Genomic DNA, 55,232 nt, shown 5'->3' with positions numbered 1-55,232 from the left:
CGCCGGGGCCTCAGGGCCGGGAGCGCAGCGGATGGTCCGCCGGGATCTCCACGAGGGCGATCTCGGTGCCGTCCGGATCCGCGACCCACATCTCGATCAGCCCCCAGGGCTCCTTCACCGGCGGCCGCAGGACCTCGACACCGGCGGCCGCCAGTTCCTCGTGCGCCGCCTTCGCGTCCGCGACCTGGAGCCACAGCTTGACCGCGGGGGACGGCGGGGTCTCGGAGCGCCCCGCGACCTCAAGGAAGCCGCCGCCGAGGAAGTAGACGGTGCCGCGTTCGGGGCCCGTACCGAACTCGCGGTAGACGGCGAGGCCCAGTTTCTCGCCGTAGAACGCTCGGGAGCGCTCCGGGTCGGTGGGCCGCAGGAGGGTTCGGCTGCTCAGTACATGCACCATGCAGCCGAACCCTAAAGGAGGGTTACGCTCGTCGATGCCCGAGCCGCGCCACCGAACGGAGAACCGCTCCATGGACACCACCGCCTCCACCGGACTGACCTTCCGCGATGCCACCGACAGCGATGTGGACGCGCTGGTCGCGCTGATCGAGTCGGCGTACCGCGGGGACTCCAGCCGGGCCGGCTGGACCACGGAGGCGGACATCCTCGAAGGGCAGCGGACCGACTCCGAGGGCGTACTCGCGGTCATCAAGTCTCCCGACAGCCGGTTGCTGACCGTCGAGCGGGACGGCGCGGTCGTGGCCTGCTGCCAGCTCGAACACCGCGGCGACCACGCCTACTTCGGCATGTTCTCGGTCAGTCCCGCACTTCAGGGCGCGGGCCTCGGCAAGGTGATCATCGCCGAGGCGGAGCGCCACGCGCGCGAGGTCTGGGGCGCCGAGGAGATGCACATGACGGTGATCTCCGTACGCGAGGACCTCATCGCCTGGTACGAGCGGCGCGGCTACCGCCGTACGGGAAAGATGACGCCCTTCCCGTACGGCGACGAGCAATTCGGCATTCCGCAGCGCGACGACCTGCAGTTCGAGCTGCTGGTCAAGCCGCTGGTGTGACGTTCATGCGGTGAAGCGGCCGGTGCGTTTGATCTCGGGATAGTCGGTGGTCGCGCCGTCCAGTCCCAGGGCGCGCACCAGCCGCAGCTGGTCCTGGGTGTTCACCACCCAGCCGATGATCCGCAGGTCGGCCTTGCGGGCGCGCTCGACGACCTCCAGGGACAGCCGGCGGATGTTGAGGCAGACGGTCGCGGCGCCGATGTCGACGGCGCGGTCCACGACGTCGGTGCCGTACCGGCTGGCGATCAGCGCGGTGCGGGCGCCCGGCACGAGCCGGGCGATCTCGTCGATCGCCTCGTCGTGGAAGGACGACACCTCGACCCGTCCGACCAGGTCCCGCCGGTGCATGACCTCGGCCAGCGCCCGCGCCGCCGCCACGTCCTTGATCTCGGCCTGGAGGGGCGTCGTGAGGGCGTCAAGGACCTCCTCGAAGACCGGAACGCGCTCACCGCGGCCCGCGTCCAGCGCGCGCAGCTCGGCGAGTGTCTTCTCGGTGATCGGCCCCGACCCGTCGGTCGTACGGTCCACTTCGGCGTCGTGCATGACGACGAGGGCGCCGTCCTTGCTCAGATGCAGATCGAGTTCGATCAGGTCGAGGCCCGCGTGCTGGGCGGCGATGAAGGAACGGAGGGTGTTCTCGGGTTCGACACCCATCACTCCGCGGTGACCGATGGTGAGGAAGTTCAAGATGCGACTCGCTTCCGTCGACGGCGGCTCGGCTCGCGCGTGGTTCCGACGGCGGCGCCCACGCGGCAAGGCCGCAGCCTAATGGCCCTGCTGTGCGTTGTACCCGCTCGTACGCGGGCCAATGGTGCTGCCCGTCAGGGAAGACCCGCCTGGCGCCGTCGCGCCGGGTCACTCCGCGGTGGGCGAGTCCCGGCAAGGGTTGACCCCGGCGCCGCCCGCGCCACATCCGGCGGTAGTAACCGCCTGAACGGTTTCCGGCAGGAAAATTAGCGGTGAAGATGCTGGTGCGCAGGATAATGCTCCGAGTTCCTGCTTGTGGGAAGGAAGTACGTTCGCATACGGTGTTCTTACGCGAGGTTCTCCTGTGGAGGGTGGGACATGACGGAAATTCTTGTGCGGGTAGGTACGGAGGAGCAGGTTGCCTCCGTGGCCAGCGTGGTGGAGCACCCGGCATGGCCCGTGCTCAAGGATGCCGTGGAGAAGATCCGGCCGTGGCAGGCCAAGGACGGCTCGATCGACTTCGACGCGGAGGGTGCGCCGGACGCGTCCGACGCCGAGCTGGCGGTACGCCGTGCCATCGACGCGATCGAGCGGCTCGCCCCGCTGCTGCCGCACGACGCCGCCTACCACGAGGCACTTGTGCGGGATCTGCGCCGCTGGGTCGATGGGGGCTTCCAGGTGCCCGACTTCCTCGACTCGCTGCTGGCCTTCCGGCCCGCCGCGCACCGCGAGGACGGCCTCCAGCACCTGGTCGTGTTTCCGATGTACACGCAGAACGGCAACCCGGACCGCAACTTCGAAGCGGTAGTGCTCCGCATGGTGTGGCCGGACTGGCTGGCCGAGCTGGAGCGCACCCGCTACGACAACCCGCTGTTCTGCGGCATCACCTTCGAGGACTTCACCGCCGGATACGACACCAACTCGGCCGTCCTCTTCCCGGAGACCATCGCCGTGCGCGAGGCACCCGAGCGCTTCACCTGGGGCGGCATCTTCTGCGACCGCGAGGCCGCCCGCTTCCGCGCCGTCACCGATGCCGCCGTGGGCATCCTCGGCCTGGAGCTGCCCGCGGACATCGCCGCGATGGTCGACGACCAGGAGCGCTGCGAGCAGGCCTTCGTGCTCTGGGACATGGTCCACGACCGCACCCACAGCCATGGCGACCTGCCCTTCGACCCGTTCATGATCAAGCAGCGCCAGCCGTTCTGGATGTACGGCTTGGAGGAGCTGCGCTGCGACCTCACCGCCTTCAAGGAGGCCGTGAAGCTGGAGGCCGACGGTTTCCCGCAGGGCCGTGACGTGCAGTACGCGGTGCTCTTCGACCGGATGTTCCGCTTCCCCGTCACCGGTGAGCGCGTCCGCAACTACGACGGCCTCGGCGGCCAGCTGCTCTTCGCCTACCTCCACAAGCACGACGTCGTCCGCTGGACCGACAACAAGCTGCACATCGACTGGCAGCGCGCCCCGCAGGTCACCAACCAGCTGTGCGCGGAGATCGAGGACCTCTACCGAGCCGGCATCGACCGCCCCAAGCTCGTCCACTGGTTCAAGGCGTACGAGCTGGTCGCCACCTACCTCGCCCCGCACCCGGGCTCCCGCTGGGCCAAGGGCCCGGACGCCCTGGATGTGACCCAGCCGCCGCGCAAGCTCGTGGACGACGTGCTTCCTGACGAGTTTCCCCTGAGCATGTTCTATGAGGCGCTCGCCAAGAAGCTGAAGCATGTGATCGCCTCCACCAAGGGCATCACCGCGGCGAAGGCCGAGAAGGTCGCCGCGTGAGTGCCCGTGCCGAGGACGTATCGGAGGCGAAGGCGATGTCCAACGGAAACGGCAACGGAGCACTCGGCGGAGCGGTGATCGCGGTGGCGGGCGCCGGCGGCCCCGCGGGCCGCGCGACGCTGCTGCGGCTCGCCGAGGCGGGCGCCACCGTCGTCGGCTCGGACAATGACCCCGAGCGTCTCGCGGAGGCCGTGGACGCCGCCCGCTACGCGTACGGCGGCGCCACCGTCGTCGGTGACACGGTCGACCTGCTCGACCTCCAGTCGACGCGCGACTGGGCCACCCGCATCGAGAAGGACTTCGGCCATGTCGACGGCCTGGTCCATCTCGTCGGCGGCTGGCGGGGCAGCGAGACCTTCACCAAGACGGTCCTCGACGACTGGGACCTGCTCGAACTGCTACTCATCCGCACCGTGCAGCACACCTCCCTGGCCTTCCACGAGGCGCTGCAACGCAGCGAGCGCGGCCGGTACGTCCTGACCAGCGCCGCGGGCGCGAGCAAGCCCACCGCGGGCAACGCGGCCTATGCCGCCGCCAAAGCCGCGGCCGAGGCATGGACGCTGGCCATGGGCGACTACTTCCGCAAGGCCGGGGGCGAGCAGGGGCCGACATCCGCGGCTGCCATCCTGGTCGTCAAGGCACTGGTGCACGACGCGATGCGCGCCGAGCGCCCGAACGCGAAGTTCGCGGGCTTCACGGACGTCAAGGAGCTGGCCGATGCCATCGCCGGCGTCTGGGACAAGCCCGCCGGTGAAGTGAACGGAAAACGTCTGTGGCTGACCGAGAAGCCGTGAACCCTCCCAAGGCCCCATATACAGCGGCCCGGCGTCACCACGACCCGGCCGTCCGGGGCTTCGCCAGCGACAACTACGCGGGGGCCCACCCCGAGGTGCTCGCCGCCCTGGCCCTGGCCAACGGCGGGCACCAGGTCGCATACGGCGAGGACGACTACACCGCCAACCTCCAGCGCATCGTCCGCAGCCACTTCGGAGCCACGGCCGAGGCCTTCCCGGTCTTCAACGGCACGGGCGCGAACGTGGTCGCGCTGCAGGCCGTCACCGACCGCTGGGGTGCGGTGATCTGCGCCGAGAGCGCGCACATCAACGTCGACGAGGGCGGCGCCCCCGAGCGCATGGGCGGCCTCAAGCTGCTCACCGTGCCCACGCCCGACGGCAAGCTCACACCCGAGCTGATCGACCGGCAGGCGTACGGCTGGGACGACGAGCACCGTGCGATGCCGCAGGTCGTCTCGATCACCCAGAGCACCGAACTGGGCACCCTGTACACGCCCGAGGAGATCCGCGCGATCTGCGACCACGCCCACGCGCACGGCATGAAGGTGCACCTGGACGGGTCCCGGATATCGAACGCGGCCGCCTCGCTGGACGTCCCCATGCGGACGTTCACCAACGCCGTCGGCGTCGACATCCTCTCCCTGGGCGGGACGAAGAACGGCGCGCTGTTCGGCGAGGCCGTCGTCGTCCTCACCCCTGACGCCGTCAGCCACATGAAGCACCTGCGCAAGCTGTCGATGCAGCTCGCCTCCAAGATGCGCTTCGTCTCCGTGCAGTTGGAGGCGCTGCTCGCCAAGGACCTCTGGCTGCGCAACGCCCGCCACGCCAACGAGATGGCCCAGCGGCTCGCCGAGGGCGTGCGTGCGGTGCACGGCGTGGAGATCCTCCACCCGGTGCAGGCCAACGCGGTCTTCGCGCGCCTTCCGCACGACGTGAGCGAGCGCCTGCAGAAGCGCTACCGCTTCTACTTCTGGGACGAGACCGCGGGCGACGTCCGCTGGATGTGCGCCTTCGACACCACCGAGGACGACGTGGACGGTTTCGTCGCGGCGCTCAAGGAGGAGATGGCGCACGGGTAGCCTGGGCGGATCGAATGCATAGGTATGCGTTCACCTGAAAATTAATTGACTCCCAGGTGATCGCGTTCCTATGCTCTGTGGGCATGCAGCTGATCCAGAACACCACGGACCTGTCCGCGTATTTGGCCGCCGACGAGGTCATCGACCATCACCATCCGCTGGTACGCGAAACGGCCGCGCGGCTCGCAAAAGGGTCCGCCGACTCGTATGCCTATGCGCGGTCCGGGTTCGAATTCGTGCGCGATGCGATCCCGCACTCGCAGGACTCCGGCGATCCGCGCGTCACCTGGCGAGCGTCCGACGTACTGGAGCAGCGCACCGGCATCTGCTACGCCAAGGCCCACGCCCTGGCCGCGCTGCTGCGGGCCGAAGACATCCCGACGGCGCTGTGCTACCAGAAGTTCGACATGGTGCACGGGCTCGTCGCCGTGCGGTTCAACGGTGCCTGGCATCGGCAGGACCCTCGCGGCAACAAACCGGGCGTGGATGCCCAGTTCTCCCTGGACGGTGAACGGCTGGCCTTCACCCCCGACCCGGAGTCCAATGAGATGGACTATCCAGTACTGTACGCTGAACCTCACCCGGTTGTGCTGAGCGCCCTCAAGGCCGCCCCCGACCGGCCGTACCTCTGGCAGACGCTCCCCACCGCACTCTGAGGCAGTCCATGACTCTCACGCTCACCGTGGCCGACGAGGTGCGCGCCCTCGCGCCCGGCTTCACGCACATCGCCATCGAGGCGTACGGACTCGTCAACGGGCCCAGTACCGAAGGGACTTCGGCGCTGCTCGACGACGCGGCCCGCCGGCTGGCCGTACGACTGGACGGTCGCGCTCCGCACGAGGACCCGCACATGGCGGCCTGGCGGGAGACCTACACGGCGTTCGGTTCCAAGCCCTCGCGGACCCGCAACTCGGCGGAGGCACTCGCCAAACGGGCGCTCTTGGACGCCGGACTGCCCCGGATCAACGTGCTCGTCGACGTCTACAACGCCATCAGCGTCGCTCACTTGATCCCCGTCGGCGGCGAGGACATCGACCGCATCCAGGGTGGGATGCGCCTCGTGCGTGCCACGGGCGACGAGGACTTCGTGACCGTCGCGTGCGGCGAGGAGGTCGTCGAACGCCCCGACGCGGGTGAGGTGGTGTGGCGCGACGACGCGGGGGTGACCTGTCGCCGCTGGAACTGGCGCCAAGGTCCGCGCACCCGGCTCACGGAGGAGTCGGTCGCCGCTGTCTTCCTGCTGGAGAGTCTGGCGCCGATGCCGGAGGCCGACGTCGCGCGGGCCGGAGCCGAACTCGCCGAACTCCTGGAGAAGTTCAGCCCCGGGGCGCGGATCACCGTCCACGCCCCGGAGTGACGATTCAGCGTGCCTCGGCCGCCTTCACCTCTTCGGGGGTCGGCGCGGTGCCGCCGAGGTGCGCGGGCATCCACCAGGTGTCGTCCGGCCCCTTGGGCCGCACCGGGTAGGCGCGCTGCGCGGCTTCGAGGAGCTCCTGTACGCGGTCACGCACCCGCCGGGTGATCGCCCCCGCGTACTGGTCCTTCGGGGCCTCGACCGGCTCGCCGACCCGGATGGTGATCGGCGTGTGGCTGCGCTTGAAGTTGCGCGGGTGGCCCTTGGTCCACAGACGCTGGGTGCCCCACACGGCCATCGGGATCAGCGGGACGCCGGCCTCCTGGGCCATACGTGCGGCACCCGACTTGAAGCTCTTCAGGGTGAACGACGGCGAGATGGTGGCCTCGGGGAAGACGCCGATGATCTCGCCGGAGCGCAGCGACTCCAGCGCGTGCTGGTACGCCTTCTCACCCTGCTTGCGGTCCACAGGGATGTGCTTCATGCCCCGCATCAGCGGCCCGGAGATCTTGTGCCGGAACACCGACTCCTTCGCCATGAAGCGCACGAGACGCTTCTGCGGCAGGGCGGCCATGCCGTCGAAGATGAAGTCCAGATAGCTGATGTGGTTGCTGACCAGCACGGCGCCGCCCGAGCGCGGAATGTTCTCCGATCCCTTGCAGTCGATCTTGAGGTCCCAGGCCTTGAACAACACTTGGGCGAGACCGACGACGGGACGGTAGACAAGCTCTGCCATGGACGGGGTGGGCCCTTCTCTCTGCCGGGGAAGGGGCTTCCCGGCGAAAGTTACGCAGCCGTAGGTTTACGGCATTGCGCAGATCGTGCCCGAAGAACGAACGACTGGCCAGTCCTAGTGCCCGTGCCGGGCGAGATCCTCGTCACGTCACCCCTTGATCCACCTCGGAGTTTTAACCCCCCTTTACTCCGTGCGTACTGTGACTCGGCGCACGAGCAGGTACATCTCGCACCCGAGGCAGTAGCCGAACGCGGCGTTGAGGAACGCGGCCGCGAGCGCGCACGCGGTGGCCGCCAGACCCAGCCACTCCGGCCCCACCACGTAGCCGACGAGCCCCACGACCGCGAACGCGAGCCCGACCGTCTGCGCGAATCGCGGCGGCTCCGGCGCCTCGAACTCCGTAGGCGGCCCGATCCGCGGGCGTACCGCCTTGCGGAACAGCCAGCCGTACGGGGAGCGCCCCACGCCGCCCGCCGCGCCCAGCGCGAACGCCAGCGTCTGCCAGGCAAGCAGCCAGGGGCTGCCCGTGATCAGCACGACCGCCAGCACGAAGGTCGTCACGGCCGCACCGAACCGCGGCCCTCTTACATCAATTTCCATGAACCAAGCATTCCGCACCGAGCGCGATTCCCGTAGCCGGGAATCTTTGCGGTCTCGTAAATGCTTGTGGATGTGATGACCGGACTCGTGGTGTGCGTGGTGGTGCTCGCGGTGGCGAGCGCCTACGGAGTGCTGCACCGGCAGCGGAGCGGGAGGGTGAGGGTGCGCGGGCGTGACGGCGGAAAGCTGCTCGGCGCGGCGGAGTTGGGGGAGGGGCTCGGTGAGCGGGCCACGCTCGTCCAGTTCTCCAGCGCCTTCTGTGCCCCCTGTCGGGCCACCCGGCGGGTACTCACCGAGGTGGCGGAGATGGTCCCCGGGGTGTCCCACGTGGAGATCGACGCGGAGGATCACCTGGACCTCGTACGCGAACTCGACATTCTCAAGACCCCGACCGTGCTCGTGCTCGACGCCGACGGGCGGATCGTACGACGGGCAACGGGGCAGCCGCGCAAGGCCGATGTGATCGCCGCACTGGGGGAGGCCGTCTGACCGTGGTGACCAAGGTGAGGCGCCTCCCAGATACCGGAACGCACTTGACTGCACGCACCATCTATCGTCAGCCTGACCGTATGCCCCCGGAACTCCTTCTCTTCGAGCGCGTCCACGTGGACCTGGCCCGAACCGCGAGTGCGCGCTGTCCGGGCTGTTGAGCAGCCACGGATCAGCCCGTCACCTCTCGCAGAAGGAACAAGTCCATGACGGCCACGCCCGACCTCGGCACCCCCCAGCTCGCCTCCCCCGACCTGCTGCGCTCCGTCTTCAGGCGGCATGCGGCCGGTGTCGCCGTGATCACGGCTCCCGGCGGCGACGGCCCCGTCGGCTTCACCGCCACCTCGCTCACCTCGGTCTCCGCCGAGCCCCCGATCGTCTCCTTCGGGATCGGTGTCGGCGCCTCCAGCTGGCCCGCGGTCTCCGAGTCCGACCACATCGGCGTGCACATACTCGGAGAACACCAACAGGAACTCGCCGGCACCTTCGCCAGGAGCGGCGCCGACCGCTTCGGCGCGCCCACCCGTTGGCGTAACGGCCCCGAAGGTGTTCCGGTGCTCGACGACGTCCTCGCGTGGCTCGTCTGCCGTGTTGTCGCGCGCGTGCCCGCGGGGGACCACCGCATCGTTCTGGCCGAGGTCGTCCTCGGCGACCCGTCGGGCGCCGGCCGCCCGCTGCTCTACCACCAGGGGCGCTTCCACGGCCTGCGCGACTGAAGCGAGTCCGAACCTACTCACCTGTCCCTCGCGCCGCTCCTACTTGTCGGTTACGCAGCGTTGCGAACGTCACAGTTCAAAGCGCTTGCTTAGTGGGCACCCACTGGGTGTACTGGTGAGTAATATTTCGGTCGGAGCGCGGGCCGCCCCGACCGGGATCGGCCGCTTCAGGCGCCTATGCTGCCGATAAGAAGGCAGCCAAAAATGACGATGCAGTAGGAGAGCCGGCGTGAGCTTGAGGATCGTTGTCACTGTTAAGTACGTGCCCGACGCCACCGGCGACCGGCACTTCGCCGATGACCTGACCGTCGACCGTGACGACGTGGACGGTCTGCTCTCGGAACTCGACGAATACGCCGTGGAGCAGGCGCTGCAGATCGCCGGCGAAGCCGATGACGCCGAGATCACCGTGCTGACCGTCGGCCCCGAGGACGCCAAGGACGCGCTGCGCAAGGCGCTGTCGATGGGTGCGGACAAGGCCATCCACGTCGAGGACGACGACCTGCACGGAACCGACGTGATCGGTACGTCGCTGGTGCTGGCGAAGGCCATCGAGAAGGCCGGCTTCGACCTGGTCATCTCCGGAATGGCGTCCACCGACGGCACCGCCGGTGTCATCCCGGCCCTGCTGGCCGAGCGTCTTGGCGTTCCGCAGCTCACCCTGCTCTCCGAGGTCTCCGTCGAGGACGGTGTGGTCAAGGGCCGCCGCGACGGCGACTCCGCCTCCGAGCAGCTCGAGGCCTCCCTCCCGGCGGTCGTGTCGGTCACCGACCAGTCGGGCGAGGCGCGTTACCCGTCCTTCAAGGGCATCATGGCCGCCAAGAAGAAGCCGGTGGAGGCCTGGGACCTGGAGGACCTGGAGATCGAGGCGGGCGAGGTCGGCCTCGAAGGCGCCTGGACCAAGGTCGACTCCGCGACCGAGCGTCCCGCGCGCACCGCCGGCACGATCGTCAAGGACGAGGGCGAGGGCGGCAAGCAGCTCGCCGAGTTCCTCGCGGGCCAGAAGTTCATCTAGGAACACCGGCCCGCCGCAGGCTCCCTGACCGCCCCTCATCTTTCGCAAGCAGGAGAGAAGAAGTCCCATGGCTGAAGTTCTCGTCTACGTCGACCACGTGGACGGCGCCGTCCGCAAGCCCACCCTTGAGCTGCTGACCCTGGCCCGCCGTATCGGCGAGCCCGTCGCCGTCGCCCTCGGTGCCGGCGCCGAGGCCACCGCCCCCGTGCTCGCCGAGCACGGCGCGGTCAAGGTCCTCACCGCCGACGCCCCCGAGTTCACCGACTACCTGGTCGTACCGAAGGTGGACGCGCTCCAGGCCGCGTACGACGCCGTTTCCCCGGCCGCCGTGCTCGTGCCGTCCTCCGCCGAGGGCAAGGAGATCGCGGCCCGCCTCGCGCTCCGTATCGGCGGTGGCATCATCACCGACGCCGTCGACCTGGAGGCCGGCGAAGAGGGCCCGGTGGCCACGCAGTCCGCGTTCGCCGCCTCCTTCTCCACCAAGTCCCGGGTGTCCAAGGGCACTCCGGTCATCACGGTCAAGCCGAACTCGGCCGCCGTGGAGGCCGCCCCGGCCGCGGGCGCCGTCGAGGCCCTCGCCGTGACCTTCTCCGAGAAGGCCACCGGTACGAAGGTCACCGCGCGCACCCCGCGCGAGGCCAGCGGCCGCCCGGAGCTGACGGAGGCCGCGATCGTGGTCTCCGGCGGCCGTGGCGTCAACGGCGCCGAGAACTTCGCGATCATCGAGGGGCTCGCCGACTCCCTCGGTGCGGCCGTGGGTGCCTCGCGCGCCGCGGTCGACGCCGGCTGGTACCCGCACTCCAACCAGGTCGGCCAGACGGGCAAGTCCGTCTCACCGCAGCTGTACATCGCCTCGGGAATCTCCGGCGCGATCCAGCACCGCGCCGGCATGCAGACCTCGAAGACCATCGTCGCCATCAACAAGGACGCCGAGGCCCCGATCTTCGACCTCGTCGACTACGGCGTGGTCGGCGACCTCTTCGAGGTAGTCCCGCAGCTCACCGAGGAGATCAAGTCCCGCAAGGGCTGAGTTTCCGACGTATGAGGCGTACGAGGCCCCTGTGACCGTCTTTTGACACGGTCGCAGGGGCCTCTGCTCATGTCAGGGTCAGTGTTGTCTGTAGGAACCATGTGGGACTCAAGAGGGTGTTGACCGGCGGGAAGGTCCCCGGATAACTTCGTTCTACGGATTGTTGATTCCGCACTGCGGAAAACAGGAGGGTGTGGAATGGGTCAGGGTCAGCAGGAGAAGGTGGCGACCAGCCTCGCGGGCGCAGTCAGTGAGGAGATCAGCGCCTCCCTCGCCCCGGTCGACGCCGAGCTGGAGCGCCACTACCCCGGCGACCCGGGCACCCGGCAGCCCGTCCACACCGTGTACGTACCCGGTGACGCGTTCGCCGCCGACACCATCCGCAGCTGGGGCGACCGGGCCCTCACGGCCCTCGATGAGCACGCCCCGGACGCCGCCTCCTTCGCAGCCGTCCTCGGCCTCACCGATGACCTCGCGAAGCCCGTGTACGACCGCGTACGGGCCAAACTGGAGCGCGAACCGATCGAGGACCTGCGCGTCGACTTCGAGGACGGCTACGGCCCGCGTCCGGACGCCGAGGAGGACGAGACGGCGGCGCGCGCGGCCCGGCTGATCGCGGAGGCCTACGAGAACGGCACGGCGGCCCCGTGCATGGGCATCCGTATGAAGTGCCTGGAAGCCCCGGTCCGCGCCCGCGGCATCCGCACCCTCGACATCTTCCTCACCGGCCTGATGGAGGCCGGCGGTCTGCCCGACGGGCTCGTCCTGACGCTGCCGAAGGTGACGTACGCCGAACAGGTCACCGCGATGGTCCGGCTCCTGGAGGAGTTCGAGAAGGCGCGCGGCCTGGAGCCCGGGCGGATCGGCTTCGAGATCCAGATCGAGACCAGTCAGTCGATCCTCGCCGCCGACGGCACCGCGACCGTCGCCCGCATGATCCAGGCCGCCGAGGGCCGCGCCACCGGCCTGCACTACGGCACCTTCGACTACAGCGCCTGCCTCGGCGTCAGCGCCGCCTACCAGGCGAGCGACCACCCCGCCGCCGACCACGCCAAGGCGATCATGCAGGTCGCCGCCGCGGGCACCGGCGTACGCGTCTGCGACGGCTCCACCAACGTGCTGCCGGTCGGCCCGACCGAGAAGGTCCACGACGCCTGGCGGCTGCACTACGGTCTGACCCGCCGCGCCCTCGCCCGCGCCTACTACCAGGGCTGGGACATGCACCCCGGCCACATCCCGACCCGCTACGCGGCCGTCTTCGCCTTCTACCGCGAGGGTTTCGAACAGGCCGCGGCGCGCCTCTCCCGCTATGCCAACCAGGCCGGCGGCGACGTCATGGACGAGCCTGCCACCGCCAAGGCCCTCAGTGGCTACCTGCTGCGCGGCCTGGACTGCGGCGCCCTGGACATCGCCGAGGTGGCGCGGGTGACGGGGCTGACGCGGGCGGACCTGGAGGGGTTCGCGGTGCCGAGGCGGGCGGATCTGACAGTCTCCGCCAAGTAGAGCGCCCCTCCAGGGGCGCGGGGAACTGCGCGACCAGCCACAGGCGGCCCGCAGTTCTACAACGGCCGTTGACGCCGGTCGCGTAGCGACCACGTCACAGAGGCCCACTCCCGACACCAGCCGTCACTGCTGCCCCGTAGTGTGGGCGCCACTCACTGGCGTGACACGAGAACGGGGCAGCAGTGTCTTCGGGCGAGAACCAACAGCCGGACGGAACCGGCCGGTTGCTGGCCGGCCGCTATCGCGTGCTGGCCTAACTCGGCCGCGGCGGCATGGGGGTCGTCTGGCGCGCCCGGGACGAGGTCCTGGGCCGCGAGGTCGCCGTCAAGGAACTGCGCACCTACACGGACGCCGCCGTCCCCGAACTGGCCGACCTGAGTCGGCGGATGCAGCGCGAGGCCCGCGCGGCGGCCCGGGTGCCCCACCCCGGAGTCGTGGCCGTGCACGACGTGACCGAGGTCGACGGGCGCCCGCTCATCGTCATGGAGCTGGTGGACGGCCCCTCTCTGGACGACGTCCTGGGCGAGCGCGGCACCTTGGACCCTCGCGAGGCGGCCTCCATCGGCGCCAAGGTCATGGACTCGCTGGCCGCCGCCCACCGCGCAGGCGTCCTGCACCGCGACGTGAAGCCCGGCAACATCCTCCTGGACCGCTCCGGCCGCGTCGTCCTCACCGACTTCGGCATCGCCACGATGGAAGACCCCGGTGACGGCTCGGCCACCCACCTGACCCGCAGTGGCGAACTGGTGGGTTCCCTGGACTACTTGGCGCCCGAGCGGGCCCAGGGCGACGACCCGGGGCCCGCTTCGGACGTCTGGGCACTCGGCGCCACGTTGTACGCGGCCGTGGAGGGGTTGTCCCCCTTCCGCCGTACGTCGACGTGGTCCACGCTCACCGCGATAGTTGCCGATCCGCTGCCGGAACCCCGGCGCGCCGGGCCACTGGGCCCCGTACTTAAGCAGCTCATGCACAAGCAGCCGGGGGAACGCCCGGACGCGGACCGGGCGCGCGAGCTGTTGGAGGCGGTCGCGGGAGCTCCTGAGACGGACTCCCGGACGACGGGCCTGAGGCTGTCGGAGTCACGGCCGCATGAGACGGCGGGCATGAGGCTGCCGGAGCCACCGCCGCGTGAGACGACGGCGCTGAGTATCCCCTCCATACCGCCGGGATTCGGACCGCCGAAGCCCGTCGTTCCCGTTGCGGCCCCTGTTGCCGCCGGCCCCTCTCCCGCACCCCGCCGCCGAGGCCGCGCCCTCCTTGCCGCCGCGGCCGTCACCGTCGTCCTCGCGGCGGCCGGTGTCACCGTCGCCCTGCTGAACAGCCCGGACGACACCGGCAGCGCGGCCCGGAAAGCGCTGCCTCAGGCCGACGGAGCGGCCCCCTCGGACGGAGCCAGCCGCGGCGAGGTCGACCTGTCGGACGACTCCAAGCCGACCGGACAGGGCGACAAGAACTCCAAGCCCCCGGAGCCGAAGCCCAGTCACACGGGCGAGACCGCTCCGAAGCCCTCGAAGGCCCCCGTCAACGGCGGTAGCACAGGCGGGACTTCAGGTGGAGCCTCGGGCGGCTCCACCGACGGCGGTACAACGGGCGGCGGTTCAAGCAGCTCGCCCATCCCTGACCCCCCTCCCGAGCCTGTCTGCGACCCGATCGGCGGCGGCAAGTACAACTGCCAGGTCTGGCGCACCGCCACGTCCTACACCGCCTCCGGCGCCGAGGCCGGCACCCTCAACGCGGGCACCAACTACTTCTACTGCCAGCAGAACCTGGGCCGCCGGGAGACCTACGGCGAGTGGACCAACATCTGGTGGGCCAGGACCGACGACGACAGTGGCAACGTCAATGTCTTCGTCAGCGATGTCTACATCCAGGGCGGCGACAACGACGCACCGCTTCCGGGACTTCCGGTCTGCTGAGACCGCAGGTGCTTTTCCAGCCCTTCCAGGCCGGAAGGCATCACAAGTCCCTCCTCGGCGAACAGCCGGGTGCCCTGCGCGCAGAGCGCTCTGTCCAAGCGCGCCCGGCTGCAGAACTCCTCGGGCGTGTCCCCGAACAGCTCACGCAGGCGCGGTGATCCGGCGAGGAGAGAGGTGAGCAGCGGGCGCTCGCCCGGATGCGCGCGTGGCGCACCCGAGCCGTCATGAAGGACGCCACGGCGGTTGACGTAGGCGTAGCCGCCAGGGAGGAGTTCGCCGGACTCCAACTCGATCCGGAAGTCGTCCGAGGAGAGCCGGGCGCGGTCGTACGCGCCGGTCGGCGCCGGAACTCCCTCGCTGGCGTCGATCACCGCGAGCTGGGCCTCGTCGAGCCAGGTGATGAACAACTCGCTCACGATTCCCGGCGCTCGGAACGGCGACGCGGACACGTAACCCATCAGGCTCACATGGGCCGAGACGCCGATACCGATGCCGGTGACCCGCGCCTTCACCAGCGGGACGGTGGAGGACACCGCGTACTCCGCCATCTTGTGCCGGAGTTGGGCGGGGCAGGCGTTGGAGCCGACGGCGATGACGGGGACGCGGTCCCTGTGCACCAGTTGCTCCAGGGGCAACAGGCGGTCCCCGTCCAGGAGTCCGGACTCCTGCGGCCATTTTCCCGGATAGCTCAGCGGATGGTCACGTGGCGCCTCGGCGAGACCGAGAGCTTCGAGCGTATGAGGATCCGGGCGGCCCATGGCTCAGTCCGTGGGCGGCAGTTCCCCCGAGCCGCGGGTGATCAGCCGGGTCGGGAGCTGGATGCGTTCCGGAGTGATGAGGCTGCCGTCGAGCTGGCGGAAGAGGCGTTCGGCCGCGGTGCGGCCGAGGGCGGCGGCATCCTGGGCGACGACGGTGACGCCGGGCTGGAGGAGGTCGGCGAGTTCGATGTCGTCGAAGCCGACGAGGGCGACCGGGCGCCCGCGCTCGGCGATGACACGGACCACCGTGACGGTCACGCGGTTGTTGCCGGTGAAGATCGCGGTGACCGGGGAGTCGCCGGAGAGCATGTCCTCGGCTGCCTTGCGCACCCGCTGCGGGTCGGTGACGCCCAGGGACATCCACGGGTCCTCGACCGCTATGCCCGCGTCCTCCATCGCGGCGCGGTAGCCGCGCAGCCGCTCGGCGGCCGTGTGGATGCGGGGCATGTCACCGATGAAACCGATCCGGCGGTGGCCGTGGCCGATGAGATGGGCGACGCCGCCGCGGGCCCCGCCGAAGCTGTCGGACAGCACGACGTCGGCATCGATCTTTCCGGCCGGGCGGTCCACGAACACCGTGGCGACCCCCGCCTTTATCTCGGGTTCCAGATAGCGGTGGTCATCACCGGCCGGAATCACCACGAGCCCGTCCACCCGGCGCGCACACAGCGCGAGGACCAACTCCTGCTCGCGGTCCGGGTCTTCGGCGCTTGAGCCGTTGATCAGCAGCGCGCCGTGGGCGCGGGCGACCTCTTCGACCGCCCGGCTCAGCGGTCCGTAGAACGGGTCCGCGAGATCCTCCAGGACGAGACCGATGCTCGCGGTGGTGCCCTTTCGCAACACCCGCGCGCTGTCGTTGCGGCGGAAGCCCAGCGCGTCGATGGCCTCCTGGACGCGGCGCTCGGTGTCCGGGGTGACCCCCGGTTCTCCGTTGACCACACGCGAGACCGTCTTCAGACCGACCCCCGCGCGCGCGGCGACATCCTTCATGGTGGGACGGTTGCCGTAGCGGTTCTCGGATCGGCGGGCGGTCTCTGCCACGATGCGCTGTCCTGTCCTGTCGTCCACGGGGATGCGTCCCTCCATGAGAATGGTCCATGAGGATGGACTAGGGGGATGCGTCGGTCCATGGGGTTGTATGAGGATGTGGCGTCGAGCATAGAGCCTGGACAACGTTGTCAGATGCGGGAGACACTGTCCACCGCATTCTCCGGCCTGCGCCTTCCCCCAGAGGCGTGTCGTTCCGCCCTGTTTCCGGCCGGGGAACCCGGACCCGCAGCGCGGCGGGCCTGATTCGACACCCCTTGGGAGATCTGACACTGATGCACACCGACCTCGTGGCCGCGCTCGACATCGGCGGCACCAAGATCGCCGGAGCGCTGGTGGACGGCCACGGCCGGATACTCCTCCGCGCGCAGCGTGCGACGCCCGCGCAGGAGGACGGCGACACCGTGATGGGGGCCGTGGAGAACGTGATCCGCGAGCTGACGCTCTCCCCTCTGTGGGGCAGGGCGGGCGCCCTCGGTATCGGCAGCGCGGGACCCGTGGACGCCTCGGAGGGCACGGTGAGCCCCGTGAACGTGCCGGGCTGGCGTGGCTATCCCCTCGTCGAGCGGGTCCGCAGGGCCACGGGTGGGCTGCCCGTCGAGCTGATCGGCGACGGCGTGGCCATCACGGCGGCCGAGCACTGGCAGGGCGCGGCACGCGGCCACGCCAACGCGCTCTGCATGGTTGTGTCGACGGGGGTCGGCGGCGGCCTGGTTCTGGGCGGCACGCTGCACCCCGGGCCCACCGGCAACGCGGGCCACATCGGCCACATCAGCGTGGACCTCGACGGCGACCTCTGTCCCTGCGGATCCCGCGGTTGCGTCGAGCGCATCGCGAGTGGCCCGAACATCGCGCGCCGTGCGCTGGAGGGCGGCTGGCAGCCTGGCCCTGACGGCGACACCTCGGCGGCCGCGGTGGCCGCCGCCGCCCGCGCGGGTGACCCGGTCGCCACCGCCTCCTTCGAGCGCGCGGCGCAGGCCCTCGCGGCGGGCATCGCGGCGACCGCGACCCTCGTCGAGATCGACATCGCCGTTATCGGCGGGGGAGTGGGCAAGGCCGGGGACGTCCTCTTCACGCCGCTGCGCAAGGCGCTGGCCGACTACGCGACGCTGTCCTTCGTCCAGCGTCTGACCGTGGCGCCCGCACTGATGGGCACGGACGCCGGTCTGGTCGGCGCTGCTGCGGCCGCGCTCACCCGCAAGGCGAACACGACCGCCGCAGGTGTGAGCGGCTGACCCGGTGGCGGCAGGGCGGCGCGTCAGCAGGTGAGCTGCGCGTCCGCCCAGTCGCCGTGGTCCGAGGTGCTCCCGTCACCGCCGTCGGTGACGACGAGACGCACCGTCTGAGCGCCGCTCACGTCGGCTGAAATCGCCTGCGCGGCCCGGGCGTTGGTGAGTACGCTCGAGGAGGCCACCTTCGTGCCGTCCGCCCAGATCTCGAAGGCGACGGAACCGTCGTTTCCTTCCTCGTCGTCGACACCCACCTGCGCGGTGACGGTCTCGCACGCCTTGCCGGTGTAGTACTCGACGGTGCTGTCGGCGTGTACGCCGAGCCCCTTGGCATACACGACACCGTTGACCGTCATCGGATTGCCGTCGCCCGCTTCGTTCTCACCGTTGCTGGTGTTGCGTTCAACAGGACCCCAGCCATTGGTCGTCGACAGCCATGGCAGGTCTCCGAGCGAGGAGACTCCCGAGGGCGGCGCCACGACGACGGATGCTGTCAGTGGCAGCACCCTCTCGGCGCGTACCCCGGTGGGCGAGCGGTAGGTCGCCTTGAGCTTCAGGTCGTACGAGCCCGCGGCCGTGCCCTTGGGGGCGGTGACCTTCCATGACGTACGCAGCGACCGGCCTGTCGGCAGCACGTGCGCGGTGGCCGGTGAGGTCGCCTTGACCGCCCAGCCGGCAGGTCCGCTCAGTTTCACGGAGACCTGCTTGGCGGCCGTACGGCCGAGGTCGGTGACCGTCGACGTCAGTTTGACGGACTTGCCGCCCTCGACCAACAGGCTGCCGTCCAGGCCGAGTTCCACGGCGGGCGGGTTCTTGGCCCACTTGGCGTCGGTGGAGACGCGTACCAGCACCGTGCCGTGCGCGGGGACGGTCGCCGAGATGGCGCCCTCGGTGTTGTAGCTCTTGTGCTGCCACAGATCGCGCAGGGTGTAGGCGCCCGCGGCGGGCAGTCCCACGGCGCGGGCGGTGGTGGCGACGCGCTGCGCGCTGCCGGTCTCGTTGAACAGCGCCACCGTCCGGCTGCCGTCCTTCATCTCCTTGGCGACGACCCAGCGCCCGCCCTCGGAGGAGAGCACCGTGCCCTGCTTGCCGAGCGGGTCCTGGTCGACGGCGATGACCTCTTTGTTGCCGAGGATGTCGAAGGTCGCGTCGGACGCGTCGCGCAGGTCGGAGCCGATGAGGAGAGGTGCGGCCATGATCGACCACATGGAGAAGTGCGAGCGGTACTCGGTGTCGGTCATGCCGCCGTTGCCGACCTCCAGCATGTCCGGGTCGTTCCAGTGCCCCGGACCGGCGTACTGGGCGAGTGGCAGGTTCTGCTTGAGGATCGACAGCATCGAGCCCCAGTTGTCGCTGATGTCACCGGTCGTACGCCACAGATGTCCGACTTCGGACGCCCATTCCCAGGGTTTGTTCTCGCCCCACTCGCAGAGGCTGTAGACGATCGGGCGGCCCGTTGTCCGGGTGGCCGCCAGCAGCGCGTCCCGCATGGTCGTATAGCGCAACCGGGCATCCACACCTTGGTTGTTGCAGTTGTCGTACTTGAGGTAGTCGACACCCCAGTCCGCGAACTGCTGTGCGTCGCTGTACTCGTGGCCGAGCGCACCCGGGAAGCCCGCCTCGTTGCACGTCTTCGTGCCCGCGCTGGTGTAGATGCCGAGCTTCAGCCCCTTGGAGTGGACGTAGTCGGCAACTGCCTTGAGCCCATTGGGGAATCGGGCGGGGTCGGGTACCAGCTTTCCGTTCGCGTCCCGCGACTGCAGGGCCCAGCAGTCGTCCAGATTGACGTACTGGTATCCGGCGGCTTTGAGGCCCTTCTCGACGAAGATGTCGGCGATCCCCTTGACCATGTCCTCGTTGAACTCGGCACGGCAGTTCGTGGAGTTCCAGTTGTTGAAGCCCATGGGCGGGGTGAGGGCCAGGCCGTCGTCCACGGCCGGGGAGACATCCTCGGCGGGGGCGGCCAGGGCCGGCGCGGCGAGGCCGATCGTACACAACAGTCCTGCGGCGAGTGCTCCGACAACTCTTCGGCGGGCCGTGCGGGTGTGAGGGTGACGCATCGTTACGTTCCTCCGAGCACGCGAAAGGTGGGATGACGTCATGTCTGTGTCATCCCTGTGTGCGTTTACGGTAGGACGTGTCGGACCCTGTTGGAAGAGGTGCGTCATGACGGGCGTCACGCGGTATTAGATGTTCGAAATATCGTCAGATCTCTTGACGGTGCCCGCGTATGGGAGTGAGATCCCAAGCCCCGTGTTCGGTTGTGTTGGTTGACTCCTGAGGAGGGAGACTGGGCTGAACCTGTCCTGCAGCGACTCTTCCTGCTTGCGGGCGTGCCGGAACATCGGATGTTCCGGTGAAGTCGCCTGCCTGGCGCGGGTGTTGGAGTCGGTGCCCTCGCGCTTGGCGTTCTGCTTTCGGCGTTCGGTGAGGTACCTGTCGGAAACAGGAACGAGCAGGCGTGGGGACCAACGCTTGGGACGCGGTGGTCCCCAAGGCTCTGGGTTCGACTTGGGGCTGACGGCCGCTTACTCGCAGCCGACGCCGTCCCCGTCACGGTCGAGGTGGCGACCGTAGCCGGGGTCGCCCACGTGCACGGGAGCGGCTCCCGCGGCGCGGGCGGCGGTGCAGTTCTCGTAGTAGACGTCGTCGCTTCCGCCGCTGTTGTCGTCGGTGTCGCTGTTGTCGGCGGCTTGCGCGGTGACGGTCGTTCTCGCGGTCGTCGTCGCCCGGACCGTCACGGTGGCGGCGGGCTTCGGAGTGGCCGTCTCCGTCTCGGTTGTGGTTGCGGTTGCGGTCGTGGTGGCGGTGACCGTGGCCCTCGGTTGGGGAGCGGCCGCTGCGGGCTCCTTGTCGTCGCCGCTGCCGCCGACACCTATGCCGATGCCTATGCCGATGAGGAACGCCACGGCGAGCGCGGGCAGGAGGAACCGTTCGCGCACCGAGGCCGGTGCGGTGCGGGCAGGTGCGGTCGATGGTGGTGTGTACGGGTTGGTCATCTTGTCCCCCCTGGGGTGTTTCGAGGGGGATGACGGTAGTGCTGCGGATGTGCCGGATGGTGCGAAGTGGCGTTGCGTGACCCACCCGTTACTGATATCCGGCATCGCAGTTGAAACGGGCATGAAGAAGCGAAGCATGCTTGCCATTGCCTCCCTGGCTGCCGGATTCGTCGTCGCGGCGGTCACGCCGTCCCACGCCGACACGGACGTACTCGACAACCTGGACGTCAACGACACGCTCAGCACCCTCGACCACACCGTCAGCAGCGACAGCCTGGCCATGGACGAGGGCGCCCTGGGCAAGAACAGCTGAGAGGTGTGATCCGCGGCGCCGGTGCCCCTGGGCGGGGGCACCGGCGCCTTGCTTTCGGCCCCCTCATCAGGGGCTGGTTTCCGTGGCAGGGTGAAGCGGGCAAGCCTCAGGGGGCCAACAGAAGAGGGGGAACCGTGATCGTCTGGATCAACGGTGCGTTCGGTGCGGGGAAGACCACCACCGCACGGGAACTGATCGAGCTGATCCCGAACAGCACGCTCTTCGACCCCGAGGTCATCGGCGGCACGCTCCCGCAGCTGTTGCCGCCCAAGCGCCTCGCCGAGGTCGGCGACTTCCAGGACCTCCCGATCTGGCGACGCCTCGTGGTCGACACCGCGGCCGCGATGCTCGCCGAACTCGGAGGTGTCCTTCTGGTCCCGATGACCCTGCTACGACAGGAGTACCGCGACGAGATCTTCGGCGGCCTCGCCGCGCGCCGGATCCCCGTACGGCATGTGCTTCTCGCCCCGGCGGAAACGATCCTGCGCAAGCGAATAGCGGGGCGTGAGGTGCCCCCTGACCTACCCGACGGTGAGATGCGGGTACGCCAGTGGTCCTACGACCACATCGAGCCCTACCGCGCCGCACTCGCCTCCTGGCTCCTCGCCGACGCCCACCCCGTGGACACCGGCGCGCTCACCCCGTACGAAGCCGCTCTGCGCGTCGCCGAGGCCGTACACACCGGGGACGTGCCCGTGTGCGAGATCGTGCAGACCCCCGAACCCACCGCCGAGACCGTCGCCGCGGGAGTGCTCCTCTTCGACGACCAGGACCGTGTGCTGCTCGTCGACCCGACGTACAAGGCGGGCTGGGAATTCCCCGGTGGCGTCGTCGAGCCCGGCGAGGCTCCCGCGCGCGCGGGCATCCGCGAGGTCGCCGAGGAGACCGGCCTCCAGCTCGATGACGTACCCGCTCTGCTCGTCGTCGACTGGGAGCCGCCCGCGCCGCCCGGCTTCGGCGGCCTGCGCCTGCTCTTCGACGGCGGCCGGCTCGACACCGCCGCGGCCGGGCGCCTGCTGCTCCCGGGACCCGAACTGCGCGACTGGCGCTTCGTGAGCGAACAGGAGGCCGCCGATCTGCTGCCACCCGTGCGTTACGAGCGGTTGCGGTGGGCGCTGCGGGCGCGTGAGCGTGGGGCGGCGCTCTACCTGGAGGCAGGGGTTCCGGTCGGTTGATGCCAGCGACATGAATTGACGTCAGGTGCGCTTGTCGTCGCGCCAGGAGTTGCCGAGTCGGAGCAGCTCCTCCGCCGGATACGGGGTCTGCCGGGTCTCCTGCCGGAGCCTGCGGATGAAGTCCGTCATCACGGCGGCGAGGGGTGCGTGCCGGGTGATGATCGCGGCGGCGGCCCGCGGGATTCCCTCGGGCCGCTTCCCCTCGGCGCAGGCGCGCACCAGTGCCTCCCGTTCTTCCCTCCCGTACCCGTACAAGGCGGTGACCAGCCAGTTCACCAGATACGACTGCGTGTACGAGCGGTCGTAGTTCGCGTGCCGGGCGAAGAAGTCGGCTTCCTCCGGGGAGAGTTGGAAGCGTGAAGAGAGTGAGAGGCCGTAGTCCGTGAAGTACAGCTGTCGGCCGTCGGTGAGGATGTTCTCGAAGTGCGCGTCGAAGTGCGGGAGTCCGCGGGCGTTCATGAACGACACGCCGGCCTCCAGCCCCTCCTCGACAAGCGAGTAGGCCGCCAGGTCGCCGGGCTCGTCCCGGAGCCGCGTGCCCAGCCAGTCGTGGAGGTTGTGCGGGATGTACTCCAGGAACAACGCGAGGCTCGCTGTGGCGTCGCGGAGAGCCTCGATGCGCCGGCGTACCGGCTCCGAGCCGTCCCAGTGGGCGACGGCCCGTTCCACGTCGGCCAGTTCGTCGGGAAGCGGCTGCACCGAGTCGGGCAGTACCCGCCAGTGATACATCAGCGGGAACCCCCCGAACCGCCCGCCCAGCACCCAGTCCGTCGTCATCGTGTGCGCGGAGAGTTCGCGCCAGGCCCCGAATCCCGGCCCACCTCCAATGCCGTACTGGCAGAAGGACGGCACCCCGAAGAGGTTGGCCGTGGACCGGACATTCTCCGGCAGCCGCTGAGCGGTACCCGTTTGACGAAGACCGGCGTTCCGGCGACGTCCAGCAGTGCGGATCTCCCGCCGATGCCGGTGCCGAGGGGCTTGGCGGTCGCCACCAAGTCGCCGAGTTCGTGATCGCTGTACCGGGCCAGGGAGGTGGATACCTCACTGTGGATGCCGAGGCGCACTGCGTGTGTCAGGCCGGAGGTCTCCACCGCGCCAGCCTGCCACCTCTGGTCGTGGCCGTGGGTCTCCGCCGATTCCGGCAGCCCGGCCGACCCCCTGCTCCGCAGCCCGGCCGACCCCCTGCGTAGCGCAGGGCCCCCACCAGTGGTGAGGGCCCTGCGCTGGGGGCGTACCGGCTCAGCCGGTCACCCGCGTGCTCAACTCGCCGCGTAGTTCCGCAGGAAGAGCGCCTCCGCGACCGAGAGGCGTTCCAACTCGTCAGGGGACACGCCCTCGTTCGCAGCGTGGATCTGTGCCTCCGGCTCGCTCAGGCCGATGAGGAGGATCTCGGTCCGCGGGTACAGCGAGGCGAGGGTGTTGCAGAGCGGGATGGAGCCGCCCAGGCCCGCGTACTGCATTTCCTTGCCCGGGTACGCGACCGACATCGCCTCGGCCATCGCGGCGTACGCGGGGCTGGAGGTGTCGGCGCGGAACGGCTGGCCCCCGCCGATCTGTTCGGTGCTCACCCGTGCGCCCCACGGCGTGTGCGCCTCCAGGTGGGCCTGCAGCAGTTTGGTCGCCTCGTCCGTGTCCGCGCCCGGCGGCACCCGCAGGCTGACCAGCGCGCGGGCGCCCGCCTGGACGGAGGCGCTGGCGCCGACGACGGGCGGGGCGTCGATGCCGAGGACGGTGACGGCCGGACGCGCCCAGATACGGTCGGCGACCGTGCCGGTGCCGATGAGCTCCACACCGTCGAGCACCTTGGCGTCCTTGCGGAAGGACTCCTCGTCGTACTGCAGGCCCTCCCACTTGGTATCGCCCGGCAGCCCGTCGACCGTCGTCGAACCGTCCTCGGCGCGCAGCGAGTCCAGTACGCGGATCAGCGCGGCCAGCGCGTCGGGCGCCGCGCCGCCGAACTGGCCCGAGTGCAGGTTGCCTTCAAGGGTGTCCACCTGAACGCGTACGAGAGTCATACCGCGCAGCGTCGAGGTGACCGTCGGCAGACCTGCCCGGAAGTTGCCCGCGTCGCCGATGACGATGGTGTCGGCGGTCAGCAACTCGGGGTGCTCCTCGGCGTACGCCTGAAGACCGCCCGTGCCCTGCTCCTCCGAACCCTCGACGATCACCTTGACGTGCACGGGCACGCCGCCGTTCGCCTTCAGTGCCCGCAGCGCGAGGAGATGCATCACGACGCCGCCCTTGCAGTCGGCGCTGCCCCGCCCGTACCAGCGGCCGTCGCGCTCCGTCAGCTCGAACGGCGGTGACACCCAGGCGGCCTCGTCCAGCGGCGGCTGCACGTCGTAGTGCGCGTACAACAGGACGGTCTTCGCGCCCTCGGGACCGGGCAGGAAGCCGTACACCGACTGCGTGCCGTCAGGGGTGTCGAGCAGCGCCACGTCCTGGAAACCCTCGGCGCGCAACGCGTCGGCGACCCAGTTCGCGGCGCCCTCGCTCTCGCTCCTTGGATACTGGTCGAAGTCCGCCACCGACTTGAAGGCCACCAGCTCGGTGAGCTCCGCCTTCGCCCTGGGCATCAGGGAGGCTACGGTCTCGGCGACCGGATTCGACGACATGGGCACGCTCCTTGTGGGTGCGACGTTGTACTTCTGTGTACAGGTGATCGTGCGGTGTGTAAGCGGCTCCCGGCGTGCGGGGCGCCTACGCTGCCGATCCTCCCACAGTGGCCTGCGGCGATGGCCGCCGTAGGATGCGGGAGACACGTGCGGCAGACGGCTGGACTGGGAGCAAAAGACCATCGTGAGCAGCGAGAACTCTTCGGCGGACGACGGGCAGCGGGTGTGGGACGTCGTCGTGGTCGGCGCGGGGCCCGCAGGCGCCTCGGCCGCCTATGCGGCAGCGGTCGCGGGACGCAGCGTCCTGCTGCTGGAGAAGGCCGAGCTGCCGCGCTACAAAACGTGTGGCGGCGGCATCATCGGCCCCTCACGCGACGCGCTTCCGCCCGGCTTCGAACTGCCGCTCAGGGACCGCGTGCACGCGGTCACGTTCTCGCTGGACGGGAAGTTCACACGCACCAGGCGCTCCCGGCAGATGCTGTTCGGTCTGATCAACCGTCCCGAGTTCGACCAGCAACTGGTCGAGTTCGCGCAGAAGGTGGGCGCCGAACTGCGTACGGGCGTCACGGTCTCGCGCGTCGAACAGCACGGTTCCGCCGTACCGGACCGGCGTACCGTCGCCGTCGTCCTCCAGGGCGGTGAGACGGTGCTGGGACGGGCGGTCGTGGGCGCGGACGGCAGCGCGAGTCGTATAGGAGCGCATGTCGGTGTGAAGGTCGACCAGGTGGACCTCGGCCTGGAGGCGGAGATTCCCGTCCCGGAGACCGTCGCCGAGGACTGGGCCGGACGCGTCCTCATCGACTGGGGGCCCATGCCCGGCAGTTACGGCTGGGTGTTCCCCAAGGGCGACACGCTCACCGTCGGCGTGATCTCCGCGCGCGGTGAAGGCGCCGCCACCAAGCGGTACTTGGAGGACTTCATCGCCCGGCTCGGGCTCGCCGGATTCGAACCCAGCATCTCCTCCGGCCACTTGACGCGCTGCCGCGCCGACGACTCACCGCTCTCGCGCGGCCGGGTGCTGGTGTGCGGGGACGCGGCGGGGCTCCTCGAACCCTGGACCCGCGAGGGCATCTCCTTCGCGCTGCGCTCCGGGCGGCTCGCGGGGGAGTGGGCGGTACGGATCGCCGAGGCGCACGACGCGGTCGACACACGGCGCCAGGCCTTGAACTACGCCTTCGCGATCAAGGCGGGACTCGGCGTCGAGATGAGCGTCGGCAGGCGGATGCTCTCGGCCTTCGAGCGCCGGCCGGGTGTGCTCCACGCGGTGATCACGGGCTTCAGGCCCGCGTGGAGCGCCTTCGCCGGGATCACCCGTGGCTCGACCTCGCTCGGCGAGGTCGTCCGCTCCCGCCCGATCATCGGGCGCGCGCTGAACGCGCTCGACCGGTAGATTCCGGGCCCCGGACCCTGGGCCCGGTATGGGGTCACGGGTTGACGGCAAGAGGTCACGGGTTGACCGTGATCCGGAACACCGGGTGCTTGGGCGCGGCGGCGAGGAGTTCCTCGTCGCTGGAGTTCACGTCGACGTCGCCGAAGAACCGGCCCACCTCCCAGCCCCATTTCTTGAGGTAGGTGCGCAGGACCAGCGGCTTCTCGGCGTCTGGCAGCTCGACCGCCGTGAACTCCTGGGTCCTGCGCCCGACCTGGAGCCGTCCGCCGCCGGCCGCACGCAGGTTGCGTACCCATTCGGAGTGGCCGCGGGCCGAGATGAGGTAGGGGCCGCCCTCGTACGGGAGCGGGTTGACGGGAACCTTCCGCCACTCGCCGCTCTTGCGGCCCTTGACGGAGAGCTCGGCGCTGCCGAGGAGGCTGACGCCGCGGCGCGCGAGCCAGCCGACGAGGCCGTTCATGGCCCTGTCGAAGGGCTTGGGCTTGATGTAGTGGGCCGACGACGACATGGTTCCTCCTGGAATTTGGAGAGCACTGCTCTCGCTTGAGAGCAGTGTGTACGAGATCGGTGATCCAAAGCAAGAGCACTGCTCTCGTGTTTGAGCGGCGCTCTCGTTTTGGTGCACTGCTCGCGCCGGAAAAGGGGCGCCGCGCATCGCGCCACCTGCCGCGGAAGCACCGCTCCGCTTTCGGAGCACCGCTCTCCTTTGTGTGCACTGCTCCGGAAACGTGGCACACTTCCCCGCATGAGTACCGCACGAGGGGCACGCGCCCGAGCCAGGATCGAGGTCACCGCGGCCATCAAGGACGAGGCTCGCAGTCAGCTGGCGGCGGGAGGCGCTGCCAAGCTCTCGCTGCGGGCCGTGGCCCGCGAACTCGGCATGGTCTCCTCCGCGCTCTACCGCTACTTCCCGAGCCGCGACGATCTGTTGACCGCGCTCATCATCGATGCGTACGACTCCCTCGGCGAGGCCGCGGAGTCGGCGCACGCACGGGTCGCCGGCGCCGCGCCCCGCGAGCGCTGGACAGCGGTCTGCGCGGCGGCGCGCCGCTGGGCACTGGAGCGTCCGCATGAGTACGCGCTCATCTACGGGTCGCCCGTGCCCGGGTACACCGCCCCGCAGGCGACCGTCCCGCCGGCGGCCCGCGTGGGCCTGCTCCTGATCGGCATCGTCCGTGACGCGTACCAGGGCAAGGGTGTCGCCCGCCCCCGCCTGCCCGCCGACCTGAAGCCCGAGGCGCAGCGGATGACCGCCGACCTCGCGCCCGACCTCCCGCCCGAGGTCGTCACGGCGCTCGTGGCCGCCTGGGCGCAGCTCTACGGACTGATCAGCTTCGAACTGTTCGGTCAGTTCAACCGGCTGGTCGAAGACCGCGAAGCGTTCTTCCGGCACGCGGCGGATCAACTCGCCCACGGTGTGGGCCTGGTGTTCCCTCAGCCCACCGGTACGGCGGCCAAGGGACCCAGCGGCTCCGGGTCCTGACGGAGGATCCGCGTGTGCAGGGAACGCAGCGCGGGCCCCGGGTCCGCACCGACGGCCTCGGCGAGCCGCTGCCGTACGCCTTCATAGGCGACCAGCGCGTCCGTGGGGCGGCCGGTCCGGTACAGCGCCAGCATCAGCAGCTCCGCGAGCCGCTCCCGCAACGGATGCGCGGCCACGAGCCGGACGAGCTCGTGAACGTACTCGAAGGACCTGCCGAGTTCGATCTCGCCGGCCAGTCGTGCTTCGAGGACGGTGAGCCGCTTCTCGGCCCACCGGAGCCGCTCGGCCGCCAAATAGGGGGCCTGTAGCCCCTCCGCGAACTCGCCGCGCCACAACTCCTCCGCGTGCGCGACCAGTTCACCCGCGCGACGCAGCTCGCCCGAATCGCGCGCGGCCAGCGCCGCGCTCACCAAGCTCCGCCGCTCCCGGAGGTCGTCGGCGTCCGCGCCGGTCAGCTGGTATCCGCTGCCCGTCCACGCCAGTTCCACCCCGTCGCCGAGGGCGCGGCGCAGCCCGGAGACGTACTTCTGCACGAGGTTGCGTACATGCGCGGGCGGAGCACCGCCCCACACTGCCTCGACCAGACCGTCGTAGGAGATCGGGCGCCCGTCCTGCAGCAACAGCACGGCGAGCACCGCACGTTGCTTGGGCGGACCGAGGGGAATCTCCGATCCGTCGCGCAACGCCCTGAGCGGGCCGAGCAGTTCGAAGCGCAGGCCCTCGTGCGAGCCGTGCGGAGTCCCGTCACCCATGGGTTCCAGGTTAGCCCGGACCCGGCGTTCCAGTGGATCTTCCAGCGGATGGTCAGCGCCGCCGGTGACCGTGGCCTGGCAAGGACTTCCGGAGAAAGGCCACCACGATGTTGACCCGCCTCGGCCGGCTGGCGGTGCGGCGCAGTCGCGCCGTTCTGCTCGGCGCGCTCCTCGTTTTCCTCGGTCTCGGCGCGTACGGCGCGGGCGCCCAGGCCGACCTGGACCTCTCGCGCTGGAGTGCGCCCGGTACGGAATCGGTGCGCGCGGGCGACGTCCTGCGCGAGGAGTTCGGCACCGGCAACCTCAATCTCGCGCTGCTCGTCACGGCACGGGACGGCGATGTGGACAGCGCAGCCACGGCCCGTGCGGCCCGCGCCCTGGCCACCGAGGTCGAGGATCTGCCCCTGGTCACGGACATCACCTCGTACTGGGACGCAGGCAGCTCCGCGCTGCGCAGCTCCGACGGCACTCGCGCCCTCGTGCTCGTGCGCCTCGAAGGCAGCGCGACCGAGGCCCGCGAGGAACTCGCCACCCTGTCACCCCGATTGACCCGCACCACACCCGAACTGACCGTCCGTGTAGGGGGACAGGAGGAGATCTCCCGGCAGGTCGGCGAGCAGGCCCGAGCCGACTTCCTGCGCGCGGAGGCGCTGGCCGTCCCGGCCGTCGTAGTCCTGCTGATCCTCGTCTACCGGCGTACGGTCGCTGCCCTGCTGACCGTCGCCGTGGGCCTGTTGTCGGTGCTGGGCACGCTCGCCGGGCTGCGGCTGCTCGCGCAGTTCACCGAGGTGTCGACATTCGCGGCGAACCTCGCGCTCGTGCTGGGCCTCGGACTCGGCGTCGACTACAGCCTGTTCGTGATCAACCGGTATCGCGAGGAACGCGTGGCCGGGCACGCGCAGCAGGCCGCCGTCGTCCGGGCGACCGCCGCCGCCGGACGCACGGTCGTCTTCAGCGGAGTCACGGTGGCGGTGTCGCTGTGCGCGCTGCTCGTGTTCCCGTTCTTCTTCCTGAGCTCGTTCGCGTACGCAGGCGTCCTCGTCGTCGTCACGGCGGTGGCCGGAGCGGTGCTCTTCCTGCCCGCCGCCCTGGCCCGCTGGGGCCACCGTGTGGAACGCCCGGCCGCACCCACCTCCGGCTTCTGGCACCGCACCGCGCTCCGAGCCATGCGCCGTCCCCTCGTCACAGGCGCCGGAGTCCTCACCGTCCTCCTCCTCGCCGCGTCCCCCCTGCTGGGCCTGCGCTTCGGGCTCCCCGACGAACGGACCCTGCCCACCGGCACCTCCTCACGCACCACGTCCGAGATCGTGCACGAGGAGTTCCCCGCGGAGCCCACCGACACCGTGCAGGTCGTCCTCGACGAGCCGACCGACACCCGCGCGTACGCCGCCGAGCTCTCCCGCATCCCCGGGATATTCCAGGTCGACGCCCCACAGGGCGCCTACCGCGACGGGCAGCGCACCGGCGCCCCCGGCCAGGACCGGCTGACGGCGCCCGACGGCCGGGTACGCCTGGCGCTCATCCCCACGCAGGAGGCGCTGCGCGGCGACGTACCCGCTCTCGTCGAGCGCATCAGGGACACCCCGGCGCCCGCCCGCGCCCTCGTCGGCGGCTATCCCGGCGAGACCACCGACTTCCGCTCCACGCTCCTGGACCGGCTGCCCCTGGCGATCGGGCTTGTCCTGGTGGCGACGTACCTGATCCTCTTCCTGATGACCGGCAGTGTGCTGCTGCCCCTCAAGGCGACAGTTCTGAACCTGCTCAGTCTGGGCGTGATGTTCGGCTGCCTGGTGTGGGTGTTCCAGGAAGGGCATCTGTCCGGGGTCCTGGGCTTCACGCCGACCGGCTCGATCGAGCCGAGCATCCCGGTGCTGATGTTCTGTGTGGCCTACGGGCTGTCGATGGACTACGAGGTGTTTCTGCTGGCCCGCATCAAGGAGGAGCACGACATGACCGGCGACACGGAGCGCGCGGTCGCCGAGGGCATTCGGCGCAGCGCACCGCTGATCACCGCCGCGGCCGGGATCCTCGCGCTCTCCTTCCTGTCGTACGTCACCGGAGGCGTCGTCTTCCTCAAAGAGCTGGGCCTCGGTACCGCCCTGACGATCCTCGTGGACGCGACCCTCATCCGGGTGGTGCTGCTGCCCGTCACGATGCGGCTGGCGGGCCGTGCCAACTGGTGGGCGCCGAAGCCGCTGCGGCGCCTTCACCGGCGTATCGGCATCAAGGAAGAGCCGGAGGAGGTACTACGCGGGGAGTACGTGTGATCACCTCGCCCGGCTGACGCCCTGGGCGGCCCGGCGCGTCTAGCGTGACCGTCATGGACGAGCAGCGCACTCCGAGGTCCCCGGCATGGGGCGGCCCACCCTCGTGGTGGCGGCACGGACCGCCGGGGTGGCGCGGAGGGGACGACCAGGAGCGCCACGCCCGCCGGCCGTGGCGCTCCACGCTGCTGCTGACCGCGTTCGTGTTCATCGGCTCCAATTTCGCGAGCCAGGCCCAGGTGGGCGAACGCGCGTCCCTGGATCTCTTCGCACGGGCGCTGCTGCTCGTGGGGTGCGGTCTGCTGCTGTGGCGACAGCGGTACCCGGTGTTCGTCGCCTTCGGCACCGCGGCGGCGGCCATGCTCTATCTGGGCGCCGGATACGCGTATGGGCCCGTCTTCCTCACCGTCGCCCTGGGCTGCTTCAGCGCGATCGTCGCCGGGCACCGCAGAGCCGCCTGGGCGGCCGTCGGGATGCTCTGGGCCGGGCATGTGCTGGTGGCGCACTGGCTGTACCGATGGTTGCCGCCGTCGGGGGACACGCCCGCCGCCTGGGGGCAGGAGGTGGTCGTCGCCACCTGGATCGTGGCGATCGTGGCGCTGTCCGAGCTGGTCCGGGTACGCCGCGAGCAGTGGGCCCGCGAGCGCGTCGAGCGGGCGCAGGCCGCCAGACGGCGCGCCGACGAGGAGCGGCTGCGGATGGCGCGCGAGCTGCACGACGTCCTGGCACACAGCATCTCCGTGATCAACGTCCAGGCGGGCGTGGGTCTTGCGCTCCTCGACTCCGACCCGGAGCAGGCGCGTACGGCGCTCACCACGATCAAGGCGGCGAGCAAGGAGGCGCTCGGTGAGGTCCGTCAGGTGCTCGACACGCTGCGTGCGCCGGGGGAGGCGCCGCGCGCTCCGGCGCCCGGGCTCGACCGGCTCCCCGAACTCCTCGAACAGGCGGCGAGCGCGGGCCTGACGGTCGAGGTCCAGGGCGAGTCCCCGAAGCTCCCGCCGGGCACCGACCTGGCCGCCTTCCGCATCGTCCAGGAGGCGCTCACCAATGTCGTACGGCATTCGGGATCGCGGCACGCGCGCGTGCTGGTCGAGCAGGCGGAGGGCGCGCTACGGCTGCGTATCGACGACGACGGGCCCGCGACCGGCGCGGACGCGGGCGGCAGCGGCAACGGGCTGGCCGGAATGCGGGAGCGGGCCGCGGCGTTGGGTGGCACGATCGAGGCGGGCCCGCGTGACGACGGAGGGTTCCGCGTGCTGGCCGTACTGCCGCTGAAGGCGAAGGAGGACCGGTGATCCGCGTACTGCTCGCCGACGACCAGTTGCTGGTCAGGGCAGGCTTCAAGGCGCTGCTCGACGCGCAGCCGGACATCGAGGTCGCCGGAGAGGCCGCCGACGGCGAGGAGGCGCTGCGTCAGGTGCGCCAACTGCGCCCCGACGTCGTCCTGATGGACATCCGTATGCCTCGGCTCGACGGCCTCGCAGCGACCCGCCGTGTCACGGACGACGCGGACCTGAGGGACGTCAAGGTGGTCATGCTCACCACCTTCGAGCTGGACGAATACGTCTTCGAGGCGATCCGCTCCGGCGCCTCCGGCTTTCTGGTCAAGGACACCGAGCCGGAGGAACTCCTGCGCGCGGTACGGGCTGTGGTCGAGGGCGACGCGTTGCTCTCGCCGGGTGTGACCCGTCGGCTGATCGCCGAGTTCGCGGCCCGGTCCAAGGAGCCCGCGGCGGTCCAGTCCCTCGCCGAACTCACCGAGCGGGAAAGGGAGGTGATGGCTCTGGTCGGGATCGGACTGTCCAACGACGAGATCGCGCGGCGACTCGTCGTCAGCCCGCTCACGGCCAAGACCCATGTCAGCCGCACGATGGTCAAGCTGGGTGCCCGCGACCGGGCTCAACTCGTCGTGCTGGCCTATGAGTCGGGGCTGGTGCGGCCGGGCTGGCTCGGCTGACTCCCGCCCTCGTGGCCGAAGCGGAGCAGCACACTGACTGTGCGTACGACGAAGAGGACAGCGCTGAGCAGGATTCCCGACGCGAGCAAGGCCTTGCCGACTGAGTCAGGGAGATCGAAGAGCAGTGCCGGACCGGCCACGACCCCGAACACGACAGCAGCCGCGAACGCCGCGCTCAACAGCGCGTAGCCGATCTCGACAGTGATCGCGTCACGCTCGGCCTGACCCCGCCGCCCCCTGGTGGACTCCATTCTTCGAGTCAAGCAGGCGTGGGCCCGGGGGGCAACAAGCCCCCGGGCCCACGCTGTTGAGGCGCCCCCTCAGTCGCCGACCGCCACGCGGTCCGCGCCCGCCTCCTCCGGGGTGGACTGTGCCTGAACGGACTTGGCGACCACGATCGACTCCGGCGCGCGCCGGGTGCGCAGCCCGGGCAGGGAGACCAGCAGGCCCACGAAGGCGATCACCGTCACCACCACCAGGCCGGGCCGGTAGCTGTCGAGGACGGCCTGAGGCGAACTCCCCGAGGAGTTCGCGGCCACGACCGCCGTCACGATGGCCAGGAAGATCGCGCCGCCCACCTGGACCGAGGTGTTGAGCAGCCCCGAGACCATGCCCTGCTCGTGGTCGTCGACGCCGTTGGTGGCCTGGATGTTGAGCGAGGGGAAGATCAACGCGAAGGCCCCTCCGATCAGCACCATCGACGGCAGGATCAGCGTCGCGTAACTCGGGTCGAGGCTGACACGCAGGAACAGCGCGTATCCGACGATCATCAGCGCGAAGCCCACGGCGATCAGCCGCTGAGTGCCGAACCGGTCGACGATCGCGCCCATCTTCGTCGCGGACAGCGCGACGATCGCGCCGGCGGGCAGGAAGGCGAGCGCGGTGTGCAGCGCCGACCAGCCGAGCAGGGACTGCATGTACAGCGTGACCAGGAACTGGAATCCGACGTACGAGCCGAAGAGTGTCATCGCACCGAGCTGGGCGCGGAGTTGAGTGCCGGAACGCAGTACGCCGAGCCGGATCAGCGGACCGGCCGAGCGCTGCTCGATGCGCACGAAGACGGTCAGCAGGACGGCGACCGCGAGGAAGGACAGCAGCGTACGGGCCGAGGTCCAGCCGCTCTCCGATGCCTCTACGACCGTGAAGACGAGCAGCAGCATCGACGCGGTGCCGATGACCGCGCCGGGAATGTCGTAGCCGTTGTGGTTCTTCTCGCGCTCACTGCGCGGGAGGAGCTTCAGACCGGCGAACAGGGCGATCAGCGCGATGGGCGCCGGCAGCAGCATGGTCAGCCGCCAGCTGGCCTCGGTGAGCAGGCCGGACAGGACGAGGCCCATGGAGAAGCCGGTGGCGGCGCAGGTGGTGTAGATCGAGAGGGCACGGTTGCGCAGCGGGCCCTCGGCGAAGGTCGTGGTGATGATCGACAGGCCCGCGGGCGCGGTGAACGCCGCGCTCAGGCCCTTGATGAAGCGGCTGGCGATGAGCAGCGGGCCCGAGTCGACGAGGCCGCCGAGCAGCGAGGCGAGCGCGAACACACCCAGGGCCACGAGGAACACCTGGCGGCGGCCCAGGAGGTCGGCGGTGCGTCCGCCGAGGAGGAGCAGGCCGCCGTATCCCAGGATGTAGCCGCTGACGATCCATTGGAGCGTCGAGGTGGAGAGATCGAGTTCGGAACCGATGGACGGCAGGGCGACGCCGACCATCGACACGTCCAGCGCGTCCAGGAACATCGCGGCGCAGAGCACCAGCAGGGTGCCCCACAGCCGAGGGGTCCAGCGTGCCTCGGCTGCGGAGGTGGTGAGCGGAGAGGTCATGCCGGAGACAATACATGCGCATGCATTCAATGCAAACGCATTTAATTCCAATGCAACAAAGCCGATTGTTTGCTACGGTGCGCTCATGGCGGCGAAGAAGGCCGAGCAGGTGCTCGTGAACCAGTGGCGCGACATCCTCGCGGTGCATGCGCGCACCCTTTGCGAGCTGGACCGAGAGCTGCACCGACATGGCCTCGGCGCCAGTGACTTCGAGGTGCTCGACGTGCTGGCCGGGAGCGCCGCGCCGGACAGCGGCGACTCGTACCGCGTGCAGGAGATCGCCGAGCGAGTCCATCTGAGCCAGAGCGCGCTGTCCCGGCTTATCGCCCGCCTGGAGCGGGACGGCCTTGTGGCGCGCGGGATGTGTGCGGAGGACCGGCGCGGTGTGCGCGTCTGCCTCACGCCGAAGGGGCGCGACCTGCACGGCGACGTGCTGCCGGTGCAGCGCGCGGTGCTGACGCGGATGCTGGCGGGCGGCGACGCGGACTGCGTTCCGGGCCGGGTTCCGGGCGACTGACGTGACTGACCGGGGCGGGCTGTTCGGTGGTAGGTGCCGGGCGGGTCTGTGGGCTCGGCGGTAGGTATTCGGGTTGGTCGGGTCGGTGGTGGGTTGCGGGGTTGGCCTGTTCGGCGGGAAGTGTTGTCCGCCGGGCCTCAGTCGATGGCGACGTGCCGCGTCGCGAAGCCGATCAGCGCGGCCACCGCCGCGAGGGCCGCCACGCTCGTGAGTGCCACGGGCAGCGAGTACCAGTCGGCCATGAACCCGATCGCGGGCGGCCCGAGCAGCATGCCGCCGTATCCGAGGGTGGACGCGGTCGCGACCCCGCTCGGTCCTGCGAGTGCCCCGGCGCGTTCGATGGCCACCGGGAAGATGTTGGCGAGCCCGAGCCCAGTGACGGCGAAGCCGAGCAGAACTGCCCACACCGAAGGCGCGAGCGAGCCGAGCAGCATGCCGAGCGCCGCCGTCGTACCGCCCGCCACCAGCGTCCGGGTCCGGCCAAGGCGTTCCAGCAGCGCCGTTCCGCTCAGTCGCCCGATGGTCATCGCGAGGGCGAAGCAGGAGAAGCCGGCGGCCGCGACGCCGGGGTGCGCGTCGAGGTCCTGCTCAAGGTGCAGCGCGCCCCAGTCCGCGAGAGCCCCTTCGCCGTACGCCGTGCACAGTGCGATCAGGCCGAAGACGACGACCAGCCCGCGAGTACGGCGGTCGAGGCGCCGTTCCGCACCCTCCGCGTTCCGCATGCGATCCGGCGCCGCCGGGGGCTCGTACCGCAGCAGTGCGCGCCCGGCGACGGCGGTCACGAGAAGGCCGATCACCGTGAGCCCGAGAAGGTGGCGGGTGGGCGACAGCTGTCCGGCGACCAGACCGCCGAGTCCCGCTCCGACCACGCCTCCCAGGCTGAACGCCGCGTGGAAGCTCGGCATCACCGGTCGACGCAGTGCGGCCACGAGGTCGACGGCCGCGCTGTTCATGGCGACGTTGAGTCCGCCGTACCCCACACCGAGCACGAACAACGCGGCGCCGAGAGCGAGGGCGGAGTGGGTGAGCGGGGGCAGAGCGATGCTGAGGGAGAGGAGGACGGCGCAGATGACGGTGATGGGGTGGCTGCCGTAGCGGTGGCAGAGTCTTCCGGTGAGCATCATCGTGAGCACCGCGCCGACGGAGACGCCCAGAAGTGCCAGGCCCAGGGTGCTCGCGGAGGCGTGGGTCTGCTCTTTGATGGCGGGGATGCGGATGACCCAGCCGGCGAAGAGGAAGCCGTCGAGGGCGAAGAAGACGGTGATGATTACCCGGAGTCGGGTGAGTGTGCTGTCGGGTTCGGTGCTGTCCGTCCTGGTTTTGTTTATTTGCGGCACAAAGTCAGGCTAGGTCGAAGCCGGGGGGAGGGCAAGGGGGTTGGGTGACGGCACAGCTCACCGAGACGCAGACCATCGCCCCCGTCGTCACCGTGCGCGGTCGCTGAACTCGACGCCATCGACGGGTAGCCCTCAACTCCTCGGAGTGCGAGGCGCGGGCGACGGCATCGGCATGAGTGCCGTGGGCGGCTGATAAGCACCGGCTGCGGTCACTGATCGCAGATGAAACACCGTCAACGGGGCAGTCGTCCCGTGGCACTGTCCGCACCGCTGAAGGAGCCTCCGCGCTTCGACAGGCCCAGCCGGGTCTTCCGGGGGCGTCAAAGGGGGTCGGCTGTCCGTCAACAGCAGCGGGAATCGCGCATCACGCCGGCGAAACGCGTGGTCGGAAAGTTGTCGTCCGGATTGGACCGCGCTGTCCGCCATCACGCCGATGGTCACGGCGCCGGTGGCTGTCGGACTTCCAGAACTATCAAGGGATATCGATTGATGGAGCGTCGCAGAGAAGAAACGGAGAATCGCCGAGAGGAAGGGGAACAGCCGCCCAAGCGCAAGGTGCTCGACCTGACTGTTGTGCAGGTCGTGGCGAGTGCGCTCGCGACTGTGGTGGGTGCGGTGCTGGCGTCCCTGCTGGGGGTGACGGGGACGATCATCGGTGCCGCCGTCGTCAGTACCAGCGCGACCACCGGCGCAGCGGTCTTCTCGCATGCCTTCCGGCGGACGGGCGAGGGGATACGTAGCCGGGTGCCGTCCGTAGGAGTGCCGTCCTTAGGGGTGCCGCGAACGCCGGGCGAAGAACGGGCGGAACAACGCGCGGACGCCCGGGCGGCGTTCGGCTCTCTGGCGGGCGCTTCGGCCGCTGACGAGAGGCTGACCTTCGGGTCCGGTGGTCCGGATGGTGAGCGCGGCCGGACGACGGCGGCCTCCGCGTCCTCCGAAGGCGAATCGGTCACCACCTATCGGGGTGGCTCCCTCCGGAAGTCCTTCAGTTGGAAGTCCTTCGGCTGGAAGAGGTACGCCCTGGCGACGGGCCTGGTGTTCGCCCTGGCGATGGTCACGGTGACTGCGGTCGAGCTGATCGCGGGCAAGCCGGTGTCCGCTGTGGTCAAGAACGAGCCGGGCAGAGGAACTTCGGTGGGCGGTGGTACGGACGGCAACTCCGGTCCCGCCGACAGTCAGACACCCACCCCGGGTGTGTCCAGTGGCACGGCGCCGCAGACGGGCAGCTCCGCCGCGCCGGACGCGAGCGCGGAGCCGGAGACCAGCTCCGATCCCAGCGCCAGCCCCAGTGCCAGCGTCAGCCCCAGTGCTCCGGCGTCGTCCGTGCCGTCCAGCGACGGTGTCGTGAGCGACTCCGACGCCACCGGTGATTGAGCGGTGACCAGCGGGTCGAGCCCACACCTGCCGTCCCTGTTCGGCCCGATCTTCGGCAGCCTCCAGCGGTGGATCGCCGGCGCCACGCCGACTGCCGCCCTGGAGAAGCTCGCCCAGACCTCTGACGCGAATCCGGAGAGGGTCGGCAGCCTGGGCGTCTGACCCTCACTGTGGCTGGTCGCCGCCTATTTTGCCGCAGCGCTGCTCGCGGCGGCGCGCGTCCTGGAGCGGCGCGATGTCTGATCCGGCCTGCCGCGCCGTATGGCTGCTGATCGCGCCGATCGCCGTGCTGGCGTTTCAGGCATGCGCCCCGGCAACCGACGGCCACGCCCACAACGCCACGCTCCTACGGCCTCCCTGACGTCAGTCCGTGTAGAACAGGCGCGCGGGGGACTCCACGAGGATCTGTTGGCGGTCGGTCTCGTCGGGTGCCCAGTCGGCCAGTAGGTTCAACAGCTCGCCGGTGTCCCGTTGGCCGTCGATCAGGTGTGGCCAGTCCGAGCCCCACACCAGGCGGTCGGGACGGGCCGCGACGAGGGCCCGGCCGAGCGGCTCGACGGAGGACAGCGGCTTGTCCTTGGCGATGCGGTACGGCCCGGAGAGCTTGATGTAGCAGCTGCCGCCGTCGAGGACGCGCACCAGGCGGTTGAGGTCCGCCTCCGTCAGCCCGTCGGACTCCTTCATGTATCCCATGTGGTCGATGACGAAGGTGTCTTCGAGGTCGGCGAGGAACGGCAGCAGATCCCGTACGACGGTCCCGGGTGTGTAGAACTGGAGATGCCAGCCGCGCGGCCGCGCGCGGTCGGCCATCCTGCGGACGTAGGCGATGAGGTCGTCGGTCGGCCAGGAGGCGCGGGCGAACAGGTCGAGGCGGATCGCCCGTACGCCCAGCTGGTGGTAGAAGTCGAGTTCCGTGTCGGGGGTGTCCTCCTCGATGCGCACCACACCTCGGCAGCGGGACCCGACCTTCTTCAGCACGTCGACGAGCAGGCTGTTGTCCGTGCCGTAGTAGGTGGGCTGCACGAGGACCATGCGTTCGATGCCGAGCCGTTCGGTCAGGCGCAGGTACTGCTGGAGGGTCCCGTCCGGGAACGAGTACAACCGGTCGCGTACGTGCGCGTAGCCGGGCTCGAAGACATGGAAGTGCGTGTCGCAGCTCTCGGGCGGCACCTGGAACCGCGGCAGCGTATTGCTCTCGGCGGCCCGCATCGGCGACGGCTCGGGCAGTTCTGCGGTCATGGATCTGTCCTTACTCTGAGCGGGTCTGCTTGGTGAGAGGGGCGAGCACCTGCTGGGCGTGGGCCTGCGCGGCCTCGAAGAGCAGCGCCGTGTCGGTGCCGGTCATGCGCAGTGAGGAGACGCCGAGCGGGACGAGCGCGTCCAGGATCGTCCGGTCGCCGATACCGCCGAGGACCATGAGCTTTCCGTGCTTCTGGCAGGCGTCCGCCAGGGTCTTCACCGCGTCGCGGACCCGCGGATCGCCGTACTGACCCGGCACTCCCAGCTCCGCGGTGAAGTCGTTCGCGCCGAGGGCGAGCATGTCCACGCCGTCCAGCGCGGCGATCTCCTCCGCGTTCGCGACGCCGACCGGCGTTTCCAGGAGGATCTGCACGATCGTGGCGTCGTCGAGCGCCGGGTTCAACTCCCGTGCGGGCGTGGGGCGCATGCCGAGCTGGGGGACCATGTTGGTCTGCGAGCGCTGGCCACGGGGGGCGAAGCGGCAGGCGCGGGCGACGTCACGCGCCTGGTCCACTGTTTCGATGCGCGGCGCGATGATTCCGTGGGCTCCGCCGTCCAGGAGCCGACCGATCATCCCGTACTCGCGCTCGGGGACCCGGACCAGCGCCGTGAGCCCGAGGCTGTCGGCGGAGGCGCACAGCTGGGCGGCGACATCGGTCGACATGGTGGAGTGTTCGAGGTCGACGAGAATGCTGTGGTGGCCGGTCGAGCGGGCGATGTGGACGACGTCCGTCGTCCGGCTGCCGCGGATGGCCAGCATGAGTGTGGGTTCGCCGGCGTGCAGGCGCTCCAGGAACCCGCCGGAGAAGGGGTGTTGAGGCATGGCGGAGTCGCTTTCTGGTCAGGCCGCCGCGGAGACGGAGCCGTAGGCGGGGTAGGGCTCGTCGTCGAGACCCGGGACGGTGACGGCGAGGGGGTCGTTGCCGTGTTCGATGAGCTGCTGGGCGGCGTAGTCGGTGACAGCGCCGGACAGCAACTGGCGGGGGTCTTCCATGACCAGGCGCAGCCGGGTGACGAGGGTGAACCAGTCCTTGGGCGAGCGGATACGGGGCTGTTCGGTGATGACCTCGTCGGCCCGGGAGACCGTCCGCTCGCCCAGGAGCCCGGGACGGTCGTCGCCGGGGGAGAACGCCGGATAGCCCTCGAACATCGCCGCGCCGAGCTCGACCGTCACCCTGGTGCCCGCCCACAGCTGCCGCAGCACCGGCTCCAGCGCCTCGACCTCACGGAGGTCGCCGCCGACGGGCGTCGCGAATCCGGGTGCGTGCGGGGCGATGTAGAGGCGTTCCAGCGGCAGCGTGTGCCGCGAGGCGGCCAGTACGGTGCCGGCGACACCGTTCGTACGCCAGGTCACCCCGGCGGTGGGGCGCCCTATCTGCCCGACGACGACCACCATGGTGCGGGCCCAGTCGATGTGCTGGCCGTCGCACCAGGCGATGAGCCGGTGCGCGTTGTCCATGCCGACCAGGAAGAACGTGGCGACCATGATCCGATTGAAGGACACCGCGAGGTCCGGGCCGTCCTCCAGATACTCCTCGCGCAGTGTCCGGTGGTTGAGGCAGGACGACGGGTCGGCCAGCGCACGCAGGAGATACCGCTCGGTGACGGCGCAGGCGTAGTCGACCATCGTCGCGATCGCCTCCTCCCGGCCCCGGTGGGAGACGGCAGCGATCCGGTCGCGCCACAGGGCCGTGCTGTTGGCCGCCCGCGAACGCCGTACCTGGTGCAGCAGCTTCTCGGCATCGGCCCGCCACACCCCGCCGGGATCGTGGCCGTACAGCTCCACGAGCGAGGCCAGCGCCGTGCCCAGATGGGAGACGGCGGCCAGTTCCTTGAAGCCGCGGTTGCTCAACCGATAGGCGAGGACGGTCGGTGGCCGGCCGTCGCCCGGGTACAGCGCCATGTCCGCCCCGGTCACCACGAGCAGGGGATCGCTCGCATGAGCCCGGGCCGCGGCTGCGCGCAGATGCGCGCCGATGGAATCGGGGCCGGCTGTGTATGCCTTGAACAAGTCGATGAGTTCGGGGGACTCGTGGTCAGACATGTCGGTCTCTCTTTCGCAAGGCAAGGGGCCGACGCGGCCAAGCGGGGCTTGACCGGCCGTTGCTCGGGCTTCAGTCCGGGAGCCGGTGGACGCGGCTTTCAGTCCGTGAAGCGGTAGACGCGGCTCTCGGCGGCGAAGCGCAGGCCGGCCGTCAGCGCGTTGGTCTGCACGATCAGCGGGCCTGGGGTGCTGTCCAGTACGGCGAGGTCGGTGCCGCCCGTAGTGGGGAACTCGTCGACCACGTCCAGCCGGTCCCCGACCCACCGGTAGATCTGCGACAGCAGCGCGGCCGTGGGATCGGTCCGGGGGCCCTGAATGAAGTTGACCCGGATCACATAGAGCCCACGGGCGGTGCGTACGACGGCGAGTTCCCGCGCGCCCGCCCCCGCGAGCTTCTGGTGCTCCACGAACCGGTCCGCCGCGGCATCCCAGCGCAGCACCCGCGAACCGTCGTCGATACAGGCCACCACCAGGTACGTACCGCTGCCGCCCGGGTCGTCGAACGTGGCGAACGCCCGGCCCGCTGACGGGGCGAGGTCCTGGTGGGGGACGAACTCCGCCCCGTCCCACCGGTACAGGACGCTCGGCACGACATGGTCGGCGTGGGCGAGCATGGTGTGCCCTCCCACCGTGAACGCGTGCCAGTTGTACGCCCACTCGGAGGGGATGTCCTGGAAGTGGGCGAAGCGTGTGCCGTCCCAGGCGTAGATGACGGACGGCCGGTTCTCCTCGGCGTGTTGGGGGAGCGCGACTCCCTGGGCCAGCGCGAGGAAGTGCCGGCCGTCGACGGTGAAGTACCGCCACTGCTTCGCGGCGAAGGAGTCGAACGTCTGAAAGGGCACGAACCGTGTGCCGTCCCATTCGAAGACCGTGGACGGCACGGTGTAGTCGTAGGGCCCGGCTCCGGTGCGGATGCTCGCCACCGCCAGGAAGTCACGGTCCCCGATCGTGAAGGACTCGGCATCCTCCCCGCCGGGTGCCTCCAGGGTTCCCCACGGCTCGAACCGGTCCTCGTCCCGGCGCAGCAGCAACAGCTCGGTCTCGCTGTCGCCACCGTTGATATGGGCGGGCGTACCGGGGACGTCGTAGGACAGTTGGGGGATCGCGAGCAGCTCCAGACCGCCGACGCGGACCGGCTCCGCGGCGCGGGCCCCCGAGGTCAGAATCGTCTGGATCAGGCTCAGGTATGTGCTGGTCATGGCAGCCTTCCGGCGCTAGCAGGGCTACTTCTCATCGGACGGCGGCGGGCTACCCCGGCCCATCCGTGGCAGGACGGCGGTCACCTCGGCGCCGATGGTCCCGATCCGCGGCGGCGCGCTCATGACGCCTCCTGCTTGGGAGCGGCTCCGAAGAACAGCTGGGCCATGTCCGGGTCGGCGAGCAGTGCGTCGGCGGCGCCGGTGTGCAGGACGCGGCCGCCTTCCATGACGACCGCGTGGTCGGCGAGGGTGAGGCCGAACCGTACGTTCTGTTCGACCATCAGGACGGTGACTCCTTCCTGGTTGAGCGTGGTGACGGAGTCGGCGAGCTGCTTGGCGGCCTTGGGGTCGAGGCCGAGCGTCGGCTCGTCGAGGAGGACGACCCGGGGGCGCAGCATGAGGGCGCGTGCGAACTCGACGGTGCGGCGCTGACCGCCGGACAGGGACGCGGCCTTGTCGTCGGCGCGCTCGGCGATGAGCGGGTAGAGGTCGGTGATCTCCTCGTACCGGCGTCGGTTGCGCTCGCGTTCCTTGCGGTTGACGTAGGCGCCGAGCATGACGTTCTCGCGCACGGTCAGGGACGGGAACAGCCCGTGGTGCTGGGGCACTTGGACGACTCCGCGGCGCAGGATCTCCGCGGGGGAGTGCCCGCCGATCTCCTCGTCGCCGAGCAGGACCTGGCCCCCGCGGGGGCGCAACAGCCCACTGCACGCTTTGAGTACGGTCGACTTTCCCGCTCCGTTGGGGCCGACGATGCAGGTGATGGCGGATTCGGCGGCGGTGAAGTCGACGCCGCGCAGGATGTCGCCGGCGCGTCCGTACCCTGCCACCAGATTCCTGAAGGTGATCATGAGTTGGCTCCCGTGGTGGCCGGGGTGTTGCCCGGTCCCGGCGTGTGGTCGCCGAGGTAGGCGTCCAGGACGGCGGGGTCCTGTTCGATCTGTCCGGGGGGGCCGCTCGCGATGACGTGCCCCTGGGCCAGGACGTGGATGTGGTCGCACAGCGACAGCACCAGCGGCATGTTGTGCTCGACGATCACCACGGTCGTGCCGGCTTCGTTGAGCTTGCGGACGATGCCGCTGAGCCGTTCCACGAGTGCCGGGTTGATGCCGGCGGCCGGTTCGTCGAGCAGGAGTACCTCGGGCTCCAGCATCAGGGCCTGGGCGAGTTCGACGAGCTTCTGCTGCCCGTACGACAGGTCGCCCGCGCGGTGTTCGGCGTACGCCTCCATACCGACGAAGTCGAGCCACTCGCGGGCCCGCGCCGCCTCCTTGCCGCTGATCGCCGAGGCGGCAAGACCCGCGGTGGAGAACGTGCGGCTGGGTACGGCGAGGTTCTCCACCGCGGTGAGCTGAGGGAAGACCCTGGTGGCCTGGAAGGTGCGGGCAAGTCCCGCGTGGGCCCGCTGCCAGCGCGGCAGTCGGTCGATACGTCGCTCGCCCAGGTGGATGCTGCCGGTGTCGGCCGCGAGACTGCCGTCGAGGAGGTTGAACACCGTGGTCTTGCCGGACCCGTTGGGCCCGATCAGTCCGGTGATGGAGCCACGTTCGACGGTGAACGAGCAGTCGTCGACGGCGCGCACGCCACCGAACGCCTTGCTCAGGGTGGCCACTTGGAGCAGCGGGCCCTGTGCCGTCGAAGGGGTGCGGGCACGGACCACGGCGGCCGGAGGCAAGGTGTCGGGAACCGCGGTCAGTCGGGTGCCGGCCACCGCCTGCGGCCCGGTGCGGCGCCGACGGGCCACCCAGGCGGCGCCCTCGGTGAGCATGCCCTTGGGGAAGAACAGGACGATCGCCGCGAGCAGGGCACCGTAGATGATCAGGCGCCACGAACCGGCGTCCGGGCCGCTGAGGGTCTGGTTGGTGAGCTGGTTGAGCGCCTCCAGCAGGAACGCGCCGAGCACCGGTCCCCACAGCGTGCCCACCCCGCCGAGGTGGGCGGCGAGCACGATCTGCATGGCGATGACGATGTCGAACATCGACGCCGGTTCGAGGAAGGCGATGTAGTAGGCGTAGACGCCGCCGGCGACACCGATCGGGAAGGCGCTGGCCGCGAACGCGAACATCTTGTAGCGGTCGGTGCGCAGCCCGATGCCGTCCGCCTTCGACTCGTCGTCGCGGATCGCCATCAGCCCGATACCGAACTTGGAGCGGCGGATCGCCCACGAGCCACAGACGGTCAGCGCGAGCAGCGCCAACAGGTAGTAGTAGAAGGGCCAGTTGAGATACGCCCGGTCCCAGGTCGGCAGCGGCAGCGCGAGCCCGTGGTTGCCGTTGGTCAGCGATCCCCAGTTGGACACCAGCAGCGCCGTGAACTCCAGGAAGGCGAAGCTGATGATGACGAAGGCGATACCGCGGGTGCGCCGGCCGACCAGTCCGAGGACGACGGCGGAGGCAGCCGCGACGACGCCGCCCACGGGAGCGGCCAGCAGCGGGGAGATGCCGGTGTGGATGGACAGCAGCGCGGTGGTGTAGGCGCCGACGCCGAGGAAGGCGCTCTGCCCGAGCGAGATGTAGCCGGCGTAGCCGGAGATGATGTTCCAGCCGGAGGCCATGACGGCCAGCAGGAACCCCATGATCGCCATGTTCTGGACATAGGCGTTGTCGTTGACGAGCGGGAGGATGGCGAGGCCGACGGCGGCGAGACCGATCCCGTACGCCCGCAGGCGGTTGATGGTCATGCGCGGCTCATGTCCTCTCGCAGCCGGGTGCCGAGCAGGCCCTGCGGGCGGACCACGAGCACCAGGATGATGGCCAGATACGGGACCGCGGCCGCCCAGTCGGGCGCCACGTAGGTCGAGGTCAGCGACTCGGCGACGGCGATGACCAACGCACCGAGCACGCTGCCGGGCAGGCTGCCCATGCCGCCGAGCACGATGATGGCGAGCGTCAGACCGATCCAGTGGTCGGCCGAGCTCGGCATGAACGGGTACAGCAGACTCAGCAGCGTCCCGCCCGCGCCCGCCGCCGCCACGCCCAGCGCGTAGGCGGCGGCCCACACGGAGCGGACCTCGATGCCGATGAGCCGGGCGCCCTCCGAACTGGACGCGGTGGCCTGGATGGACCGGCCCAGCCAGGTGTGGCGCAGCAGCAGGTACAGGCCGGTGAGAACCACGGCGGCGACCAGGCAGGCGTACACCTGGGCCTGCGGAAACTTCAGCCCCAGGGCGGAGAAGGAGCGGTTGGCGTAGCCGGGAGTGACCGACTTCGGTTCGTTTCCCCAGATCAGGGCGATGACGCCCTTGGTGACGAGCGTGAGGCCGAAGGTCGTCACCAGCGCCATCGAGGCGTCGGTGGTCCGTGACCGCTCGATGAAGATGTAGTACGTGGCCCAGCCGACGACCAGCAGACACGGCGTCGTGATGAGGACCAGGAGCAGGGGGTCGATGCCGGTGGCGTTCCACAGCGAGTACGTGAGGTAGGCGCTGAGGATCAGCATGCCGCCCTGGGCGAGGTTGACGACCTTCATCACGCCGAAGATGAGGTTCATGCCGGAGGCGACCAGGGCGTACACGCCGCCGACCAGCAGGCCCAGCACCAGAGCCTGGAAGAACGTACCCACTACGACCACCCGGGCTTGGGGTTGACCGCCTTGTCGACGGTCTTCTGACTCGCCGGGGCGACGAACTCGAACTTCCCGTTCTGCCACTGGGCGAGCAGCATGTTGCCGTCCGGGACCCCGCGCTCGTCCCACTTCAGCGGGCCCACGATGGTCTGCACGGTGTGCGAGTGGAGCCAGTCGGCCAGCTTGTCCTGGTCGAGACTGCCCACGCCCTTGACCGCGGCCTCCAGCACCTGGCCCGCCGTGTACGCGTTGGCGGCGTCGTCACCCGGAGCCGTGCCGTAGGCCTTCGTGTACGCGGCCACGAACTCGGCGTTGCCCGTGTAGTCGGCCTTCGGGCTCCAGGCGGCCGAGGTGAAGATGCCCTCGGTGTTCGCCGCGCCGATCGCCTTGGGATAGGAGTCGATGAGGCTCGGGGCGTTGGTCTGGAACATCATCTTGGGGCTGAACTGCTGCTTCTGCAGAGCCTTGACGAAGCCCGCGCCGTCGTTGGCCGCGACAGCGCCGTGAATGATCAGGTCGGGCTTGGCCCGTGCCACGGCGCTGGCTATGGAGTCGAAGTTGACGGTGTCCGGCGCGTACTTCTCGCTGTAGACCGTCTTCACGCCGAGCTTGGTGAGTTCCTTGCGGAACTCCTCGACGGTGACATCGGTGTTGGGGTCGTCCTGGGTGGGATAGGCGGCCGTCTTCGGCCGCTCGGCGGCCGGCAGCGACTTGATGTACTGCACGAACTGCTCGGGCAGGTCCAGCGAGGTGCTGGGCTGCGCGAAGAACAGGTAGTCGTAACCGCGGTTGAAGATCTCCTCGGCGCCGCCGGAGGGCTCGACGTAGAGCATCTTGTTGCGCTCGGCCACGGCGGAGGCGGGCAGGTTGAGCTTCGACGAGAAGGTGCCGAGCAGCAGGTCGGAGCGTTCCTGGCTGATGAGGCGGTTGTAATTGGTGACGACGGTGTTCTGGTCGAAGCCGTCGTCGAGCACCTTCAGTTCGACGTCACGGCCCAGCAGCCCGCCGTCGGCGTTTAGCTGTTCGAGCCACACCTTGTACCCCTCGTACGCGGGCTTGGAGGCATCGGCGACGGGGCCCGACAGCGGCAGTGAGGCACCGATCTTGATCGCTCCGCTGCTCGAACCCGACCCCGATCCGCACGCGGTGGCGAGCAGCAGCACCGCCGCCGTCGCACTGAGCAGGGCTGAGTGGCGTCCGCTTCGGCCGATTCCTGGCATGACATTCACCTCAAGTTGGTGATCGTGATGGCGGTTCACATGGACGGCCCCTCGGACCGGTGCCGTGCCGGATGGCACGGACCAGGACTGAAGGCGGCGACCGGAAGTGGTGACGGCTCGTCAAATGCAGTTCCGGAGGCGACCGTTGGCGCCTGTCCCTTGTGCGTGGAACGTCTCCCCAGGCGTGCAGGCGACGCCCGACCGTGGGTGGTGACGGCTGGGGGTGCCCGCAGGCACCCTTGCCCTTGATGTGCAATGTATACATTGCACATCAAGGGTCGACAAGGGATCGGACAAGGGTTGCGGCAAAAAGCTCTACTCGCCGGTAGCTCTGGGTTCAGGCTCGGTGAAGCCGTCCGGTTCGCCGGCTGCGACGGCAAAGCGGCGCGGTGCCATGAGGGCAGGCAGACGTGTACCGCTACCTCAGTTGTGACCTTCTCCGTACATCTCCGCTGCCTCTCGTGCGTGCTCGGCCGCGGCGGCCTCCGCCCTCGGCGGGTCGCCGTCGACGATGGCACTGACGATCGCGTCGTGCTGACGGGGTGTCAGGTCCTTGCGCCGGTGGATGTTGCTGAGGCTCACGATGGCGAACCGGGCCCAGATGCGGTCGAGCGTGTCCTCCAGCAGAGGGTTGCCCGAGAGGCGGGCCAGCATCATGTGGAAGTCGAGATTCGCGTGCCAGGCCCCTGCCGGGTCGCCGGCCGAGGCCTGCTCCTCCACCCGGCGCGAGGCCTCCTTGAGTCCAATGAGCTGCGCGGGGGACAACTGGCCGTCGCGCTGTGCGGTGGCGGCGAGCTTGGCGGCCAGCGCGTCCAGTGCGCCGTGCAACTGCGTCGCGTGCACCATCTCCTGCGGGGAGAGCGAACTGACCACCACGCCCCGGCCCGTCGAGGTCACCAGGCCGTCGCTCTGGAGTCGGCGCAGCGCCTCGCGGACCGGCGTCCTGCTCATGCCGAGGTCCTCGCAGATACCCAGCTCCGTCAGCCGGTCGCCGGGCGTGTAGTGCCCGTCGATCAGCCGCTCGCGCAGCCGCCGGTAGGCGAGTTCGGCTTGGTTGTGCAGCCCTGGACGTTCTTCGGGACGGTCACCGGAAGAAAGCATGTACAACGTATACATTGCATTCAGTCATGGAGGCAATGCCATGCCCGACCGGGCTCATGACCGGATGGTACGCCCGCCCGGGGTCACTGCCTGGCGGTGTGGATCCGGCCGGTGACTTCGCCCAGGCCGATACGGCCCCCCCCGCGGGTCCGGGTGCGGTGCCGCTGAGGGTGACCTCGTCGCCGTCTTCAAGGAAAGCGCGCGCGGAACCGTCGGACAGGGCCAGGGGGCGGGCGCCACCCTCGGTGAGCTCGATGAGGGAACCGCATTCGTCGGCATGGGGGCCGCTGACAGTGCCCGACGCGTAGAGGTCGCCGGTGCGGGTGGAGGCCCCGTTGACCGTCATGTGAGCCAGCATCTGTGCGCCGGTCCAGTACATCGAGGCGAACGGGGGCGTGGAGATGAGGCAACCGTTGAGGCGGACCGTCAGGTTCAGGTCCAGTCCCTGTTTGCCGGTGTCGGCGAGATACGGCAGCGGCTCGGGATCGCGAGCGGGCGGGGTGGTCCAGGCGGCGTCCAGAGCGTCGAGCGGCACGATCCACGGAGAGACCGATGTGGCGAACGACTTGCCCAGGAACGGTCCGAGGGGGACGTACTCCCAGGCTTGGAGGCCGCGCAACGACCAGTCGTTGACCAGGCAGATCCCGAAGACGCGGTCACGGAAGTCGGCCGCGGACACCGGCTCTCCCTAGCGCAAGAGCCCCGAAGCCACCTCGCCCGTCTTCGGTCCCGGTCGGCGTGTCCACAGGGGCGGGTGACGGGCGTGCCTGACACGACCACGGTGCCGGCCCGGCACGGCCGCGAGATCCAGCACCTGGGCGCCCACCCGGACCCCCGCCCGCGGGGCGCCGTCGCGCGGGGAGAACACCCCGTAGGGCAGATTGCTGATCCCGAACAGGTCGTCGGTCGGCAGGTCCAGCCAGGTCATGGGGCGTCACTTCCGGTGTCTGAGGCGTGGTGGTGGGCGGGCCGGGCAGCCCTGGACGGACCCAGTCGGCGACACGGGCGGACCAGGTCGGGGACCGGGGCGGACCAGGCCGGCGACCGGATCGTCCGGTCGGCCGTCGCGGTGTGCTCCCGGTCAGAAGGCGGTGTGTTCCCGGTCAGAAGTTGCCGCGCCTGGCCTGCTCGCGCTCGATCGCCTCGAACAGGGCCTGGAAGTTGCCCTTGCCGAAGCCGAGTGAGCCGTGCCGCTCGATGAGCTCGAAGAAGACGGTGGGACGGTCACCGATCGGCTTGGTGAAGATCTGCAGCAGATAGCCGTCCTCGTCCCGGTCCACGAGGATGCCCCGCCGCTGCAACTCCTCCACCGGCACCCGCACTTGGCCGATCCGGGCGCGCAACTCAGGGTCCTCGTAGTACGAGTCGGGGGTCGCGAGGAATTCCACTCCCTCGGCGCGCAGGGCGTCGACCGAGGCGATGATGTCGTTGGTGGCCAGCGCCAGGTGCTGCGCTCCGGGGCCTTGGTAGAACTCCAGGAACTCGTCGATCTGCGACTTCTTCTTCGCCACGGCCGGCTCGTTGAGCGGGAACTTCACGCGGTGGTTGCCGTTCGCCACCACCTTGCTCATCAGCGCCGAGTACTCGGTGGCGATGTCGTCCCCGATGAACTCGGCCATGTTCGTGAAGCCCATGACCCGGTTGTAGAAGTCCACCCAGTCGTCCATCTTGCCGAGTTCGACATTGCCCACCACGTGATCGAGGGCCTGGAAGATCCGCCTAGGCGCACCGGGCCGCTTCACGTACGAGGACGAGCGGGCCACATAGCCCGGCAGGTAGGGCCCGTTGTAGCGGGACCGGTCGATCAGCGTGTGCCGAGTTGTCCCGTACGCGGCGAGCGCGGCCCGGCGCACGGTGCCGTTCTCGTCGCTGACGTCGTGCGGCTCCTCCAGGATCGTGGCGCCCTGGGCCCGAGCGTGCCGGACGCACCGGTCGACGTCCGGTACTTCGAGCGCGATGTCGCTCACGCCGTCGCCGTGTTCGCGGTGCGCGTCGGCGAGGGCGCTGGCCGGGGCCACGGCTCCCTTGAAGACGAAGCGGATGGCTCCGCTGCGCAGCACGTACGCCTGATGGTCACGGTTGCCGGTCTCGGGGCCGGAGTAGGCGACCAGCTCCATGCCGAACGCCGACTGATAGAAGTGGGCGGCCTGCGTGGCGTTGCCCACCACCCACTCCACCGCGTCCCAGCCCGTCACGGGGAACGGGTCGCTGTTCTCGTCGTACTCGACCAGGCCGACCAGCTGCTGAAGCTGTGTCAGGTCCAGCTCGGCCAGGCGCTCCTGGCTGGTGAGAGTCTGCTCGATGCTCATGACGGAGCTCTCCTTCAGGCGAAAGCGGAAAGACGGACCGTCCCGGGCGTACCGAAGTCGCAGCCCGCGATGACAGACAGCACAGCTCCTGAAGCCAGCCTGTGCAAGAGTTGCGTGGAATGCTGAGCAGACTGCCCAATCTGCATAGCTGAGACGGCTCTCTGCTGAACAGAATGTCCAGCGATATACGGCGGAATGTGGCGGACACAGGTACGCCGGTCCGCCCCTGTGTCACAGGGGCGGACCGGCGTACCCGGAGCCCACGGTCTAGCGGGCCCCCACCAGCACCTCCGCGGCGGCCACCCCGGAGGCGGCGGTAGCACCGTGGGTGAAGATCTGTAGCGCTCCCGGGACCGCGGCGCCCGGCAGACCCATCTCCACGACGATCGCGTCGGGACGCGCCGCGATGAGGTCCCCGAGGGCGCGGGCCATCCACTCGTGCCGGGAGGCGTCCCTGACGACGACGACCAAGGGACGACCTGTGGCCGATTCCAGCGCGCAGGCCTCCGGGGCGGTGGTCAGCGAGTGCAGATCCTGCTGCCCTACACGGACGATGGTCGTGCCGGGGAGCCGTTCGAGCAGCGGGGCGGCGACACCCCACGGGGTTTCCTTGCCGATGGCCAGGTTGGTGGTGGCCACGAATTCCACGACGTGAGGTGCGGCGGACAGCGGCAGGGCGTCCTGGACCGCTCCGGCCAGCCGGATGGCGCGGCGGGCGGCCGCGAAGCCGATGTCGCTGCTGATCGTGTCGACGGTGTCGGCCTGGGACAGACCGGCCGACCAGTTGGCGAACTCCCGGACGCGCCCGGCCGCTTCCTCGAGCCGGTCATGGCTGAGGTCGCCGCGGACCACGGCGTCGACGAGAGCGCCGGCGAGCAGGCCGACGGTGGCCTCCTCGGCGTTCTCGCCGCCGACACAGATCGCGTCGGCACCGGCGATGACCGCTCGCACCGTGGCGCCGTCGATTCCGTAGAGGTCGGCGACGGCACCCATCTCGATTGCGTCTGTGACGATCATGCCCTCGAAGCCGAGTTCCTGGCGGAGCAGTCCGTCCAGGATGCGCGGGCTGAGCGTGGCGGGCAGGTCGGGATCGTACGCGGGGACCAGCAGGTGGCCGCTCATCACCGCGCGAACACCCGCGTCCAGGGCGGCCCGGAACGGAGGCAGGGCCTGGGCGGCTATCTCGTCGCGGTCGGCACCGTAGGTGGGCAGGCCGTGGTGGGAGTCGACGGCGACGTCGCCGTGGCCGGGGAAGTGCTTGGCGCAGGCGGCGACTCCGGCCGACTGAAGCCCCCGGATCCACGCGGCGGTGTGCCTGGACACGACCTTCGGGTCGACGCCGAAGGACCTGACCCCGATGATCGGGTTGTCCGGGTTGGAGTTGACGTCCGCGCTGGGTGCGTAGTCGAGACTCACTCCGGCGGCGCGCAGTTGGCGGCCTAGGCCGGCGGCGACGGACTCGGTCAGTTCGGTGTCGTCGACGGTTCCGAGTGCGAAGTTGCCGGGCCGGGTCGAGCCGGTCGCGGACTCGATCCGGGTGACGTCGCCGGCCTCCTCGTCGATCGCGATGATCAACGCGGGGTTCTCCGCGCGTAGTTGCCCGGACAGCTCGGCGACCTGTTCCAGCGAGACGATGTTGCGAGCGAAGAGCACGACGGACGCCAGTCCGTCACCGATCTCGCGCAGCACCCAGGCCGGTGCCTCGGTGCCCACGAACCCCGGCTGCAGGACGGAGAGCGCCAGCCGCCGCAACTCCTTGCTGTGCTTGCTGGAGACCATCGAGTGCCTTCACCTTTCGAGTAGAGCCCGCGCATCCGTGCCGCCGATGTACGCATCGAAACGGCGACATGAATTTGGTACAGACCAATGGGATTTCCGCCCCAGGCTAACCGCCCGTGTCAAGAGGTGTGTTGGGCTGGAGCCGGGCGTGGCCCAGGGGTCTGTTGTGCGAGGTGACCGCCTTCCCGGTGTACGAGGTGACCGCCTTCCGGCCGCTTTGAGCTGACTGTGGAGGTAGGCGTTTTGAGGGCGACACGCACTCAAAGACCTGTTTGACATGGCGAGTTGGTCTAGTCCAAATTAGTGGGGCGCGAGTTCGAAGAGGGGCTGGTGTGGCACCTGATGCAGTGACCCTGCAGGCCGGCCATTTCCCTTTTCCTGCTGTGCGACGTGCGCTGCTTCCGGCTCCGTCGCACAGCGCCGGTGCGCGTCCGGACGTGAGGCGCACAGACCGTCGCATGTCCGGATCCACGTGGCGAACGTGCCGCACGTCATCGGTGACCGCGTTTCCGTCCTCGTAGACACATCTGTCGACGGGGAAGACCGAGGTCTGGAGCACTGCATGCCCACGCCTGACCGATATCTCCATCGAGCTGCTTCTCGCGTCCCCTACTTCAGTGCGGACGCCGAGACGTATCTGGCGCAGACCCCTCTGCGTGATCTGAAGAAGACCGTCCCGCTGAGGGTGCTGTCCGAAGAGGACTTCGCCTCATGGCAGACCTATGGCTACGTCATCGTGAAGCAGGCCATACCCGCCTTGGCGGCCAGGAACCTGCTGGACTTCACCTGGGACTTCCAAGGGCTCGACCCCGATCGCCCGGACACCTGGTACGAGGAGCGCAAGTACCGCTCGGACCTGGACCGGGACCTGCACATCTACGGATTCGTCGAGGCGTACCACCACCAACTCCTCTGGGACAGTCGCCAGACGCAGCGGGTCTACGACGCGTTCGTCGACGTATGGGACTGCGAAGAGCTGTGGGTCACCCTCGACCGGCTCAACCTGAACCCGCCCAACGTCAAGAACCGCGACCGGGCCCTGATACCGCGCACGGACGAGGGTTTCGACATCGAGCTGCACTGGGATGTCGACACCACACTCGGAATTCCGCCGCAGCGCGTCCAGGGGATCATCGCGCTCAACGACATCACGCCGGAACTCGGCGGCTTCCAGTGCGCTCCCGAGCTGTTCCGGCAGTTGGACCGCTGGAAGGCACTCCAGGCGGACGACCGTGACCCGATCCGGCCCAGGATCGACCGGGACGAGTTCCCCGTCGTACGACCGGAACTCAAGGCCGGCGACCTGCTGATATTCAACGGCCTGTTGGCACACGGAGTGGCCCCCAACACCTCCCAGAACGGCGTACGGGCGGCGCAGTACCTGTCGATGATGCCGGCGCTGGACTCCCACCAGACCCTCAGGCGTTCACGGGTCGACTCGTGGCGCAACCTCAGCACACCGGACTGGAACGCGACGCTGCTCGGCGACTCCAGGCTGCACGAATCCCTGCGGTACGACAGGGCCATCCTCGACGAACTGGGCGCCAAGTTGCTGGGCCTTACGCCCTGGAACGGTGCGGAGCTGGACGAGCCGGTCGGAGAAGCGGCATGCGCCGAATATGCCTGACCCTTCCCACCAACAGACCGTGTTCCGCGACGATCGAGGCCATCGGTGAGGAAGCGGCCTACGCGGCCGAGCACTTCGACGCCGAGGTGCATCTGCTGATCCTCGACTCCTGCGAGGCAGCCGCCTACGCGGAACACGCCGAGACCGTGCGCCGCCTCCCCGCCAGTGAGCGGATCGTCGTCCACCACATCGACGAGGCACAGCAACGGGACTTCCTCCAGCGGGTGATCGGCCGGGCCGGGACCATGAAGCCCGACCTCCTGCTCGACCTGATGCTCCCCGACGGCCTCTCCTACGGGGCCTGCACCAACCGCGCGTTCCTCATCGCTGTCGCGCTCGGCTGCGAGTCGGTGCACCGCAGGGACTCCGACAGCCGCTACCAGGTCGTGGACGGCGAGACCGTCTTCCCCATCCATCACGAGCTCACGGCTCTTGGCAGACGCGCGGCCGAAGTCGCTCCGCATGTCACCGAGAACGCGCTGGCCGCGCAGCACGAGGACAAACGGGTCGCGATGGTCGGCAGCTCCTTCGTGGGCGAACTCTCCGTGGACATCGGCGACATACTCCGGATCGACCCCGACGTCTACTACGACCTGGTCAGCCTGTGGGCACCCGCCCACTGGTCCCGCGAGATGAAGCAGGAACTCGTCGACGACTCCTTCCGGGGGGCGGGCACGGACCCGTTCGTCGAGGACCACTCGACGCTGGCCCTCGTCGACCCCATGCGCGTGGACATGTGCAACATCAGCTTCCACGGGGTGCACGAACGCGTGCCGCTGCCGCCCGCCACCGACACGATCGGCAGCGACTACTTCCTGATCCACCTGGTCCACGACGCCGCCCTGCCCGGCGTGCTGCACAACCGGAACATCGAGAACTTCTACACCGGCGAACGAAGAACCGACGCCGGGTTCAGGGCGTACCAGATGCGCTACGTCAAGTTCCTGCTGTCGATGCTCTACTTCAACTCCATCTACGACCAGATGGCCGAGGCCGGCCCGGCGTTGCTCGACGACGCGGGACAGGTACGCGCGTCGGTCGTCGCCCGGTTGGCGAGCGAGAGCACGCGGCTCGACCACACCGAGAACGTCCAGCGCCTGGACGCCCTCGACACCGCGTACCGCAAACTGGGCGGCAGCTACGCCGAGTTCGCCGACCTTCTGGCGACGCGGCGGGAACGTCTCCTCGACGAAGCACGCAGCGACATCGAGGACTTCGCCCTTCTGGCCGAGGCATGGGACTCGATGGTGCGGGTGGCTCGGCGCACCCCCGTACACCCGTCACCCGGGCGGCCGGGGTGAGCGAGACCATGACGCATGCGTCCGCATCCCTGCTCGACGCACTGGCTGCCGCCGACGAGGACCGGATCGTCCTGGACCTGGCCGGAATCGAGGACTGCTACGAGACGCTGCGGCGCGAAC

At 69.5% G+C, this 55,232-nt stretch carries 52 protein-coding genes and 3 pseudogenes (1 of these 55 running past the window's edge); 27 read left to right on the top strand and 28 right to left on the bottom strand.

Annotated elements, in window-relative coordinates; genetic code table 11:
* Window positions 1–10: 10 nt before the first annotated feature.
* Window positions 11–397, bottom strand: a complete 387-nt coding sequence (locus AB0N66_RS09775; RefSeq protein WP_365430820.1) for a VOC family protein — start codon at window positions 395–397, stop codon at window positions 11–13.
* Window positions 398–467: 70 nt separating this feature from the next.
* Between AB0N66_RS09775 and AB0N66_RS09770 the strand changes: the two genes are divergently transcribed.
* Window positions 468–1,010 (top strand): GNAT family N-acetyltransferase, encoded by a 543-nt coding sequence (locus AB0N66_RS09770; protein WP_365430937.1) that lies wholly within the window; start codon window positions 468–470, stop codon window positions 1,008–1,010.
* Between the two features lie 3 nt (window positions 1,011–1,013).
* Here AB0N66_RS09770 and AB0N66_RS09765 read toward each other — a convergent pair whose 3' ends face one another.
* A complete protein-coding gene (locus AB0N66_RS09765) occupies window positions 1,014–1,697 on the bottom strand; it encodes a glycerophosphodiester phosphodiesterase family protein (protein WP_365430818.1) in 684 nt (227 codons plus the stop codon).
* A gap of 378 nt (window positions 1,698–2,075) precedes the next feature.
* On the opposite strand from AB0N66_RS09765, the gene AB0N66_RS09760 reads away from it, so the two are divergent.
* From AB0N66_RS09760 to AB0N66_RS09740, 5 genes are all read left to right on the top strand, one after another.
* Complete coding sequence (locus tag AB0N66_RS09760; protein WP_365430816.1) at window positions 2,076–3,473, top strand: DUF6421 family protein; 1,398 nt, start codon at window positions 2,076–2,078, stop codon at window positions 3,471–3,473.
* A gap of 35 nt (window positions 3,474–3,508) precedes the next feature.
* Window positions 3,509–4,267: an SDR family NAD(P)-dependent oxidoreductase gene (locus AB0N66_RS09755; protein WP_365430935.1), complete on the top strand. Its 759-nt coding sequence runs from the start codon at window positions 3,509–3,511 to the stop codon at window positions 4,265–4,267.
* Window positions 4,264–5,346, top strand: a complete 1,083-nt coding sequence (locus AB0N66_RS09750) for a low specificity L-threonine aldolase (protein ID WP_365430814.1) — start codon at window positions 4,264–4,266, stop codon at window positions 5,344–5,346. The genes AB0N66_RS09755 and AB0N66_RS09750 overlap by 4 nt, the downstream gene beginning before the upstream one ends.
* An 83-nt stretch (window positions 5,347–5,429) precedes the next feature.
* Window positions 5,430–6,002, top strand: coding sequence for a transglutaminase domain-containing protein (locus tag AB0N66_RS09745; RefSeq protein ID WP_365430812.1), 573 nt, complete (start codon window positions 5,430–5,432; stop codon window positions 6,000–6,002).
* A gap of 8 nt (window positions 6,003–6,010) precedes the next feature.
* Window positions 6,011–6,703, top strand: a complete 693-nt coding sequence (locus tag AB0N66_RS09740; RefSeq protein WP_365430810.1) for a phenylalanine--tRNA ligase beta subunit-related protein — start codon at window positions 6,011–6,013, stop codon at window positions 6,701–6,703.
* Window positions 6,704–6,707: 4 nt separating this feature from the next.
* Here AB0N66_RS09740 and AB0N66_RS09735 read toward each other — a convergent pair whose 3' ends face one another.
* The gene (locus tag AB0N66_RS09735; protein ID WP_365430808.1) at window positions 6,708–7,436 is read right to left on the bottom strand and encodes a lysophospholipid acyltransferase family protein; all 729 of its coding nucleotides are present in this window, start codon (window positions 7,434–7,436) and stop codon (window positions 6,708–6,710) included.
* Window positions 7,437–7,619: 183 nt separating this feature from the next.
* On the bottom strand, window positions 7,620–8,036 hold the full coding sequence (locus AB0N66_RS09730) for a DUF4395 domain-containing protein (RefSeq protein ID WP_365430806.1): 417 nt from the start codon (window positions 8,034–8,036) through the stop codon (window positions 7,620–7,622).
* Between the two features lie 75 nt (window positions 8,037–8,111).
* Between AB0N66_RS09730 and AB0N66_RS09725 the strand changes: the two genes are divergently transcribed.
* The 6 genes and pseudogenes from AB0N66_RS09725 (at window position 8,112) to AB0N66_RS09700 (ending at window position 14,705) form a co-directional block, all read left to right on the top strand.
* A complete protein-coding gene (locus AB0N66_RS09725) occupies window positions 8,112–8,525 on the top strand; it encodes a thioredoxin family protein (RefSeq protein ID WP_365430933.1) in 414 nt (137 codons plus the stop codon).
* A 206-nt stretch (window positions 8,526–8,731) separates the two neighbouring features.
* A complete protein-coding gene (locus tag AB0N66_RS09720; RefSeq protein WP_365430804.1) occupies window positions 8,732–9,241 on the top strand; it encodes a flavin reductase family protein in 510 nt (169 codons plus the stop codon).
* 229 nt (window positions 9,242–9,470) lie between these two features.
* Window positions 9,471–10,256 (top strand): electron transfer flavoprotein subunit beta/FixA family protein, encoded by a 786-nt coding sequence (locus AB0N66_RS09715; protein WP_365430802.1) that lies wholly within the window; start codon window positions 9,471–9,473, stop codon window positions 10,254–10,256.
* Window positions 10,257–10,323: 67 nt separating this feature from the next.
* Window positions 10,324–11,286, top strand: coding sequence for an electron transfer flavoprotein subunit alpha/FixB family protein (locus tag AB0N66_RS09710; RefSeq protein WP_365430800.1), 963 nt, complete (start codon window positions 10,324–10,326; stop codon window positions 11,284–11,286).
* 198 nt (window positions 11,287–11,484) lie between these two features.
* A complete protein-coding gene (locus AB0N66_RS09705) occupies window positions 11,485–12,789 on the top strand; it encodes an aldolase/citrate lyase family protein (RefSeq protein WP_365430798.1) in 1,305 nt (434 codons plus the stop codon).
* A gap of 182 nt (window positions 12,790–12,971) precedes the next feature.
* Window positions 12,972–14,705: pseudogene (locus AB0N66_RS09700) on the top strand (serine/threonine-protein kinase).
* Here AB0N66_RS09700 and AB0N66_RS09695 read toward each other — a convergent pair.
* Window positions 14,651–15,463 carry a hypothetical protein gene (locus tag AB0N66_RS09695; protein ID WP_365430796.1) on the bottom strand — a complete coding sequence of 271 codons (813 nt, stop codon included), beginning with the start codon at window positions 15,461–15,463 and terminating at the stop codon, window positions 14,651–14,653. The pseudogene AB0N66_RS09700 and the gene AB0N66_RS09695 sit on opposite strands and share 55 nt — an antisense overlap.
* 3 nt (window positions 15,464–15,466) lie before the next feature.
* Window positions 15,467–16,549: a LacI family DNA-binding transcriptional regulator gene (locus AB0N66_RS09690; protein ID WP_365430794.1), complete on the bottom strand. Its 1,083-nt coding sequence runs from the start codon at window positions 16,547–16,549 to the stop codon at window positions 15,467–15,469.
* Between the two features lie 236 nt (window positions 16,550–16,785).
* Between AB0N66_RS09690 and AB0N66_RS09685 the strand changes: the two genes are divergently transcribed.
* The gene (locus AB0N66_RS09685) at window positions 16,786–17,745 is read left to right on the top strand and encodes an ROK family protein (RefSeq protein ID WP_365430792.1); all 960 of its coding nucleotides are present in this window, start codon (window positions 16,786–16,788) and stop codon (window positions 17,743–17,745) included.
* Window positions 17,746–17,768: 23 nt separating this feature from the next.
* On the opposite strand, the gene AB0N66_RS09680 is transcribed toward AB0N66_RS09685, so the two are convergent.
* Both AB0N66_RS09680 and AB0N66_RS09675 read right to left on the bottom strand, forming a co-directional pair.
* On the bottom strand, window positions 17,769–19,799 hold the full coding sequence (locus AB0N66_RS09680; RefSeq protein ID WP_365430790.1) for an NPCBM/NEW2 domain-containing protein: 2,031 nt from the start codon (window positions 19,797–19,799) through the stop codon (window positions 17,769–17,771).
* A 468-nt stretch (window positions 19,800–20,267) separates the two neighbouring features.
* Window positions 20,268–20,738, bottom strand: a complete 471-nt coding sequence (locus tag AB0N66_RS09675) for an excalibur calcium-binding domain-containing protein (RefSeq protein WP_365430788.1) — start codon at window positions 20,736–20,738, stop codon at window positions 20,268–20,270.
* A gap of 121 nt (window positions 20,739–20,859) precedes the next feature.
* On the opposite strand from AB0N66_RS09675, the gene AB0N66_RS09670 reads away from it, so the two are divergent.
* Window positions 20,860–21,051 (top strand): hypothetical protein, encoded by a 192-nt coding sequence (locus AB0N66_RS09670; protein WP_365430786.1) that lies wholly within the window; start codon window positions 20,860–20,862, stop codon window positions 21,049–21,051.
* A 134-nt stretch (window positions 21,052–21,185) separates the two neighbouring features.
* Window positions 21,186–22,226, top strand: coding sequence for an NUDIX domain-containing protein (locus tag AB0N66_RS09665; RefSeq protein WP_365430784.1), 1,041 nt, complete (start codon window positions 21,186–21,188; stop codon window positions 22,224–22,226).
* 21 nt (window positions 22,227–22,247) lie between these two features.
* On the opposite strand, the pseudogene AB0N66_RS09660 reads toward AB0N66_RS09665, so the two are convergent.
* Window positions 22,248–23,317 (bottom strand): annotated as a pseudogene (locus tag AB0N66_RS09660) (protein kinase family protein).
* A 168-nt stretch (window positions 23,318–23,485) separates the two neighbouring features.
* Window positions 23,486–24,841, bottom strand: a complete 1,356-nt coding sequence (locus AB0N66_RS09655; protein ID WP_365430782.1) for a dipeptidase — start codon at window positions 24,839–24,841, stop codon at window positions 23,486–23,488.
* Window positions 24,842–25,025: 184 nt separating this feature from the next.
* On the opposite strand from AB0N66_RS09655, the gene AB0N66_RS09650 reads away from it, so the two are divergent.
* Entirely contained in the window at window positions 25,026–26,231 is a 1,206-nt protein-coding gene (locus AB0N66_RS09650; protein ID WP_365430780.1) for a geranylgeranyl reductase family protein, read from the top strand.
* A 55-nt stretch (window positions 26,232–26,286) separates the two neighbouring features.
* On the opposite strand, the gene AB0N66_RS09645 is transcribed toward AB0N66_RS09650, so the two are convergent.
* On the bottom strand, window positions 26,287–26,739 hold the full coding sequence (locus AB0N66_RS09645; protein WP_365430778.1) for a nitroreductase family deazaflavin-dependent oxidoreductase: 453 nt from the start codon (window positions 26,737–26,739) through the stop codon (window positions 26,287–26,289).
* Between the two features lie 237 nt (window positions 26,740–26,976).
* On the opposite strand from AB0N66_RS09645, the gene AB0N66_RS09640 reads away from it, so the two are divergent.
* Entirely contained in the window at window positions 26,977–27,714 is a 738-nt protein-coding gene (locus tag AB0N66_RS09640; RefSeq protein WP_365430776.1) for a TetR/AcrR family transcriptional regulator, read from the top strand.
* Here AB0N66_RS09640 and AB0N66_RS09635 read toward each other — a convergent pair.
* Window positions 27,666–28,466, bottom strand: a complete 801-nt coding sequence (locus AB0N66_RS09635; protein ID WP_365430774.1) for a BTAD domain-containing putative transcriptional regulator — start codon at window positions 28,464–28,466, stop codon at window positions 27,666–27,668. The two genes, AB0N66_RS09640 and AB0N66_RS09635, sit on opposite strands and share 49 nt — an antisense overlap.
* Window positions 28,467–28,573: 107 nt before the next feature.
* On the opposite strand from AB0N66_RS09635, the gene AB0N66_RS09630 reads away from it, so the two are divergent.
* The 3 genes from AB0N66_RS09630 to AB0N66_RS09620 are packed head-to-tail and all read left to right on the top strand — an operon-like array spanning window position 28,574 to window position 32,687.
* On the top strand, window positions 28,574–30,733 hold the full coding sequence (locus AB0N66_RS09630; protein WP_365430772.1) for an MMPL family transporter: 2,160 nt from the start codon (window positions 28,574–28,576) through the stop codon (window positions 30,731–30,733).
* A gap of 53 nt (window positions 30,734–30,786) precedes the next feature.
* Window positions 30,787–32,025, top strand: coding sequence for a sensor histidine kinase (locus tag AB0N66_RS09625; RefSeq protein WP_365430770.1), 1,239 nt, complete (start codon window positions 30,787–30,789; stop codon window positions 32,023–32,025).
* Window positions 32,022–32,687, top strand: a complete 666-nt coding sequence (locus AB0N66_RS09620) for a response regulator transcription factor (protein WP_365430768.1) — start codon at window positions 32,022–32,024, stop codon at window positions 32,685–32,687. Before AB0N66_RS09625 ends, AB0N66_RS09620 begins: the two co-directional genes overlap by 4 nt.
* Here AB0N66_RS09620 and AB0N66_RS09615 read toward each other — a convergent pair.
* Both AB0N66_RS09615 and AB0N66_RS09610 read right to left on the bottom strand, forming a co-directional pair.
* The gene (locus AB0N66_RS09615) at window positions 32,648–32,938 is read right to left on the bottom strand and encodes a DUF6332 family protein (RefSeq protein WP_365430766.1); all 291 of its coding nucleotides are present in this window, start codon (window positions 32,936–32,938) and stop codon (window positions 32,648–32,650) included. The genes AB0N66_RS09620 and AB0N66_RS09615 overlap by 40 nt on opposite strands.
* A gap of 69 nt (window positions 32,939–33,007) precedes the next feature.
* On the bottom strand, window positions 33,008–34,501 hold the full coding sequence (locus AB0N66_RS09610; RefSeq protein WP_365430764.1) for an MFS transporter: 1,494 nt from the start codon (window positions 34,499–34,501) through the stop codon (window positions 33,008–33,010).
* Window positions 34,502–34,586: 85 nt separating this feature from the next.
* On the opposite strand from AB0N66_RS09610, the gene AB0N66_RS09605 reads away from it, so the two are divergent.
* Complete coding sequence (locus tag AB0N66_RS09605; RefSeq protein WP_365430762.1) at window positions 34,587–35,018, top strand: MarR family transcriptional regulator; 432 nt, start codon at window positions 34,587–34,589, stop codon at window positions 35,016–35,018.
* 137 nt (window positions 35,019–35,155) lie between these two features.
* On the opposite strand, the gene AB0N66_RS09600 is transcribed toward AB0N66_RS09605, so the two are convergent.
* Entirely contained in the window at window positions 35,156–36,355 is a 1,200-nt protein-coding gene (locus AB0N66_RS09600; RefSeq protein WP_365430760.1) for an MFS transporter, read from the bottom strand.
* Between the two features lie 489 nt (window positions 36,356–36,844).
* Here AB0N66_RS09600 and AB0N66_RS09595 point away from each other — a divergent pair, with 489 nt between their 5' ends.
* The 3 genes from AB0N66_RS09595 (at window position 36,845) to AB0N66_RS09585 (ending at window position 38,090) form a co-directional block, all read left to right on the top strand.
* Window positions 36,845–37,729, top strand: a complete 885-nt coding sequence (locus AB0N66_RS09595; protein ID WP_365430758.1) for a hypothetical protein — start codon at window positions 36,845–36,847, stop codon at window positions 37,727–37,729.
* Window positions 37,730–37,732: 3 nt separating this feature from the next.
* A complete protein-coding gene (locus AB0N66_RS09590; protein ID WP_365430756.1) occupies window positions 37,733–37,891 on the top strand; it encodes a hypothetical protein in 159 nt (52 codons plus the stop codon).
* A 73-nt stretch (window positions 37,892–37,964) separates the two neighbouring features.
* A complete protein-coding gene (locus AB0N66_RS09585; RefSeq protein ID WP_365430754.1) occupies window positions 37,965–38,090 on the top strand; it encodes a hypothetical protein in 126 nt (41 codons plus the stop codon).
* 2 nt (window positions 38,091–38,092) lie between these two features.
* On the opposite strand, the gene AB0N66_RS09580 is transcribed toward AB0N66_RS09585, so the two are convergent.
* The 13 genes and pseudogenes from AB0N66_RS09580 to AB0N66_RS09520 all read right to left on the bottom strand — a co-directional run bounded on the left by AB0N66_RS09580 (window position 38,093) and on the right by AB0N66_RS09520 (window position 52,184).
* A complete protein-coding gene (locus AB0N66_RS09580) occupies window positions 38,093–38,968 on the bottom strand; it encodes an amidohydrolase family protein (protein ID WP_365430752.1) in 876 nt (291 codons plus the stop codon).
* A gap of 10 nt (window positions 38,969–38,978) precedes the next feature.
* Window positions 38,979–39,791 carry an aldolase/citrate lyase family protein gene (locus AB0N66_RS09575; protein ID WP_365430750.1) on the bottom strand — a complete coding sequence of 271 codons (813 nt, stop codon included), beginning with the start codon at window positions 39,789–39,791 and terminating at the stop codon, window positions 38,979–38,981.
* An 18-nt stretch (window positions 39,792–39,809) separates the two neighbouring features.
* A complete protein-coding gene (locus AB0N66_RS09570) occupies window positions 39,810–41,012 on the bottom strand; it encodes a DUF5624 domain-containing protein (protein ID WP_365430748.1) in 1,203 nt (400 codons plus the stop codon).
* A 98-nt stretch (window positions 41,013–41,110) separates the two neighbouring features.
* Complete coding sequence (locus tag AB0N66_RS09565; RefSeq protein WP_365430746.1) at window positions 41,111–42,211, bottom strand: hypothetical protein; 1,101 nt, start codon at window positions 42,209–42,211, stop codon at window positions 41,111–41,113.
* 119 nt (window positions 42,212–42,330) lie between these two features.
* On the bottom strand, window positions 42,331–43,062 hold the full coding sequence (locus AB0N66_RS09560; protein WP_365430744.1) for an ABC transporter ATP-binding protein: 732 nt from the start codon (window positions 43,060–43,062) through the stop codon (window positions 42,331–42,333).
* Window positions 43,059–44,891, bottom strand: a complete 1,833-nt coding sequence (locus tag AB0N66_RS09555; RefSeq protein ID WP_365430742.1) for a branched-chain amino acid ABC transporter ATP-binding protein/permease — start codon at window positions 44,889–44,891, stop codon at window positions 43,059–43,061. The genes AB0N66_RS09560 and AB0N66_RS09555 overlap by 4 nt, the downstream gene beginning before the upstream one ends.
* A complete protein-coding gene (locus tag AB0N66_RS09550) occupies window positions 44,888–45,772 on the bottom strand; it encodes a branched-chain amino acid ABC transporter permease (RefSeq protein WP_365430740.1) in 885 nt (294 codons plus the stop codon). Before AB0N66_RS09550 ends, AB0N66_RS09555 begins: the two co-directional genes overlap by 4 nt.
* On the bottom strand, window positions 45,772–46,995 hold the full coding sequence (locus AB0N66_RS09545; protein WP_365430738.1) for an amino acid ABC transporter substrate-binding protein: 1,224 nt from the start codon (window positions 46,993–46,995) through the stop codon (window positions 45,772–45,774). Before AB0N66_RS09545 ends, AB0N66_RS09550 begins: the two co-directional genes overlap by 1 nt.
* Window positions 46,996–47,418: 423 nt before the next feature.
* On the bottom strand, window positions 47,419–48,096 hold the full coding sequence (locus AB0N66_RS09540) for a GntR family transcriptional regulator (protein ID WP_365430736.1): 678 nt from the start codon (window positions 48,094–48,096) through the stop codon (window positions 47,419–47,421).
* Window positions 48,097–48,179: 83 nt separating this feature from the next.
* Window positions 48,180–48,784, bottom strand: a pseudogene (locus tag AB0N66_RS09535) (fumarylacetoacetate hydrolase family protein); the annotation flags it as partial.
* Window positions 48,785–49,024 carry a hypothetical protein gene (locus tag AB0N66_RS09530; protein ID WP_365430734.1) on the bottom strand — a complete coding sequence of 80 codons (240 nt, stop codon included), beginning with the start codon at window positions 49,022–49,024 and terminating at the stop codon, window positions 48,785–48,787.
* 175 nt (window positions 49,025–49,199) lie between these two features.
* The gene (gene hppD, locus AB0N66_RS09525) at window positions 49,200–50,405 is read right to left on the bottom strand and encodes a 4-hydroxyphenylpyruvate dioxygenase (protein WP_365430732.1); all 1,206 of its coding nucleotides are present in this window, start codon (window positions 50,403–50,405) and stop codon (window positions 49,200–49,202) included.
* 267 nt (window positions 50,406–50,672) lie between these two features.
* Complete coding sequence (locus AB0N66_RS09520; protein WP_365430730.1) at window positions 50,673–52,184, bottom strand: glycoside hydrolase family 3 N-terminal domain-containing protein; 1,512 nt, start codon at window positions 52,182–52,184, stop codon at window positions 50,673–50,675.
* A 562-nt stretch (window positions 52,185–52,746) separates the two neighbouring features.
* Here AB0N66_RS09520 and AB0N66_RS09515 point away from each other — a divergent pair.
* The 3 genes in view from AB0N66_RS09515 to AB0N66_RS09505 are tightly spaced (at most 8 nt apart) and all read left to right on the top strand, a layout consistent with a single transcriptional unit that may run on beyond the window.
* The gene (locus AB0N66_RS09515) at window positions 52,747–53,811 is read left to right on the top strand and encodes a phytanoyl-CoA dioxygenase family protein (RefSeq protein ID WP_365430728.1); all 1,065 of its coding nucleotides are present in this window, start codon (window positions 52,747–52,749) and stop codon (window positions 53,809–53,811) included.
* Entirely contained in the window at window positions 53,793–55,112 is a 1,320-nt protein-coding gene (locus AB0N66_RS09510; RefSeq protein ID WP_365430726.1) for a DUF6271 family protein, read from the top strand. The genes AB0N66_RS09515 and AB0N66_RS09510 overlap by 19 nt, the downstream gene beginning before the upstream one ends.
* A gap of 8 nt (window positions 55,113–55,120) precedes the next feature.
* A protein-coding gene (locus AB0N66_RS09505) for a type III PLP-dependent enzyme (protein ID WP_365430724.1) crosses the window boundary here: on the top strand, window positions 55,121–55,232 show its beginning. 1,067 nt of this gene lie beyond the right edge of the window; the window shows 112 of its 1,179 coding nt (coding positions 1–112); it begins with the start codon at window positions 55,121–55,123; its stop codon lies off the right edge, out of view.

Origin of the sequence: Streptomyces sp. NPDC093544 (genome assembly GCF_040683495.1) — a bacterium.
In the GTDB taxonomy this organism is placed as follows: domain Bacteria; phylum Actinomycetota; class Actinomycetes; order Streptomycetales; family Streptomycetaceae; genus Streptomyces.
This window is presented reverse-complemented; position numbering and strand designations above follow the sequence as displayed.

What these genes read in the sequence shown, in the direction of transcription:
- AB0N66_RS09775 (WP_365430820.1), bottom strand. Translation starts at nt 397, where the DNA reads ATGGTGCATGTACTGAGCAGCCGAACCCTCCTGCGGCCCACCGACCCG.
- AB0N66_RS09770 (WP_365430937.1), top strand. Translation starts at nt 468, where the DNA reads ATGGACACCACCGCCTCCACCGGACTGACCTTCCGCGATGCCACCGAC.
- AB0N66_RS09760 (WP_365430816.1), top strand. Translation starts at nt 2,076, where the DNA reads ATGACGGAAATTCTTGTGCGGGTAGGTACGGAGGAGCAGGTTGCCTCC.
- AB0N66_RS09755 (WP_365430935.1), top strand. Translation starts at nt 3,509, where the DNA reads ATGTCCAACGGAAACGGCAACGGAGCACTCGGCGGAGCGGTGATCGCG.
- AB0N66_RS09745 (WP_365430812.1), top strand. Translation starts at nt 5,430, where the DNA reads ATGCAGCTGATCCAGAACACCACGGACCTGTCCGCGTATTTGGCCGCC.
- AB0N66_RS09740 (WP_365430810.1), top strand. Translation starts at nt 6,011, where the DNA reads ATGACTCTCACGCTCACCGTGGCCGACGAGGTGCGCGCCCTCGCGCCC.
- AB0N66_RS09735 (WP_365430808.1), bottom strand. Translation starts at nt 7,436, where the DNA reads ATGGCAGAGCTTGTCTACCGTCCCGTCGTCGGTCTCGCCCAAGTGTTG.
- AB0N66_RS09730 (WP_365430806.1), bottom strand. Translation starts at nt 8,036, where the DNA reads ATGGAAATTGATGTAAGAGGGCCGCGGTTCGGTGCGGCCGTGACGACC.
- AB0N66_RS09725 (WP_365430933.1), top strand. Translation starts at nt 8,112, where the DNA reads ATGACCGGACTCGTGGTGTGCGTGGTGGTGCTCGCGGTGGCGAGCGCC.
- AB0N66_RS09720 (WP_365430804.1), top strand. Translation starts at nt 8,732, where the DNA reads ATGACGGCCACGCCCGACCTCGGCACCCCCCAGCTCGCCTCCCCCGAC.
- AB0N66_RS09710 (WP_365430800.1), top strand. Translation starts at nt 10,324, where the DNA reads ATGGCTGAAGTTCTCGTCTACGTCGACCACGTGGACGGCGCCGTCCGC.
- AB0N66_RS09705 (WP_365430798.1), top strand. Translation starts at nt 11,485, where the DNA reads ATGGGTCAGGGTCAGCAGGAGAAGGTGGCGACCAGCCTCGCGGGCGCA.
- AB0N66_RS09695 (WP_365430796.1), bottom strand. Translation starts at nt 15,463, where the DNA reads ATGGGCCGCCCGGATCCTCATACGCTCGAAGCTCTCGGTCTCGCCGAG.
- AB0N66_RS09690 (WP_365430794.1), bottom strand. Translation starts at nt 16,549, where the DNA reads ATGGAGGGACGCATCCCCGTGGACGACAGGACAGGACAGCGCATCGTG.
- AB0N66_RS09685 (WP_365430792.1), top strand. Translation starts at nt 16,786, where the DNA reads ATGCACACCGACCTCGTGGCCGCGCTCGACATCGGCGGCACCAAGATC.
- AB0N66_RS09680 (WP_365430790.1), bottom strand. Translation starts at nt 19,799, where the DNA reads ATGCGTCACCCTCACACCCGCACGGCCCGCCGAAGAGTTGTCGGAGCA.
- AB0N66_RS09675 (WP_365430788.1), bottom strand. Translation starts at nt 20,738, where the DNA reads ATGACCAACCCGTACACACCACCATCGACCGCACCTGCCCGCACCGCA.
- AB0N66_RS09670 (WP_365430786.1), top strand. Translation starts at nt 20,860, where the DNA reads ATGAAGAAGCGAAGCATGCTTGCCATTGCCTCCCTGGCTGCCGGATTC.
- AB0N66_RS09655 (WP_365430782.1), bottom strand. Translation starts at nt 24,841, where the DNA reads ATGTCGTCGAATCCGGTCGCCGAGACCGTAGCCTCCCTGATGCCCAGG.
- AB0N66_RS09645 (WP_365430778.1), bottom strand. Translation starts at nt 26,739, where the DNA reads ATGTCGTCGTCGGCCCACTACATCAAGCCCAAGCCCTTCGACAGGGCC.
- AB0N66_RS09640 (WP_365430776.1), top strand. Translation starts at nt 26,977, where the DNA reads ATGAGTACCGCACGAGGGGCACGCGCCCGAGCCAGGATCGAGGTCACC.
- AB0N66_RS09635 (WP_365430774.1), bottom strand. Translation starts at nt 28,466, where the DNA reads ATGGGTGACGGGACTCCGCACGGCTCGCACGAGGGCCTGCGCTTCGAA.
- AB0N66_RS09630 (WP_365430772.1), top strand. Translation starts at nt 28,574, where the DNA reads ATGTTGACCCGCCTCGGCCGGCTGGCGGTGCGGCGCAGTCGCGCCGTT.
- AB0N66_RS09625 (WP_365430770.1), top strand. Translation starts at nt 30,787, where the DNA reads ATGGACGAGCAGCGCACTCCGAGGTCCCCGGCATGGGGCGGCCCACCC.
- AB0N66_RS09615 (WP_365430766.1), bottom strand. Translation starts at nt 32,938, where the DNA reads ATGGAGTCCACCAGGGGGCGGCGGGGTCAGGCCGAGCGTGACGCGATC.
- AB0N66_RS09610 (WP_365430764.1), bottom strand. Translation starts at nt 34,501, where the DNA reads ATGACCTCTCCGCTCACCACCTCCGCAGCCGAGGCACGCTGGACCCCT.
- AB0N66_RS09605 (WP_365430762.1), top strand. Translation starts at nt 34,587, where the DNA reads ATGGCGGCGAAGAAGGCCGAGCAGGTGCTCGTGAACCAGTGGCGCGAC.
- AB0N66_RS09595 (WP_365430758.1), top strand. Translation starts at nt 36,845, where the DNA reads ATGGAGCGTCGCAGAGAAGAAACGGAGAATCGCCGAGAGGAAGGGGAA.
- AB0N66_RS09585 (WP_365430754.1), top strand. Translation starts at nt 37,965, where the DNA reads ATGTCTGATCCGGCCTGCCGCGCCGTATGGCTGCTGATCGCGCCGATC.
- AB0N66_RS09580 (WP_365430752.1), bottom strand. Translation starts at nt 38,968, where the DNA reads ATGACCGCAGAACTGCCCGAGCCGTCGCCGATGCGGGCCGCCGAGAGC.
- AB0N66_RS09575 (WP_365430750.1), bottom strand. Translation starts at nt 39,791, where the DNA reads ATGCCTCAACACCCCTTCTCCGGCGGGTTCCTGGAGCGCCTGCACGCC.
- AB0N66_RS09570 (WP_365430748.1), bottom strand. Translation starts at nt 41,012, where the DNA reads ATGTCTGACCACGAGTCCCCCGAACTCATCGACTTGTTCAAGGCATAC.
- AB0N66_RS09565 (WP_365430746.1), bottom strand. Translation starts at nt 42,211, where the DNA reads ATGACCAGCACATACCTGAGCCTGATCCAGACGATTCTGACCTCGGGG.
- AB0N66_RS09560 (WP_365430744.1), bottom strand. Translation starts at nt 43,062, where the DNA reads ATGATCACCTTCAGGAATCTGGTGGCAGGGTACGGACGCGCCGGCGAC.
- AB0N66_RS09555 (WP_365430742.1), bottom strand. Translation starts at nt 44,891, where the DNA reads ATGACCATCAACCGCCTGCGGGCGTACGGGATCGGTCTCGCCGCCGTC.
- AB0N66_RS09545 (WP_365430738.1), bottom strand. Translation starts at nt 46,995, where the DNA reads ATGCCAGGAATCGGCCGAAGCGGACGCCACTCAGCCCTGCTCAGTGCG.
- AB0N66_RS09540 (WP_365430736.1), bottom strand. Translation starts at nt 48,096, where the DNA reads ATGCTTTCTTCCGGTGACCGTCCCGAAGAACGTCCAGGGCTGCACAAC.
- AB0N66_RS09530 (WP_365430734.1), bottom strand. Translation starts at nt 49,024, where the DNA reads ATGACCTGGCTGGACCTGCCGACCGACGACCTGTTCGGGATCAGCAAT.
- hppD (WP_365430732.1), bottom strand. Translation starts at nt 50,405, where the DNA reads ATGAGCATCGAGCAGACTCTCACCAGCCAGGAGCGCCTGGCCGAGCTG.
- AB0N66_RS09520 (WP_365430730.1), bottom strand. Translation starts at nt 52,184, where the DNA reads ATGGTCTCCAGCAAGCACAGCAAGGAGTTGCGGCGGCTGGCGCTCTCC.
- AB0N66_RS09515 (WP_365430728.1), top strand. Translation starts at nt 52,747, where the DNA reads ATGCCCACGCCTGACCGATATCTCCATCGAGCTGCTTCTCGCGTCCCC.
- AB0N66_RS09510 (WP_365430726.1), top strand. Translation starts at nt 53,793, where the DNA reads ATGCGCCGAATATGCCTGACCCTTCCCACCAACAGACCGTGTTCCGCG.